General features: G+C 42.0%; 59 protein-coding genes and 3 pseudogenes (1 of these 62 running past the window's edge). 39 read left to right on the forward strand and 23 right to left on the reverse strand.

The genetic code is table 11. From position 1 onward, the window contains the following. Positions 1–140 precede the first annotated feature (140 nt). Positions 141–1103, reverse strand: a complete 963-nt coding sequence (locus ACW6QP_RS00005; RefSeq protein ID WP_457908778.1) for an NAD-dependent epimerase/dehydratase family protein — start codon at positions 1101–1103, stop codon at positions 141–143. 139 nt (positions 1104–1242) lie between these two features. Between ACW6QP_RS00005 and ACW6QP_RS00010 the strand changes: the two genes are divergently transcribed. The 3 genes from ACW6QP_RS00010 to ACW6QP_RS00020 all read left to right on the forward strand — a co-directional run bounded on the left by ACW6QP_RS00010 (position 1243) and on the right by ACW6QP_RS00020 (position 4589). After that, the gene (locus ACW6QP_RS00010; protein ID WP_457908779.1) at positions 1243–1812 is read left to right on the forward strand and encodes a hypothetical protein; all 570 of its coding nucleotides are present in this window, start codon (positions 1243–1245) and stop codon (positions 1810–1812) included. A gap of 28 nt (positions 1813–1840) precedes the next feature. After that, positions 1841–2383, forward strand: coding sequence for a nuclear transport factor 2 family protein (locus ACW6QP_RS00015; RefSeq protein WP_457908780.1), 543 nt, complete (start codon positions 1841–1843; stop codon positions 2381–2383). Positions 2384–2519: 136 nt separating this feature from the next. Further along, positions 2520–4589, forward strand: coding sequence for a M13 family metallopeptidase (locus ACW6QP_RS00020; RefSeq protein ID WP_457908781.1), 2070 nt, complete (start codon positions 2520–2522; stop codon positions 4587–4589). A gap of 53 nt (positions 4590–4642) precedes the next feature. Here the strand turns inward: ACW6QP_RS00020 and ACW6QP_RS00025 are convergent, their stop codons facing one another. Both ACW6QP_RS00025 and ACW6QP_RS00030 read right to left on the reverse strand, forming a co-directional pair. Continuing rightward, a complete protein-coding gene (locus ACW6QP_RS00025) occupies positions 4643–5005 on the reverse strand; it encodes a YraN family protein (RefSeq protein WP_457908782.1) in 363 nt (120 codons plus the stop codon). 61 nt (positions 5006–5066) lie between these two features. Next, positions 5067–5642: a hypothetical protein gene (locus tag ACW6QP_RS00030; RefSeq protein WP_457908783.1), complete on the reverse strand. Its 576-nt coding sequence runs from the start codon at positions 5640–5642 to the stop codon at positions 5067–5069. Between the two features lie 164 nt (positions 5643–5806). Between ACW6QP_RS00030 and metG the strand changes: the two genes are divergently transcribed. Both metG and ACW6QP_RS00040 read left to right on the forward strand, forming a co-directional pair. After that, positions 5807–7894, forward strand: a complete 2088-nt coding sequence (gene metG / locus ACW6QP_RS00035; protein ID WP_457908784.1) for a methionine--tRNA ligase — start codon at positions 5807–5809, stop codon at positions 7892–7894. A 104-nt stretch (positions 7895–7998) separates the two neighbouring features. After that, complete coding sequence (locus tag ACW6QP_RS00040; RefSeq protein WP_457908785.1) at positions 7999–8901, forward strand: histone deacetylase family protein; 903 nt, start codon at positions 7999–8001, stop codon at positions 8899–8901. Between the two features lie 20 nt (positions 8902–8921). Here the strand turns inward: ACW6QP_RS00040 and ACW6QP_RS00045 are convergent, their stop codons facing one another. Beyond that, positions 8922–9257 carry a single-stranded DNA-binding protein gene (locus ACW6QP_RS00045; protein WP_457908786.1) on the reverse strand — a complete coding sequence of 112 codons (336 nt, stop codon included), beginning with the start codon at positions 9255–9257 and terminating at the stop codon, positions 8922–8924. A gap of 183 nt (positions 9258–9440) precedes the next feature. On the opposite strand from ACW6QP_RS00045, the gene ACW6QP_RS00050 reads away from it, so the two are divergent. Both ACW6QP_RS00050 and ACW6QP_RS00055 read left to right on the forward strand, forming a co-directional pair. After that, positions 9441–10001 (forward strand): sugar O-acetyltransferase, encoded by a 561-nt coding sequence (locus tag ACW6QP_RS00050; protein WP_457908787.1) that lies wholly within the window; start codon positions 9441–9443, stop codon positions 9999–10001. A 22-nt stretch (positions 10002–10023) separates the two neighbouring features. Further along, the gene (locus ACW6QP_RS00055) at positions 10024–10569 is read left to right on the forward strand and encodes an ion transporter (protein ID WP_457908788.1); all 546 of its coding nucleotides are present in this window, start codon (positions 10024–10026) and stop codon (positions 10567–10569) included. Positions 10570–10581: 12 nt separating this feature from the next. Here ACW6QP_RS00055 and ACW6QP_RS00060 read toward each other — a convergent pair. Next, positions 10582–11546 (reverse strand): annotated as a pseudogene (locus ACW6QP_RS00060) (IS110 family RNA-guided transposase). Positions 11547–11777: 231 nt separating this feature from the next. On the opposite strand from ACW6QP_RS00060, the pseudogene ACW6QP_RS00065 reads away from it, so the two are divergent. From ACW6QP_RS00065 to ACW6QP_RS00080, 4 genes and pseudogenes are all read left to right on the forward strand, one after another. Next, positions 11778–12023 (forward strand): annotated as a pseudogene (locus ACW6QP_RS00065) (potassium channel family protein); the annotation flags it as partial. 2 nt (positions 12024–12025) lie between these two features. Further along, the gene (locus tag ACW6QP_RS00070; RefSeq protein ID WP_457908789.1) at positions 12026–12661 is read left to right on the forward strand and encodes a hypothetical protein; all 636 of its coding nucleotides are present in this window, start codon (positions 12026–12028) and stop codon (positions 12659–12661) included. Between the two features lie 21 nt (positions 12662–12682). Next, the gene (locus tag ACW6QP_RS00075) at positions 12683–13159 is read left to right on the forward strand and encodes a hypothetical protein (protein ID WP_457908790.1); all 477 of its coding nucleotides are present in this window, start codon (positions 12683–12685) and stop codon (positions 13157–13159) included. Positions 13160–13241: 82 nt separating this feature from the next. After that, complete coding sequence (locus ACW6QP_RS00080; protein ID WP_457908791.1) at positions 13242–13589, forward strand: hypothetical protein; 348 nt, start codon at positions 13242–13244, stop codon at positions 13587–13589. Here the strand turns inward: ACW6QP_RS00080 and ACW6QP_RS00085 are convergent. After that, entirely contained in the window at positions 13586–14053 is a 468-nt protein-coding gene (locus tag ACW6QP_RS00085; protein WP_457908792.1) for a CBS domain-containing protein, read from the reverse strand. The two genes, ACW6QP_RS00080 and ACW6QP_RS00085, sit on opposite strands and share 4 nt — an antisense overlap. A gap of 130 nt (positions 14054–14183) precedes the next feature. Here ACW6QP_RS00085 and ACW6QP_RS00090 point away from each other — a divergent pair, with 130 nt between their 5' ends. Both ACW6QP_RS00090 and ACW6QP_RS00095 read left to right on the forward strand, forming a co-directional pair. After that, positions 14184–16499, forward strand: coding sequence for a M20/M25/M40 family metallo-hydrolase (locus ACW6QP_RS00090; protein ID WP_457908793.1), 2316 nt, complete (start codon positions 14184–14186; stop codon positions 16497–16499). 160 nt (positions 16500–16659) lie between these two features. Continuing rightward, positions 16660–17472 carry an NAD(P)H-binding protein gene (locus ACW6QP_RS00095; protein WP_457908794.1) on the forward strand — a complete coding sequence of 271 codons (813 nt, stop codon included), beginning with the start codon at positions 16660–16662 and terminating at the stop codon, positions 17470–17472. An 80-nt stretch (positions 17473–17552) separates the two neighbouring features. Here ACW6QP_RS00095 and ACW6QP_RS00100 read toward each other — a convergent pair whose 3' ends face one another. From ACW6QP_RS00100 to ACW6QP_RS00120, 5 genes are all read right to left on the reverse strand, one after another. After that, positions 17553–18089, reverse strand: a complete 537-nt coding sequence (locus ACW6QP_RS00100) for an outer membrane beta-barrel protein (RefSeq protein ID WP_457908795.1) — start codon at positions 18087–18089, stop codon at positions 17553–17555. 192 nt (positions 18090–18281) lie between these two features. Next, positions 18282–21638, reverse strand: a complete 3357-nt coding sequence (mfd, locus tag ACW6QP_RS00105) for a transcription-repair coupling factor (protein WP_457908796.1) — start codon at positions 21636–21638, stop codon at positions 18282–18284. A 51-nt stretch (positions 21639–21689) separates the two neighbouring features. Further along, entirely contained in the window at positions 21690–21983 is a 294-nt protein-coding gene (locus tag ACW6QP_RS00110) for a type II toxin-antitoxin system RelE/ParE family toxin (RefSeq protein ID WP_457908797.1), read from the reverse strand. Beyond that, the gene (locus ACW6QP_RS00115; RefSeq protein WP_457908798.1) at positions 21973–22212 is read right to left on the reverse strand and encodes a hypothetical protein; all 240 of its coding nucleotides are present in this window, start codon (positions 22210–22212) and stop codon (positions 21973–21975) included. The genes ACW6QP_RS00110 and ACW6QP_RS00115 overlap by 11 nt, the downstream gene beginning before the upstream one ends. A gap of 14 nt (positions 22213–22226) precedes the next feature. Continuing rightward, on the reverse strand, positions 22227–22460 hold the full coding sequence (locus tag ACW6QP_RS00120) for a type II toxin-antitoxin system ParD family antitoxin (RefSeq protein ID WP_457908799.1): 234 nt from the start codon (positions 22458–22460) through the stop codon (positions 22227–22229). Positions 22461–22584: 124 nt separating this feature from the next. On the opposite strand from ACW6QP_RS00120, the gene ACW6QP_RS00125 reads away from it, so the two are divergent. Continuing rightward, positions 22585–23943 carry a dihydrolipoyl dehydrogenase family protein gene (locus ACW6QP_RS00125; protein WP_457908800.1) on the forward strand — a complete coding sequence of 453 codons (1359 nt, stop codon included), beginning with the start codon at positions 22585–22587 and terminating at the stop codon, positions 23941–23943. A 53-nt stretch (positions 23944–23996) separates the two neighbouring features. Here ACW6QP_RS00125 and ACW6QP_RS00130 read toward each other — a convergent pair whose 3' ends face one another. The 7 genes and pseudogenes from ACW6QP_RS00130 to ACW6QP_RS00160 all read right to left on the reverse strand — a co-directional run bounded on the left by ACW6QP_RS00130 (position 23997) and on the right by ACW6QP_RS00160 (position 30758). Then, complete coding sequence (locus ACW6QP_RS00130; RefSeq protein ID WP_457908801.1) at positions 23997–24788, reverse strand: tryptophan-rich sensory protein; 792 nt, start codon at positions 24786–24788, stop codon at positions 23997–23999. Positions 24789–24793: 5 nt separating this feature from the next. After that, the gene (pdeM, locus tag ACW6QP_RS00135; protein ID WP_457908802.1) at positions 24794–25426 is read right to left on the reverse strand and encodes a ligase-associated DNA damage response endonuclease PdeM; all 633 of its coding nucleotides are present in this window, start codon (positions 25424–25426) and stop codon (positions 24794–24796) included. A gap of 108 nt (positions 25427–25534) precedes the next feature. Beyond that, on the reverse strand, positions 25535–26689 hold the full coding sequence (locus tag ACW6QP_RS00140) for a methionine aminotransferase (protein ID WP_457908803.1): 1155 nt from the start codon (positions 26687–26689) through the stop codon (positions 25535–25537). 82 nt (positions 26690–26771) lie between these two features. Continuing rightward, a complete protein-coding gene (locus ACW6QP_RS00145) occupies positions 26772–27515 on the reverse strand; it encodes a succinate dehydrogenase/fumarate reductase iron-sulfur subunit (protein ID WP_457908804.1) in 744 nt (247 codons plus the stop codon). Between the two features lie 47 nt (positions 27516–27562). Further along, positions 27563–27796: pseudogene (locus tag ACW6QP_RS00150) on the reverse strand (four helix bundle protein); the annotation flags it as partial. 238 nt (positions 27797–28034) lie between these two features. Continuing rightward, positions 28035–30038, reverse strand: a complete 2004-nt coding sequence (locus tag ACW6QP_RS00155) for a fumarate reductase/succinate dehydrogenase flavoprotein subunit (protein ID WP_457908805.1) — start codon at positions 30036–30038, stop codon at positions 28035–28037. A gap of 3 nt (positions 30039–30041) precedes the next feature. Further along, positions 30042–30758: a succinate dehydrogenase cytochrome b subunit gene (locus tag ACW6QP_RS00160; RefSeq protein WP_457908806.1), complete on the reverse strand. Its 717-nt coding sequence runs from the start codon at positions 30756–30758 to the stop codon at positions 30042–30044. Between the two features lie 237 nt (positions 30759–30995). Between ACW6QP_RS00160 and ACW6QP_RS00165 the strand changes: the two genes are divergently transcribed. The 10 genes from ACW6QP_RS00165 (at position 30996) to ACW6QP_RS00210 (ending at position 38641) form a co-directional block, all read left to right on the forward strand. Beyond that, positions 30996–31934, forward strand: coding sequence for a DnaJ C-terminal domain-containing protein (locus ACW6QP_RS00165; RefSeq protein ID WP_457908807.1), 939 nt, complete (start codon positions 30996–30998; stop codon positions 31932–31934). Continuing rightward, positions 31931–32221, forward strand: coding sequence for a chaperone modulator CbpM (locus ACW6QP_RS00170; protein WP_457908808.1), 291 nt, complete (start codon positions 31931–31933; stop codon positions 32219–32221). Before ACW6QP_RS00165 ends, ACW6QP_RS00170 begins: the two co-directional genes overlap by 4 nt. 68 nt (positions 32222–32289) lie before the next feature. Then, complete coding sequence (locus tag ACW6QP_RS00175; protein WP_457908809.1) at positions 32290–33582, forward strand: aminopeptidase P N-terminal domain-containing protein; 1293 nt, start codon at positions 32290–32292, stop codon at positions 33580–33582. 28 nt (positions 33583–33610) lie between these two features. Next, positions 33611–34327: a response regulator transcription factor gene (locus ACW6QP_RS00180; protein ID WP_457908810.1), complete on the forward strand. Its 717-nt coding sequence runs from the start codon at positions 33611–33613 to the stop codon at positions 34325–34327. Beyond that, on the forward strand, positions 34311–35669 hold the full coding sequence (locus ACW6QP_RS00185) for a HAMP domain-containing sensor histidine kinase (RefSeq protein ID WP_457908811.1): 1359 nt from the start codon (positions 34311–34313) through the stop codon (positions 35667–35669). The genes ACW6QP_RS00180 and ACW6QP_RS00185 overlap by 17 nt, the downstream gene beginning before the upstream one ends. A gap of 90 nt (positions 35670–35759) precedes the next feature. Further along, on the forward strand, positions 35760–36242 hold the full coding sequence (locus ACW6QP_RS00190; protein ID WP_457908812.1) for a hypothetical protein: 483 nt from the start codon (positions 35760–35762) through the stop codon (positions 36240–36242). 1 nt (position 36243) lies between these two features. Then, positions 36244–36720: a hypothetical protein gene (locus ACW6QP_RS00195; protein WP_457908813.1), complete on the forward strand. Its 477-nt coding sequence runs from the start codon at positions 36244–36246 to the stop codon at positions 36718–36720. After that, on the forward strand, positions 36704–37465 hold the full coding sequence (locus tag ACW6QP_RS00200; RefSeq protein ID WP_457908814.1) for a YoaK family protein: 762 nt from the start codon (positions 36704–36706) through the stop codon (positions 37463–37465). Before ACW6QP_RS00195 ends, ACW6QP_RS00200 begins: the two co-directional genes overlap by 17 nt. Before the next feature lie 80 nt (positions 37466–37545). After that, positions 37546–38316 (forward strand): alpha/beta fold hydrolase, encoded by a 771-nt coding sequence (locus tag ACW6QP_RS00205; protein WP_457908815.1) that lies wholly within the window; start codon positions 37546–37548, stop codon positions 38314–38316. A 73-nt stretch (positions 38317–38389) separates the two neighbouring features. Further along, entirely contained in the window at positions 38390–38641 is a 252-nt protein-coding gene (locus ACW6QP_RS00210) for a hypothetical protein (protein ID WP_457908816.1), read from the forward strand. On the opposite strand, the gene thiL is transcribed toward ACW6QP_RS00210, so the two are convergent. Continuing rightward, positions 38638–39708: a thiamine-phosphate kinase gene (thiL, locus tag ACW6QP_RS00215; protein WP_457908817.1), complete on the reverse strand. Its 1071-nt coding sequence runs from the start codon at positions 39706–39708 to the stop codon at positions 38638–38640. The genes ACW6QP_RS00210 and thiL overlap by 4 nt on opposite strands. A 244-nt stretch (positions 39709–39952) precedes the next feature. Here thiL and ACW6QP_RS00220 point away from each other — a divergent pair, with 244 nt between their 5' ends. From ACW6QP_RS00220 to ACW6QP_RS00285, 14 genes are all read left to right on the forward strand, one after another. Next, the gene (locus ACW6QP_RS00220; protein WP_457908818.1) at positions 39953–40282 is read left to right on the forward strand and encodes a HesB/IscA family protein; all 330 of its coding nucleotides are present in this window, start codon (positions 39953–39955) and stop codon (positions 40280–40282) included. A 34-nt stretch (positions 40283–40316) separates the two neighbouring features. Further along, the gene (locus tag ACW6QP_RS00225; protein ID WP_457908819.1) at positions 40317–40709 is read left to right on the forward strand and encodes a four helix bundle protein; all 393 of its coding nucleotides are present in this window, start codon (positions 40317–40319) and stop codon (positions 40707–40709) included. 50 nt (positions 40710–40759) lie between these two features. Further along, entirely contained in the window at positions 40760–42205 is a 1446-nt protein-coding gene (sufB, locus tag ACW6QP_RS00230; RefSeq protein ID WP_457908820.1) for a Fe-S cluster assembly protein SufB, read from the forward strand. Positions 42206–42221: 16 nt separating this feature from the next. Continuing rightward, complete coding sequence (locus ACW6QP_RS00235; protein ID WP_457908821.1) at positions 42222–42611, forward strand: hypothetical protein; 390 nt, start codon at positions 42222–42224, stop codon at positions 42609–42611. 41 nt (positions 42612–42652) lie between these two features. Beyond that, positions 42653–43402: a Fe-S cluster assembly ATPase SufC gene (gene sufC / locus ACW6QP_RS00240; RefSeq protein ID WP_457908822.1), complete on the forward strand. Its 750-nt coding sequence runs from the start codon at positions 42653–42655 to the stop codon at positions 43400–43402. Between the two features lie 97 nt (positions 43403–43499). Further along, positions 43500–44816, forward strand: coding sequence for a Fe-S cluster assembly protein SufD (sufD, locus tag ACW6QP_RS00245; RefSeq protein WP_457908823.1), 1317 nt, complete (start codon positions 43500–43502; stop codon positions 44814–44816). A 49-nt stretch (positions 44817–44865) separates the two neighbouring features. Continuing rightward, a complete protein-coding gene (locus ACW6QP_RS00250) occupies positions 44866–46104 on the forward strand; it encodes an aminotransferase class V-fold PLP-dependent enzyme (RefSeq protein WP_457908824.1) in 1239 nt (412 codons plus the stop codon). Beyond that, positions 46105–46521 (forward strand): META domain-containing protein, encoded by a 417-nt coding sequence (locus ACW6QP_RS00255; RefSeq protein ID WP_457908825.1) that lies wholly within the window; start codon positions 46105–46107, stop codon positions 46519–46521. 1 nt (position 46522) lies between these two features. Further along, positions 46523–46948, forward strand: coding sequence for a SufE family protein (locus ACW6QP_RS00260; RefSeq protein ID WP_457908826.1), 426 nt, complete (start codon positions 46523–46525; stop codon positions 46946–46948). A gap of 1 nt (position 46949) precedes the next feature. Further along, complete coding sequence (locus tag ACW6QP_RS00265) at positions 46950–47273, forward strand: SUF system Fe-S cluster assembly protein (protein WP_457908827.1); 324 nt, start codon at positions 46950–46952, stop codon at positions 47271–47273. A 40-nt stretch (positions 47274–47313) separates the two neighbouring features. Further along, on the forward strand, positions 47314–47826 hold the full coding sequence (locus ACW6QP_RS00270) for a DUF2480 family protein (protein WP_457908828.1): 513 nt from the start codon (positions 47314–47316) through the stop codon (positions 47824–47826). A 62-nt stretch (positions 47827–47888) separates the two neighbouring features. Further along, positions 47889–48785, forward strand: coding sequence for a DUF3078 domain-containing protein (locus ACW6QP_RS00275; protein ID WP_457908829.1), 897 nt, complete (start codon positions 47889–47891; stop codon positions 48783–48785). A gap of 139 nt (positions 48786–48924) precedes the next feature. Continuing rightward, complete coding sequence (gene hflX, locus ACW6QP_RS00280; protein WP_457908830.1) at positions 48925–50148, forward strand: GTPase HflX; 1224 nt, start codon at positions 48925–48927, stop codon at positions 50146–50148. Positions 50149–50261: 113 nt separating this feature from the next. Beyond that, the gene (locus ACW6QP_RS00285) at positions 50262–50993 is read left to right on the forward strand and encodes a hypothetical protein (RefSeq protein WP_457908831.1); all 732 of its coding nucleotides are present in this window, start codon (positions 50262–50264) and stop codon (positions 50991–50993) included. 35 nt (positions 50994–51028) lie between these two features. Here ACW6QP_RS00285 and ACW6QP_RS00290 read toward each other — a convergent pair whose 3' ends face one another. The 3 genes from ACW6QP_RS00290 to ACW6QP_RS00300 are packed head-to-tail and all read right to left on the reverse strand — an operon-like array spanning position 51029 to position 55666. Continuing rightward, positions 51029–51433 (reverse strand): hypothetical protein, encoded by a 405-nt coding sequence (locus ACW6QP_RS00290; RefSeq protein ID WP_457908832.1) that lies wholly within the window; start codon positions 51431–51433, stop codon positions 51029–51031. Positions 51434–51492: 59 nt separating this feature from the next. Then, positions 51493–52866 carry a DUF5689 domain-containing protein gene (locus tag ACW6QP_RS00295; RefSeq protein ID WP_457908833.1) on the reverse strand — a complete coding sequence of 458 codons (1374 nt, stop codon included), beginning with the start codon at positions 52864–52866 and terminating at the stop codon, positions 51493–51495. A gap of 10 nt (positions 52867–52876) precedes the next feature. Beyond that, positions 52877–55666: a TonB-dependent receptor gene (locus tag ACW6QP_RS00300; RefSeq protein ID WP_457908834.1), complete on the reverse strand. Its 2790-nt coding sequence runs from the start codon at positions 55664–55666 to the stop codon at positions 52877–52879. A 100-nt stretch (positions 55667–55766) separates the two neighbouring features. Here ACW6QP_RS00300 and ACW6QP_RS00305 point away from each other — a divergent pair, with 100 nt between their 5' ends. After that, complete coding sequence (locus ACW6QP_RS00305; RefSeq protein ID WP_457908835.1) at positions 55767–56843, forward strand: endonuclease/exonuclease/phosphatase family protein; 1077 nt, start codon at positions 55767–55769, stop codon at positions 56841–56843. On the opposite strand, the gene ACW6QP_RS00310 is transcribed toward ACW6QP_RS00305, so the two are convergent. Beyond that, a protein-coding gene (locus ACW6QP_RS00310) for a hypothetical protein (RefSeq protein ID WP_457908836.1) crosses the window boundary here: on the reverse strand, positions 56840–57110 show its 3' portion. The gene runs 167 nt beyond the window's last position; the window shows 271 of its 438 coding nt (coding positions 168–438); its start codon lies beyond the right edge, outside the window — the gene reads right to left on this strand; its stop codon occupies positions 56840–56842. The genes ACW6QP_RS00305 and ACW6QP_RS00310 overlap by 4 nt on opposite strands.

Genomic DNA, 57110 nt, shown 5'->3' on the forward strand with positions numbered 1-57110 from the left:
GTGAGTAGGAACATCCTATTAACTTTTAACCCATAACGAATAACGAAAACAATAACATTGTAAAACTGCCTAAAGCACGAATAAAAAAAGACCGTCTAAAAATAGCTTTTAAGACGGCCTCTTTTTATTTCCGTTCATTGCTATTGTTTTGTATCGCTTAACTGAGCTTCTACCCCAGCCAACATTTCTTTTACCAGGCTGTCCAGATCAAAGTTATGCTCCCAACCCCAATCTTCACGGGCCCGGGAATCATCGATACTCGAAGGCCAGGAATCGGCAATTTTTTGCCTGAAATCTGGTGCATAATCTATTTTAAAATCAGGGATATTTTTCTGAATGGCTTCAGCCAGATTCCCTGGTGTAAAACTCAAAGCCGAAAGATTATAAGAAGACCGCACCTTTACTTTCTCTGAGTCGGCCTGCATTAAATCTACGGTCGCTTTTATAGCATCATCCATATACATCATTGGCAACCCGGTGTCTTCAGATAAAAAACTGGTATAAGCTTTATTTTTAAGGGCTTCGTGAAAAATTTCGATAGCATAATCGGTAGTACCGCCGCCGGGTAGGGTCTTGTAACTAATAATCCCGGGATAGCGTAAACTTCTTACATCTACGCCATATTTATCGTGAAAATATTCACACCATCTTTCGCCGGTTTGTTTGCTTATTCCATACACGGTAGATGGTTCCATAATCGTAGTTTGCGGGGTATTCTGCTTTGGAGTGGTAGGTCCAAAAACCGCAATACTTGAGGGCCAGAATACCTTTTCAATCTTTTTATCCTTTGCAAAATTCAGAATATGAAAAAGAGAATCCATATTTAAATTCCAGGCTTTCATAGGAGCTTTCTCGGCGGTTGCACTAAGCATAGCAGCCATAAGATAAACCTCGCTTATCTCATATTGCTCGATTAAACTCTCAATGCGGGCGGCATCTTTAGCATCGGCCAGTTCAAATGGTCCCGATTCCATCAGCTCTTCACTGCCTTCCCGAATATCGCTGGCAATGACATTGTCGTTGCCATAAAGTTCGCGCAGTTTCAGGCTAAGTTCAGTTCCAATTTGTCCGCAAGCACCAATGATTAAAATTTTACCGGCCATAAGATTGATTTTTCCGCAAATATATTTAAATCTGTAAAGGTATTCGCAAGATTAGAGGGCAAAGACGGGTTTCGGTTAAAAAAAATTCAGCCCAGCAACTTAAATTGTTTGGCTTAAGATTTAGACTAACTTTGTGAACATGAAAAAAATCATTTTCATCCTATTGGGTTTAGTTGTCATTGGCTGCCAGGACAAAAATTCCGGGCAGGATACGACAGAACAAATAGACAGTACCGGCTTTAACAAGCAAATCGAATTGCCGGCCGAGCAGGTTATCCTGGTGCCTGAAGCCCGAAAATATGCGATTGAATGGCTGGCTTATATCACCGCACAGAATGAAATAGATAATTTTCGTGGAGCCGATGTGAATTACATTAAGGAGAACTCAAAACCCCTGGTGCAGATCATGCAAAATTTAAAATCCAGCCTGCCAGATTCTTTGAAGTCTAAGGCTGTAGAGTCCCGAATTAATGTGTTACTTACCAAAACCAGGATACTGGACCAGGTTTCGAGTATGAGAAACCCCAATCCAGATCATATTGTCGAAGCTGCCGGGGATATACCGGGAGAATGGAATAATTTTAAACTTCAGCTAAACGAACTTTTCCTGAAAACGCTCGAAGATTTTGAACGGGAGCTGGATGAAATTGAAAACCAGCGTCGAAATCAAAGCCGGGACAGTTTGGAGCTACCTGAAATTTCTATCTAAAAGCTTACCTTAGATTAAAATTTTAAAGATGAAACAATTCTTAATTTTAATACTCACCTGTCTTTTAGTTTCCTGCAATTCTGAAGCTGAATCCCGCAAGAATTCAGCCCTGCATAATCCCGACCGGTCAGATTCTGAAATAAAAGAGCGAATAGATTCCCGGCTTGATGAATGGCACCAGGCCGCAGCCGAAGCAAATTTCGAAACCTACTTTGACCTAATGAGCAAAGACGGAATCTTCCTGGGCACCGATGCCACCGAAAACTGGCAAAACGAGGAATTTAAAGAATTTTCAAAACCTTATTTCGACCAGGGAAAGGCCTGGAATTTTACTGCCATAGAGCGCAATATTTATATTGGAGAATCCAAACAATATGCCTGGTTCGATGAAATTCTGGACACTCAAATGGGCCTTTGTCGCGGTTCGGGAGTGATGGAAAGAAAAGGGAACCAATGGAAGGTAAAACACTATGTACTTTCTATACTTATTCCAAACGACAATGTGGAAGAAGTCACCCAAATTAAGAAAGAATTCGACTCGGGATTTCTGGACGGCTTTAAGGACAATTAAAATTTTATTTGCCGCGGCAGGAGAAAAATAACTTCAGCCAGCAAATAATAAGATTAATCCAGCCTAATCACTTTTGCTGTGAAATGCATTCCTTTTTAGTATTTTAGCCTAAATTTTTTAATTAATCACACCACACATGAAAAGAATAAGCAATGTGCTGATGTATTCATTCTTAGGAGCTGCGGTTCTTACCGGCTGTAAAGATGATGACAAACGCACTGTGGAAAAAGAAGAAATCCACGGAATTAATTTGGCTTATATGGATACTACCGTAAGCCCTCAAGATGACTTTTTCAGGTATGTAAACGGGAAATGGGTAGACTCTACCGAGATCCCCGGAGACCAAACCACCTGGGGTAGTTTTATGGAATTGCGCCAACGCACCGATGCCGATGCCCTGGCTCTTTTAAATGCCGCTTCAAAAAACGACAGCCTTGATCCTTCCAGCGACCAGGCTAAAGCGGTTTATCTTTACAAAACCATTATGGATACCGTAGCCCGTAACGAAAGGGGTGTAGAGCCGGTAAGACCATATTTGGCCAAGGTAGATTCTATTCAGAATAAAGAAGACCTGCAGGCTTATCTAACTGAAATGCAGCAATACGGGGGCGGCGGATTTTTCTCTTTCGGAGTACGCTCTGATGCCAAAAACAGCAATATGAATGCGGCCTACCTTTACCCTGCCGGACTTGGACTTCCTGATAGAGATTATTATGTAGCCGACGATTCAGATTCTAAAGAGAAAAGAGAGAAATACAAAGAGCATATCGCAAGAATGCTTCAGTACATAGACTATTCTGAAGAAGAAGCTCAAAATGCTGCTGAAAGAATTTTAGCCTTTGAAACTTCTTTAGCCCAACCTCAACTGGATAAGGTAGAGCGTAGAGATGCCAGAAAAACCTATAATCCAATGACGGTTAAGGAACTTCAGAATAAGGTTTCAGCCATTAACTGGAATGAATATTTTGAAGGAATTGGTGCCAATGACCTGGACACTATCATCGTTTCCCAGCCAAAGTATATGGAAGCACTTCAAAAGACCTTCGCTGCCAACTCGGTTGAAGACTGGAAAGAATACCTAAAATGGAGCCTTTTTAATGATGCTGCCTCTACCCTTTCTACTGAAATCGAAACTGCGAACTGGGAATTTTATAATCAAACCCTACAGGGAGCCCAGGAGCAACGCCCACGTGACGAGCGTGCGCTTATGACAGTAAACCGTACTCTTGGAGAAGCATTAGGTAAACTTTATGTAGAAGAACATTTCCCGGCTGAAGCCAAAGAAAAAGCTCAGGAAATGATTTCCAATATCGTAAAGGCTTTTGAAACCAGAATCAATAACCTTAGCTGGATGAGCGAAGACACCAAGAAAAAAGCTCAGGAAAAACTAAGCACTACGGTAGTAAAAGTAGGATATCCAGACGAGTGGAAAGATTACAGCGATCTTGAAATCAAAGATGTGGAAGATGAGGGCTCCTATTTCGAAAATATGATGAATGCAAGAAAATGGAGTGTTGCCGATAATATGGCCGATCTTGGCAAGCCGGTAGATAAAACCGAATGGTTTATGCCTCCACAAACGGTGAATGCATATTACAACCCTAGTTATAACGAGATTGTATTCCCTGCAGCTATTTTGCAACCCCCATTCTACGATTATAAAGCCGATGCTGCTGTAAACTATGGCGGAATTGGTGCTGTGATAGGTCACGAAATCTCTCACGGATTTGATGACAGCGGTTCAAGATTTGATTCGGAAGGAAACCTTAACAACTGGTGGACCGATGAAGATTTGAAACAATTTGAAACCCTGGGTAACGATTTAGCCGAGCAGTATTCAGCTATCGAAGTTTTGGACAGCGTATATATTAACGGAAAATTCACTCTGGGTGAAAACATTGGAGACCTTGGTGGGGTAAATGCAGCCTATGACGGGCTTCAAATTCACCTGGAAGAAAACGGGCATCCCGGAGAAATCGACGGATTTACTCCAGAGCAGCGTTTCTTTATGAGCTGGGCAACGGTTTGGAGAACCAAAATGCGCGATGAGGCTTTGAAAAACAAAATTAAAACCGACCCGCATTCACCAGGAATGTACAGGGCTTACGTACCCCTGCAAAACATCGATGCTTTTTACGAAGCATTTAATGTAGAGGAAGGTGATAAAATGTATGTAGCGCCAGAAGATCGTGTGAGAATCTGGTAAGCAATAATTGCTATAATTTTAAGTAGGCTGTCTTTTCAAGGCAGCCTATTTTTTTACCCAAAATGATAAAAAGCATCGGGTAAATGTTCAATTCGGGTGCCGGCATTATTAATGATCACAGCAATAATATCAAAGCGAACTTCTTCTTCAATATTATTTTCAGTTAAAAAATAATCGGCGGCTTTTACCATTTGCCTTATTTGTTTAGGCTTCACAAAATCCTGCGGATTCCCAAAATCGGGGGTGCTGCGGGTTTTAACCTCTACGATCACGACGGTATCGCCTGTTCTGGCAATTATATCTACCTCTGCTTTTAAATATGTGTAGTTCTCGGCCAGAATCTCATACCCGCTATTGCGCAGAAATTCTACCGCAAGCCGTTCCCCCTTTTTGCCAAGCGCATTGTGTTTTGCCAATTCAAATTGCTTTGTTCAAAAATTAGGGATTCTAAAGAAAAAATTTACTGGGGGAATTTTTCTATTTTAAGTACATAATAGTTTTTACCCTTAAGTTCAGGGCTTCAATTTCTTCGGGGGTGGCATCTACCAAATGATCTCCATAAAACTTATTAGCGGGGTCATTTGCTGGTTCCAGAAAAACCTGCACATTGGTGCTTTCTAGATCACCATTATTCCACATCACAGCACCACCATAATCCCAGCCGAATCCGTAGAAAGAAATCTCCCGTCCGTTTAGGCGCTCCAACTCTTCGTAGGTGGTTCCTACTTTGATGCCGGTAGCAGAATGCCATTTTCCGTTTCCTGAAAAGGTGATATCATGAATTTCGGTGCGGGCTGCATCATTCCAGGTGATCTGAATTTCATCGGGCGTGCCCCGGTATAATACGGTATACGGCCTTTCAATAGTACCCTCTTCAAACAGGCCGGTATCTTCGTAGATATTGGCATCGGCATAGTTTGCGGCCAGTTGGGCAGAAGTCGCATTGGCCAGGTTTTCCAGCAAATATTTATCTTCAGGAGCAGTACTTATTTTCTTAGCTCCTCCACAGGCAGCTAAAAGCACTGCGCTAAAAAGCACAAAAATCTTCTTCATATTGGTTAAAGTTGTTTCTGAAGGAATTTCCGCAGAAAACTTCAGAAAAAAAATTCAAAACTAAATTAGAAACAATGCCTGAAGCCGCCTTGTCTTTTACAAGAATTTAACGCCTTTTCTGGAAAGTTGCTTACCTTTACGGCTTCGAAAAATCAAGCAGAATAATGAGCGAATCTACACAGCGATATACTATTACAGCAGCTTTACCCTACACCAACGGCCCAATTCATATAGGACATTTGGCAGGCGTTTACGTGCCAGCCGATATTTATGCCCGCTACCTGAGAATGCAGGGCAGGGATGTAGCCTTTGTTTGCGGCAGTGATGAGCACGGGGTGCCAATTACTATCAAAGCAAAAAAAGAAGGTGTGAGCCCGCAGGATATCGTAGATAAATACAATGCCATCATCAAGCAATCTTTTGTAGATTTTGGCATTTCGTTCGATAATTATTCGCGTACCTCGGCCCAGGTGCATCACGAAACCGCTTCAGAATTTTTCAAAAAAATGTATGAAGACGGGAAGTTTATCGAAGAAACCACCAAACAGCTATATGACGAAAAAGCCGGCCAATTCCTGGCCGATCGCTTCGTGACCGGGACCTGTCCCAAATGCGGTAACGAGGAAGCCTATGGTGACCAATGTGAAAGCTGCGGAAGTTCTCTTAACGCCACAGATTTGATCAACCCGAAATCGGCCATAACCGGGGAGGTGCCAACTTTAAAAGAAACCAAACACTGGTTTCTACCATTAGATCAATACCAGGACTGGCTTCAAAAATGGATAGTGGAAGGACACGCCCACGACTGGAAAAGCAATGTACACGGGCAGGTGAAATCCTGGCTAAACGATGGGCTTCGGGCGCGTGCCGTTACCCGTGATCTCGACTGGGGAATCCCTGTACCTGTAGAAGGCGCCGACGGCAAAGTGCTGTATGTTTGGTTTGATGCCCCAATTGGCTACATTTCTTCAACCAAAGAATGGGCAGAGCGCGAAGGCAAAGACTGGGAGCCCTACTGGAAAGATGAAAATACCAAACTCATCCACTTTATCGGGAAAGATAATATCGTTTTCCATTGTATCATTTTCCCGGTAATGCTGAAGGCCCACGGCGATTATATTTTACCTGAAAATGTGCCCGCCAATGAATTTTTAAACCTGGAGGGGAAGAAATTATCAACCTCCAAAAACTGGGCAGTTTGGTTGCACGAATACCTGGAAGATTTTGAAGGCCAGCAGGATGTCTTGCGTTATGCGTTAACCGCAAACGCCCCCGAAACCAAGGATAATGATTTTACCTGGAAAGATTTCCAGGCCAGAAATAATAATGAACTGGTAGCGATCTTCGGAAATTTCATCAATCGCGTTGTGGTACTCACCAACAAATATTATAATGGAGAAGTGCCGCAACCGGGAGCATATACTGAAGTTGATTCGCAAACTTTGGCCGAGTTGAAGGCATATCCGGCCGTGATTGCCAGTTCTATTGAAAAATACAGATTTCGTGAGGCCCAGGCCGAGCTTATGAATTTAGCGCGTTTAGGAAACAAATACCTGGCAGATGAAGAACCCTGGAAGCTGATTAAAACCGAGGAGGAGCGCGTTAAAACCATTATGTATGTGGCATTGCAAATCGCCTCTGCTCTGGCGACTCTTAGCGAACCTTTTTTACCTTTTACTTCAGGAAAACTGAAGAAAATGCTTCAGTTTTCAGCTGCGGAAAATGAGCTAACGGGAGCGGAGATTTCACAGTGGGAAAAGATCGCGACCCGGGAAGCTTTATTGCCTGCCGGGCATACTATAGGAAAAGCCGAATTGCTTTTCAGCAAAATTGAAGACGAACAAATCCAGAAACAATTGGACAAACTTGAAGCCACAAAATCTGCTAACGCAGCTGAAGCCGCCGAAGCCGAACCACAAAAAGAAACCGCCACTTTCGAAGATTTCACTAAAATGGATCTAAGGGTGGGCACCATCATCGAAGCTCACAAAATGCCAAAAACCAAGAAATTGATGGTTTTAAAGGTCGATACCGGGCTGGACCAGCGTACGGTGGTTTCAGGAATCGCCGAACATTTTAAAGCCGAAGAGATCATTGGCAAAAAAGTGACGGTTCTGGTAAACCTTGCCCCCAGAAAACTTCGCGGCGTGGAAAGCCAGGGAATGATTCTTATGACTGAAAACCCCCAGGGAAAACTGGTATTTGTAAACCCCGATGAAGAGGGAGTGAAGCCGGGAACGACTATTAATTAGTTTTCGGCCTATACCCACATTTTTTAGGATAAAAGCGATATAAAAGTCAGATGTCACCCTAAGCGTAGTCGAGGGGAACTGTGGTGCCTAAATTTTTTAAAAAATTGTTCAAAGTTGCCTACCACCCTATTTACAAACATCCCCTCCCCGAGGGACATAGATTCCCGATGGAGAAATATGAATTGCTGCCCAGGCAGCTGCTTCACGAAGGTACCTGCGTGGAAACCGATTTTTTCGAACCTTCGTTTCCGGCTCAGGAAGATATTTTAAAGGCTCACGATCCTGAATATTTTCACAAATTAATCGGTTTGGAACTGAGGCAGAAAGAAATTAGGCGCAGTGGCTTTCCACTTTCCCGGGAACTTATAAATAGGGAGCTCATCATTGCCGATGGCACGATTAAAGCCGCGAAATTTGCTTTGGACGACGGGATTGCTTTTAATATTGCCGGGGGCACCCACCACGCCTATTCCAACCGGGCCGAAGCCTTTTGCCTTTTAAATGACCAGGCTATCGCCGCCAGATACCTTCAGCAAAATAAACTGGCTGAGAAAATCCTAATCATCGATTTAGACGTGCACCAGGGCAACGGTACCGCCGAAATTTTTGAGAATGATAATTCAGTCTTCACCTTTTCGATGCACGGGAAGAATAATTATCCGTTTAAGAAAGAGAAATCAGATCTGGATATAGAGATAGATGATGGCACCGAAGATGAAGCCTACTTAAAAATTTTAAAGCAAACACTCCCCAGGCTTCTCGAAGAACAACAACCAGATTTCATTTTTTATTTATGCGGGGTTGATATTTTAAAAGGTGACAAACTGGGAAGACTGGCCTGCAGTTTAAACGGATGCAAAGAACGCGACAGATTTGTGTTACAAACCTGCCACGATCTTGCGATTCCGGTTCAATGCAGTATGGGCGGTGGCTATTCTCCCGATATCAAAATTATTATCGAGGCTCACGCCAATACCTACAGGCTCGCCAGGGAAATTTTTTCCTAATCTCCCCGGCCGCCTGATTTCTATTTATTTCCCATCAGCAATAATTCATTGCACACCACCTCGGTAATATAGTGTTTATTGCCTTCCTTATCGTCCCAGCTACGACTGGTTAGTTTTCCTTCGATTCCTACTTCTTTGCCCTTATTTACATATTTTTCAATCAGTTCGGCGGTTTTTCCCCAGGCTATAATATTATGCCATTGGGTGTCTTTCACCTTCTCCCCATTGTTGTTTTTGTAATTCTCACTGGTGGCCAGAGAGAATTTTGCCAGCTTTTTACCCGATTCCAGGTTTACGATTTCAGGTTCTCTACCTACATTCCCGATCAACTGTACTTTGTTTCTTAAAGTGCTCATAACTTTTAAATTTAATTAGCTGAAAATCGTTCGTTCATTTCAACACAACAAACTTAGATTGGAACGCAAATATTAATCGGTTGGAAAGCATTTGTTTTCGTTTACAGCCGTTTGTAAACGTTTGTACACAGCTAAAAACTCGCATTAATTTCGTATAATTAAAGCTAAAATCATCTTGCTACAATGACTGAAAAACAAAAAATGCTGGGCGGGGAGCTGTACAATGCCACCGATAAAGTTCTGGCTAACGACAGGCGCATCGCACGACTCAAATTTCAAAAAATCAACTCCCTGGGGGAAGAACATTCTGCTGAACGCAAAAAGATCTTCAAAGAACTTTTTGGCCAATCGGGGAAAAATTTATGGATCGAACCTCCCTTTTTTTGTGATTATGGCTATAATATAAAATTGGGCAAAAACGTCTTTATGAATTTCAATTGTTGTATCCTCGATGTTTGCGAGGTGAAAATTGGCAATAACGTTTTTATGGGCCCCAACGTGCAAATTTATACCGCCACCCATCCGCTTGATGCTAAAACCCGAAATTCATTACTGGAGTCGGGAAAACCTATATCTATTGGCAATAGCGTTTGGATTGGCGGGAATGCTGTTATATGTCCAGGGGTGAAGATTGGTGACGGCGCAGTAATTGCAGCCGGTGCCGTGGTGGTTAAAGATGTTCCTTCCAATGTGCTGGTGGGAGGAAATCCTGCCCGAATCATCAAGGAAATCAATAATAATTGATTAAAACCTATTCAATTTATGAATGAAACAAAGAATTCACGAGATTCTTCGGGTCTCCAATAAACGCTATGACCTTAGCTGGTTTGTCGATTTTTTCACTATTAGTCTTATTGTGCTTAATGTTATTGCTCTAATCCTCGAAACCATAGAGCCGGTTAGGGAAAAATACCTGGAGTTTTTTCAGCTATTCCAGCTTTTTTCGGTGCTTATCTTCAGCATTGAATATGTGTTGCGGGTATGGACCGCCAATTTAAAACCCGGGTTTAAGACCCCGGTTTGGGGCAACCTAAAATACACCACTACCCCACTGGCCATCGTCGATTTGCTCGCTATTTTACCTTTCTATCTTCCGTTTTTGGGGGTAGATCTCAGGTTATTCAGAATGTTCCGCATTTTCAGGTTATTTCGTTTGTTTAAAATTGCGAGATATCTCACCGCGCTGGCTCTTATCAACAGGGTAATCAAACAGAAAAAGGAAGAATTATTTATCTCTCTTGTCTTTACCACTTTTCTCTTGCTCATCACCTCAACCCTGATGTATTATGTTGAAAACAAAGAACTGAGTTAAAAAACAAGTTCTTTAAGCTAATTTCGAGACAAATTTTTCATCATAAGGCAATCCTGATTTTGCGATAGCGAATGCTTGTTTTAGGAGTTTATTACACACTGCGATTAAGGCCAGTTTTTTGCTTTTTCCCTTTGCTATAATTCGTTCATAAATTTCCCTGCAGGCCTTGTTGTGTTTACTGGCTGAAAAACTACACATAAATAAGAGGTGTCTAAGCTTTGCATTGCCCATTTTAGTGATCCGGCTTCGGCCTCTCACGCTAGTTCCTGACTGGCGTAGCGTAGGAGTGATTCCGGCATAACTGCAGAGTTGCCGGGAGTTTTCAAAATTTGAAAATCCATCAGTTAAAACGATCAACATAATAGCAGTTTTGTTTCCTAAACCGGGAATGCTTTTTACTAGAGTTAATTGTTTTTGTTGCTCTTCTTTTACGATCTCTGTCAGGCGATCCTCCAGGATTTTGATTTCTTTCTGAACAGCCTTTAACGATCGGTTTAGTGAATGGTATACTGTCTTGGAGGGTTTGCCCAGGGTTTTCTCTCCATGCAGCTTGTTCTTCAAGGCAGTGCTTTGTTTCAAATAAATGTCAATCAGGCGTACAAGTTGTAAACATTCCGCCTGGTTCTTGTCTTTTGCAGTATAGGGTGGAACTTCATTTACAGTGGCATACTCACAAATTGCTTTTGCATCAGATTTATCTGTTTTACCTTAGAAAGTTTCATCTGAATAAACCTTTTGACTGATAAGGGATTCACTACAGAGACATTTACATTGTTTTCATAAAGGAACTGTGCCAACCGGTAGTGATAATACCCTGTAGCTTCCATTGCTACTAAAGCGTCTGTAGGAAGAGTTTTTAGAAAAGCTTTAAAACCGTTACCATCGTTCTTGAATTGAGAATGATTTCCATTGGAATCTGCAACATCAAATACATTCTTACTGATGTCTACTCCATAAATTTGTTTACATTTATTCATAGATAACTGATTAGGAAAGGACGCCTACTTTGTTTTCACCATCTTAAAAACGAGATCAAAGTCTCATAGAACTGAACGAAATTGAAGTAGAAAAGAGAGGGGGTTTTCAATGTTTACGGAATCTAAATATTCCTATGCTCAAAATAACCTTACTCCTCTCTTTTGTTCTTTCTGATTAGTACGTAAAAGTTAAGAAATCAAACTTAAGATGCTCAACCCGAACATTTTTCAAGTATTCCCGAGACTATGTGGTGGGGCATTGCCACTTTAACCACCGTGGGCTATGGAGACGTATATCCTATCACCCCGCTGGGCAAATTGCTTGGAGGTGGAATTGCCGTAATAGGGATCGGACTTTTTGCCCTTCCCACCGGAATCCTGGCTTCAGGATTTTCTGAAGAGCTGGCCCGCAAAAAGTTAAACTTTGAGAGTTGTCCCACCTGCGGACAGGAAATCTCGGAAAATTCAGAAAATTAAATATGTCAAAAAATAGAGATAAAGTTTGGTATGCCTGCTATGGGTCTAACCTTCAGCAGGAGCGTTTTCGCTGTTATATTAGTGGCGGGCAGCCTCCCAACGCCAAACGGGTATATCCCGGTTGCAGCAATAAGGTTTTTCCGAAGAAAAATAAAGCCCTGCAAATTCCGGGAGAACTCTATTTCGCCAAAAGCTCTAAAACCTGGAGCGGCGGCGGTGCAGCTTTCATCAAATATGAACCCGGCTCTGCTCAAAAAGTTTTGGGCCGAATGTACCTCATCACCCGCGAACAGTTCATCGAACTGGTACAGCAGGAAATAAAATTTACTGGGAAGTTTGATATAGACCTGGAACAGGTAAAAGAAAAAAACCATCTCGATATGCAAAATGGTTCCTGGTACGACCGAATTATCTACCTGGGGGAAGAAGAATCGTACCCAATCTTTAGTTTTACCAATGAAAAATTCCTGGCTTCAGAGATAAATTCTCCCCACGAATTTTACCTGAACATCATCATAGCCGGTCTACGGGAGACCTATAATTTATCTTCTGAAGAAATTCGAAATTATTTAAAAGACAAGAAAGGAATTGCCGGCACCCCTATCGAGAAAAAATTAAATGAATTAAGCGAAAAATAACCTCCCGAAAATCCAAATTCTATGCAAGCCGCCAATGTGAGTCAGTTAAAAAAAGAGCTTCAGTTTCGCTCCCGGGAGGAACTTTTGGAAATCTGTTTAAGACTGTCGAAATTCAAAAAAGAAAATAAAGAACTCCTCACTTATCTGCTGTTTGAAAGCGAAGATGAGATGGGCTATGTAGGTAGTGTAAAACGGGAGATCGATGTTGAATTTGACGCCATCAATACCAAAACCTGGTATTTCATCAAAAAAAGCATCAGGAAGATTTTGCGCAATCTTAAAAAGTTTATCCGTTATTCGGGCAAAAAGGAAACCGAGGTAGAATTGCTGCTGTATTTCTGTGAAAAACTCAAGGAATTCCCCAAAGATATTCGGCAAAACAAAACCCTGGCAAATCTTTACGAACGACAACTCGCCCTGGCGCAAAAGAAAATGCTGGGCCTTCACGAAGATTTACAGCACGATTTTAGAATACAGATCGAAGAATTAAATTTGTAGGCTTACAAAAAATAGATTTTTATTAAAAATTACCAGTTTTCCCCTGTAGGAAGAAATTGGGCCTTTTTTGTAATATTTCGTTATGGAAAAAGCCTGTTTAGAATGCGGAGAGAAAATCATAGGCCGCACCGATAAGAAATTCTGCAGCGATTACTGCCGAAATGCGTGGCATAACACGCAAAACAAGGATAATCGCAATTTGATAAGAAATGTGAATAACCGGCTTCGGAAGAATTATCGCATCCTGGAAGAATGCAATCCTTCAGAAAAAACCACCATAAGCCGAAACCGTTTACTGGCCAAGGGCTTTAGTTTCGATTACTTTACCAGCATCTACACCACAAAAACAGGCAAAAGGTATTATTTTGTGTATGACCAGGGCTATTTGCCATTAGAAAATGACATCTTTGCCCTGGTAAGAAGAAATTAGTGTTGCCAGGTATAACCTTTTAATCCACAGGCAGCTCGTAGCACATCACTCTGGCTAATCTGGCCAATAAGTTTTCCGTTATCGACTATAGGAAATCTTCTATGTTTTCTCTCTATAAATATTTTGGCAGCATCCATCACGTTCATATTCCCGTCTATAGTTTCCACATTGCAGGTCATACGTTTACCAACAGTGGAATCTTCCAGGGGCATATTATAATACTGGCTGTCTGAGATATGCTTCATACAATCCCCTTCAGAGATGATTCCTTTTAAGTTATTATGCTCATCTACCACGCAAGCTCCAGAAATCTTATGTTCGAGAAACTTTTCGGCTACCTTCATAATATTATCGTCTTCCCTAAAAGTAATTAGGGAGGTACTCATATAGTCTCTCACCAGCATAGGAGTTTCTGCCGGTTTTTCGGGCTCCGCTCTTTTTCCTTGAAAACTTTTAATTGCCATATCGGTTTATTTTTAGGGTTAATCTTCTAAATATAAGAAATTTAAAAGGATTTATAAAGAGGCTTCTCCCGGGCTGGAAAACCATTATATCTTGAGTATATTTATTTGCTGAAATTTCAAGCCATTTTTTATGCTGAAAAATTTACCTCCAATTTTCTCTATTCTTCTCCTTGGAGTGGCCTTCTGGTTCACCAATAACAGCAGCCAACCCCGATTTAAAAACGATCTGGATGCACCTGAAATTGAATTTTCTACTCAGCGGGCATTTATTCACGTGGAGAATTTAGCCAAAGCTCCGCATTATCCCGGTACCGCCGAACATAGCCGGGTTCGAAATTATATCGTTAATGAGCTTCAAAATATGGGGCTTTTGGTGCAAACCCAGGAAGATTACAGCCTGAGCAAAAACGGAAGCCTGGTAAGACCCCAAAACATCTTAAGCCGAATTGAAGGCAGCGGCAATGGCAAAGCTTTGCTTTTAATGTCTCATTACGACTCCAACCCGCATTCATCGTTGGGTGCCAGCGATGCCGCAAGTGGGGTGGCAACTATACTTGAAGGCATAAGGGCATTTTTAGCCCAAAATGAAGATTTTGAAAATGATATTATTCTGTTGTTTACCGATGCTGAAGAACTCGGCTTAAACGGAGCTCAATTATTTGTGGAGGATCATCCCTGGGCAAAAGACGTGGGATTAGCCCTAAATTTCGAATCCAGAGGCAGCGGCGGAAATTCGTTTATGCTGCTCGAGACCAATTCAAAAAATGCAGCTTTAATCAAAGCTTTTAAGGAGGCGAATCCGCAGTATCCCGTGACAAATTCCCTGGCTTATAGCATTTATAAAATGCTGCCCAACGACACCGATCTTACAGTGCTTCGCGAACAGGCCGATATCCCGGGATTTAATTTTGCATTTATAGACGATCATTTCGATTACCACACCGCCACCGACATCCCCGAAAATTTAGATAAAGAAAGCCTCGCCCACCAGGGCAGTTACCTTATGCCTTTGCTACAGCATTTTAGCCGTGCCGACCTTTCTAACTTTTCTTCAGAAGAAGATCTTATTTATTTTAGTCTGCCCGGTGGGGAGATGATTAGCTATCCTTTTAGCTGGATCTACCCAATGCTTTTTGCAGCTATTCTTGTTTTCCTGCTGCTGCTCGCCTACGGAATATCGCTGAAAAAACTCAAGCTTAATCAAATTTTACGGGGCACACTGGCCTTTCTTCTAAGCTTTGGCCTGGCCGGCCTGCTCACCTACGGCTTATGGGAATTTTGCCTTTACATCTATCCCGAATATGCTGAAATGGAGCACGGCTTCACCTATAACGGCTATTACTATATAGCTGCATTTATATGTTTGGCCTTCAGCATTGCATTTTTCATTTATCACAAATTTCATTCGAAAGAAGACGAGGCTTCCCTTTTCGTTTTTCCGCTATTCTTTTGGCTTTTGCTTTGCGCTCTGCTGGCAGTTTATCTAAAAGGCGCGGCCTATTTCATCATCCCGGTATTTTTTGGGCTGTTGCAGTTATTTATAATGTTTCGTCAAAGCAGGCCGGTTTCTCTGCTTATGGCGTTTTTGAGCTTACCGGCCATTTTCATCCTGCTGCCGTTTATAGTATCATTTCCGGTGGCGCTGGGCTTAAAAATTCTATATGCTTCTGCCCTGCTTTGTGTGCTGCTTTTTTCATTAATGTTTCCGGTTTTTGCTTATTTCAAACGAAAAAAAGCCCTGGCCCTGCTCGGTTTTTTAGTTTTCAATATCCTGTTTTTCACGGCGCATTTCAAGTCGAAATTCAACGAAGAAAGGCCCAAGCCAAATTCCCTGGTTTACCTGTATGATGCAGACAGCCAAAGTGCCAGCTGGAGATCCTACGACCTTATGCCCGATAGCTGGACCGAAAATTTCTTCGGAAGTGAACCTGTGGTTTATCCTTCTACTGAAGCCCGCTTCAGCAGTAAATACGGTTCGGGTTTCACCTGGAAGGTGGCCGCACCCGAAATTGATTTAGCAGGACCAAACATAATATTGGATAGCCTGGAAACCTCAGAAGGCATCACCAGTTATTCTTTGCAAATCACTCCTAACCGAAAAATCAATCGCCTGGAGCTTTTTGCCCCCCGGGACCTGAATTTTGAAACTTTCAGCGTAAACCAACTTACCGCTGGCGACGTGCAACTGGGTGAAAACAGTTTTAATATCCATACCAAACGCTGGCACGACCGGTTACTCACCTGGCAGGTCTCGGGCCGGGACAGACTGCAAATAGAATTCAGCCTGGCTTCCGATCAAAACCCGGAGTTTACGCTATACGAAGCCAGTTATGATCTTTTGGAAAATCAGCAACTAAATGTACCCCAAAGGGATTCTACGATGATTCCCCGGCCATTTGTGCTCAACGATGCGATAATCTTTAAGAAAAGTATAAGTTTTGAGTAAGCCCTGGTTTCGTAGTTTTGATTAGTAATAAATGCAATATTGAATGAGAATTCTAAATTTTAAACCTTAAAGTGGAGAACAATATTACTCACCTCCCCATTGGGGAGGCCGCTCCTTGTCACCCCGAGCGCAGTCGAGGGGTCAATAATTTTAACAACCTATGATTTCAAAAAATCTCGGCATTCTGGGCTGCGGCTGGCTTGGCTTCCCTCTGGCCAAAAAACTGGTCGATGCAGGTTACCACGTTAAAGGCTCGGTTACCCGGCAGGAAAAAATGGGAAAACTGCAGGCTGCGGGCATTACCCCCTTTCAGATAAAGATCTTCACTGAAGGCGTGCAGGGTGATCTTACTTCCTTTTTAAGCGAAATAAAAACTCTGATCATCGACATCCCACCCGGACTTCGAAGCGATCCTGAAGCCGATTTTGTAGGAAAAATAGGCAGGCTTGTAAATTATATAGAGAAATCGGCTGTAGAGCAGGTGCTTTTTGTGAGTTCCAGCTCGGTTTATGAAGACCGGGAAGATTTTCCCGAATACACCGAAGAAGATGCACCCAACGGCACTTCAAAGGCAGCCAAACAACTGATTTCTGCCGAAAAAATGCTGTTGAACAATGAACATTTTCAAACCACAGTAGTGCGTTTCGGCGGACTCATAGGTCCGGGGCGTCATCCGGTCAATTTCCTGGCCGGTCGCAGTGGTATTAAAAACCCCAAAGCCCCGGTGAATTTAATAGAGCAGGAAGATTGTATAGCGATCATTCAAAAAATTTTAGAAACCAGCTCCTGGGGTGAAGTTTTCAACGCCTCGCATCCCTCCCATCCCACTAAAGAAGAATATTATACATCCCAGGCCAGGGAAAAAGGCCTCGCCTTACCCGAATTCGATAAAAGCGGAATCTCCAAAGGGAAAAAGATTAGTTCGCTAAAACTGGAAGAAGTGTTGGGGTTTGGGTTTGGAAAGACTATTTAATCAAAATAAACCTGACAGGTTTCTGAAACCTGTCAGGTTTATTGACAATTTTAATTCTTCGTGGCAAAGTCTCCGTCAAATTAAAACTTATAGCCTACACCAATCGTCAGGGTATTTACCCTACTATTGATATCAAGATTATGTTGGCGTGCGTGATCTATAGACATCTCATTATATCGATTGGTTAATTCAAGTCCATATCTGGCCTCAAAAAAGAAGTTCTCAGTAAAATGATAACCTACTCCAAAGGCGGCATCCAAACCAAACTGATTGGTCGCTGGATGATCTTCTAAAACTATAGTCCCCTGCGGACCGGCCTGCAAATAAAACCCGGAATTTTGAATATAATATTGTAAAAGAACTGGCACAGAAAGTAAATCGGAATCCACAACTTTAATATAATTTACAGAGGCTTGTAGATGCCAGTTTTCAGACATTTTAAAATCGGTTAGAAGTCCAATGTAAAATCCGGCTTCGTTTTCGGTCACCTGGGCACCCTGTTCAGTAGATTCAATATTCGTATTGGCATATCCTCCCTGAATCCCAAAATTAAATTCCTGAGCAAAAGAATTGAAGCCAATGAAAATAAATACGATTAAAGATAATTTTTTAAGCATTATAAATCGGTTTTTGTAATGAACTACAAACCTAGTTTTTATTTACCGAACCCGACAGGGATATGAGAGCTAATCCTGGAATATCTTTAGTAAAAACAGCCTAATTAAACTTCTACCAAAACAAAGACCTCACAGTCCCGATAGCCATCGGGACTGTGAGGTCTGGTTACTCAGAAATTCCCCCCTCGTGGGCTAGTGGGCCTTAAAAGCCTCCAAAACCTTTAATGCTCTATCAATAGAAGTGATCTTTTCAAAAGTGAGCAATAAACGCAGACCGTTGCGGGTTTGCTTTTCTTTCATCTTGCAGCTTTGCGGGTGGGTTTGTACGTATTGCAGTAACCGCGTAAAATTAGTGGTTTGGTAGAAACGCGATTGCTGGTCGGCGATGAAATAGCCTATCATTTTGCCTTGTTTCAGCACGATTTTCTCAAGGCCGATTTTAGAAGCGATCCACTTAATTCTTACAGAATTTAACAGATCTACTGCTTCAGCCGGAAGTTCACCAAAGCGGTCTACGAGTCGCTGTTCAAAGGCCTGCAGTTCTTCTTCGGTCTTTAGGTTATTTAATTCAGTATATAAATTAAGCCTTTCAGAAATATTATTGATATAATCATCGGGGAACAAGATCTCGAAATCGGTATCGATTTGAGTGTCTTTCACAAAAGCTTTATCCTCAATATTTTCGGTTTCGGCATAAAGGTCCTTGAACTCGTTTTCTTTCAATTCCTCAATGGCCTCATTTAAGATTTTCTGGTAGGTATCAAAACCAATTTCATTGATAAATCCGCTTTGTTCGCCGCCCAGCAAATCTCCGGCCCCGCGAATTTCCAGGTCTTTCATCGCTATATTGAAACCGCTGCCCAGCTCAGAAAACTGTTCCAGAGCCGTAATTCGTTTGCGGGCATCTTCTGTCATCGCCGAGAAAGGAGGCGTGATAAAATAACAGAAGGCCTTTTTATTGCTTCGGCCTACCCTCCCCCGCATTTGATGCAGGTCTGAAAGGCCGAAATTATTTGCATTATTGATAAAAATCGTATTGGCGTTACTCACATCAAGACCGCTTTCTACGATGGTGGTAGAGACTAAAACATCGAATTCCCCATTGATGAAATTCAGCATCAATTTTTCGAGTTTTTTGCCTTCCATCTGGCCGTGACCCACGCCAATACGGGCGTCGGGCACCAATCGCTGAATCATCCCGGCGACTTCCTTGATATTTTCTACCCGGTTATGAATAAAAAACACCTGCCCGCCCCGCTGAATTTCATAGGAAACTGCATCTCTAATGGTTTCTTCGGAAAAACGAATCACATGGCTCTCGATAGGATATCGGTTAGGTGGCGGAGTGGTGATAGTCGAAAGATCTCTTGCAGCCATCAAACTAAACTGAAGCGTACGCGGAATTGGCGTCGCCGTAAGGGTAAGCGTATCTACATTTTCCTTGATCGTCTTAAGCTTGTCTTTCACAGCCACCCCAAACTTTTGCTCCTCGTCTACGACAAGCAAACCGAGATCTTTAAATTTAACCGACTTGTTCACCAGTTGATGTGTACCAATGATGATATCTACTTTCCCGCTCTCCAAATCGGCCAGGGTTTCCCGGCGTTCTTTCGCGGTTCTGAAACGGTTTAGATAATCTACCCGCACCGGCAGGTCTTTTAAGCGTTCAGAAAAAGTTTGATGATGCTGAAATGCAAGTATAGTGGTGGGCACTAACACGGCCACCTGTTTGTTGTTATCTACCGCCTTAAAAGCGGCCCGAATCGCTACCTCGGTTTTTCCGAAGCCTACATCGCCGCAAACCAGGCGATCCATAGGCCGTTCATTTTCCATATCGGCTTTAACCGCTTCGGTGGCGGTGCTTTGATCGGGCGTGTCTTCGTAGATAAAGGACGCTTCCAGCTCGTGCTGCAGGTAAGAATCGGGCCCAAAGGCAAAACCTTTTTGCAGGCGGCGCTTGGCGTACAGTTCGATTAAGTTGTATGCGATATGCTTTACGCGGGCCTTGGTCTTATTTTTCAGGGTTTTCCAGGCACCGCTTCCAAGTTTGTATATTTTGGGAGGCTTCCCATCTTTGCCATTATACTTTGAAATCTTATGCAGCGAGTGAATGCTTAGGTACAAAATATCGCGCTCGCCATAAATGAGTTTGATAGCTTCCTGTTTTTTGCCTTCCACATCAATTTTTTGCAGGCCACCAAATTTCCCAATTCCGTGGTCGATATGGGTTACATAATCGCCTACCTCCAGATTGGTCAATTCTTTAAGTGTAATCGCCTGCTTCTTGGCATAACCGTTCTTCAGGTGAAATTTATGATAGCGTTCAAAGATCTGATGGTCGGTATAACATACATTTTTTGCGACCTCATCTATAAAACCCTGAAACAGAGAAAGCGTGATAGTCTCATATTTGACTTCCCGCTCCTGATCGTCAAAAATGTCGTGAAAGCGTTTAGCCTGTTGTTCGCTAACGCAGAAAATATAATTTTTATAGCCTTTTTCCTGGTTTTCAATAAGGTTATCGATAAGCAAATCGAATTGTTTATTGAACGAAGGCTGGGGTTTGATGGTGAACTCAATACTCACTTCAGGATTTAAATAAGCCTGATTGCTCAACTCCACCACGCTAAAATCCAAAAGTTGTTTTTTAAGCAATTCTCCGTTGCAAAAAAGCTCTTTGGGTTCGCTGTGTTTCACCTCTTCTGAAAGTTTGTCAAAAGCCTCAACGGCTTTTTTAAAGAGCTTATCGGTTTGGGCGGCGAAGAGATCGAGGTTTTTTAAAAAAACCACGGTATTGGCCGAAATGTATTTCAGAAAAGAATCCCTAACCTCATCTAAATGCTTGTTTTCAACATTAGGCATTACCGAGATTTTCTTCACCTTATCGGTAGACAGCTGGGTTTCCACATCGAAGCTGCGAATACTGTCTACCTCATCCCCAAAAAATTCAATTCGGTAAGGCTCATCGTTGCTGAAAGAAAATACATCGATAATCCCCCCACGCACCGAGAACTCTCCGGGTTCGGTCACAAAATCAACCCTTCTGAATTTATATTCGAAAAGAACCTCATTAACGAAATCCAACGAAAGTTCATCTCCCACTGAAATTTTCAAGGTGCTTTTGTCAAGCTCCTTACGCGTCACCACTTTTTCAAAAAGTGCGTCGGGATAGGTGACTATGATCGCCGGTTTTTTACGGGAGTTGATTCGGTTCAATACCTCGGCCCGCAAAAGAACATTGGCATTGTCGGTTTCCTCAATTTGGTAGGGGCGACGGTAACTGCCGGGATAAAAAAGCACATTTTTCTCCCCGATTAGTTGCTCGAGATCATTTAGATAATAAGCGGCTTCTTCCTTATCGTTAAACACCAGGAGAAAAGGTCGTTCAGCTTCTTTAAAAGCATTGGCTGCAACGAATGAAAAGGCAGAACCTACCAGGCCTTTTAGGTGAATTTTAGATTGTTTATTTGATGACGGGACAAGGGATTCCCTCAATTCCTGCTGCTGCGGGGACTGTGCAAAGCTTTGGGCAATAATAGATTTACTCATTGGCGCAAAGATAATTCGCCAATGCCGGGCGGGCAATATCTCAACAATTTTTTAACGTGGGGTTTTCTTTTCCGGGTCCTGCCAGGTATTGAATACAGAATAAACTATCACCTCATTTTCTGTGGTTTCATAAATGATAGCAAATGGAAAGCGTTTAAGTATTGCCTCTCTAAAAGGAGGTCTCTTTTCGGCAAAGTGAAGAGGGTAAGTTTTGATCCAGTTAAAATAGAAATCTAATTGTTCAAGAAAAATATCGCCAAGTCCGGGTTGTTTCTCTTCATAGTAAAGAAAAGCCGATATGATTTCAAAATCAGCTTTCTCTTGAATAATGAGCTTAAAGGCCATTATTTAAAGCCTTTTTTGCTTTTTTCTGAACTTCTTCCCAGGTATATGATTCGCTTTTCTCATTGAGGTGATCCTCTCGCCTTTGTAGCATTTCCTGATACGCCGCCTGGGAAAGCACTGAAGACTCTTTCTCATAATTCTCGGCCAGGGAAAGCATCATTTCCAATAGACGATCATCGGCCTTTTCAATATGTTTCAATACCGAGGTTTTAAGATTCATCGTTTTCATAATTATTATGAGTGTTATCTGTTTTTCAACATTTCACAGTATAAATGAGAATCAAATTCCTCATCAATCCCACTATCTATGCCCTCCTGAATCGCCTGCCGAAGTGCTTTTAATTTTTCAGATTCTTCCAGCATTTTTAAACCTGCATTTACGACTTCGCTTACCGAATCATATTTTCCTGCAGTTATTTCATTCCTGATAAACTCCTCGAAGTAAGGATCTAATTGAATCTTAGTTTTCCTCGTCATAACTCAAAAATTTCATCTAAATATACTAAAAATCAGCCCATTTAATTCTCAAAAATAAGATTTACCATTTCCCTAACAGCCTTTCTCCCGGGCTATCCCTAATTTAAAATCTCAATTAGAATTTATGGCTTTCGAACATTTTGATGTTTTCGTAATTGGCACCGGAACTGCCGGAAAAAGGGTAGCCTATGCCTGTGTGGAAGAAGGGCTAAATGTGGCTATTGCCGATAACCGCGAGTATGGCGGCACCTGTGCCAATAGAGGTTGTGACCCTAAGAAAGTGCTTACTTCTTTTGGTGAACTCCTGGACCGAAATCGAAAAATGGAGAATAAAGGCATTTCCCGTCAACCCGAATATTCCTGGGACGATTTAATGGCATTTAAAAAGACTTTCGTAGATGCCGTTCCTGCTGCCACCGAAAAAAAACTTGAGAAGCTGGGCATTAAAATGTATCACCAATCGCCCCGATTCCTTGATGAAAATACACTTTCGGTGGAAGGAAAAACCATTACGGCCGACAAATTTATCATCGCCACCGGACTCAAACCCCTGGAACTGTACATTCCAGGGCGGGATCACGCCCTGGTAAGCGATGATTTCCTCAATTTGGAACATCTCCCCGTAACTATGCTGTTTATAGGCGCAGGGTATATTGGGATGGAATTCGCTCATATCGCAGCCAGAATGGGTGCAAAAGTAACTATGGTAGATGTCGCGCCCAGGCCGCTCACCAATTTCGATGAGGATATGGTGAAATACCTTCAGCAGTATTCTGAAGAAGAACTTGGCATCGAATTTATTTTCAATGCTGAAGTAATCGAAATCGAGAAGCTGCGGAAGAACTTCAGAATTAAAGCCTTGCAAAACGGAAAGGAAATTTCAGCCAAAGCAGAGGTGGTCTTTAACACGGCCGGGAGAGTGCCTTCTATCGATGAGCTCGACCTTGAAAAAGCCAATATAGCTTTCAGCAGAAAAGGGATAGAGGTAAATGAATTTCTGCAAAGCCCCACCAATAAAAACGTATATGCCTGCGGAGATGTGTCAGACAGTGAAGGTTTGCCGCTCACTCCCCTGTCGTCGCAGGAAGCAAGAGTAGTGGTCGCTAATTTATTAGGTAAGGGAAAACCCGAAAAGGCGAAATATCCGCCGCAGCCTACTGCGGTTTATACCAATCCAAAACTCGCATCGGTAGGCTTACAGGAAGAAGAAGCCCGAAAAAAAGGCCTGGATTTTAAGGTAAAACAAAAACTGGCATCAGACTGGTTTAACGCTAAACACATCAATGAAAAATTATATGCCTATAAAACCTTAATCGATAACAAAACCGGTGAGGTTTTAGGCGCCCACCTCATAGGTCCTGAAGCTCCCGAAATGATCAATATGTTCGTGATGATCATGTGCGGAAAGCTGAATTGCGAAGACGTGAAAAAGATGATTTTTGCCTATCCCAGCTGGGGAAATGATATCAAGGGGATGCTTTAAAATCCTCCCCCCTCCCGATAGCTATCGGGACCCTCCGAAGGAGGGGGTGGGGATTAATCTTTATTTATAAGCTTATACATAGGATTGGTTTTTCGGTTCATCCAGCCGTGATAGGTGATATTAGAAAAGATGATCACCGCAGTAATCAGAGCGGTGTAGGAAATAAGCGGAATTTCATCGAAATGCCTAAAGTAGATCGCAATTAGCGCCCACACCCCTACCGCGGCGAATTCACGCATATTTCGGGTATAAATTATAGCGATATTTACTATCCCTGCGACAATGATCATTATCACAGTCCAGATCTCTTCGGAAAAAAATGGCGCAATCCAGCCAATTTTCACCAGATAAGCCGAAACATTCGCGATACTGGCCACGGCAATCCAACCCGAATACAGGCAGATGGGCCACCAGCTAAACGCGATGATCTTTAAAGGTGCATCCCAGCGCTCCATATTGGTGTTTAGAATTACTTTTATCAGTGAAATTAAGATGAGGAACATCAATAAAACCGATAATCCTGTAAATTCATTTAGCCAGGCGAAAACCCAGGCGACATTAGCCATATTGGCAATAAAAAACCAATACCCCGATTTTTGCAAAAATTCGAGATCCTTACGAGCCTTAAAGGCCTGATACAATTGATAGCCGGAAAAAGCGAGCAAAGCCAAAAAAATAACCCCCCATATAGCAAAAGCATACGAAGCCGGGGTGAATAAATTATAATAATCGGCGCTTAGGCTACCCATAGTATTGCCGTTGATGATTCCGGTTTGGGAGATATAGCTCACCGCGATCACCAGCACTACCGAAATTGCATTTAAAACTGCCAGTCGTTTTTCCATATTTTCTATTTGCTTATCAAGATAACCTCTTTTTGGGTAATGGCATAGGCCATTTCGCCCTGCTCTAAATCCATCATATAATTGCCGGTAAATTCACCAAAGGCAGGTAGAATCATTTGATTCCTTTTGCGAAAAAAACAAGGCAATTTCAGGCTTTGACGGCCTTTTCCGTTAAGTTGGTAGCCCGGGTGAATATGCCCGCAGAGATTAAAAAAACCGGCTCTCTCCTCGGGATGATGAGTGAGCAGAAAATCACCAAGAATCCATTCAGAATGAATATGCACCCCGGCTGCTTCATATTTTAGCGGAGAAATTATGTCGTGATTCCCGGCTACAAGCACCACTTCAGCCTGCACAAAATTCAGCCAGTTTTCAAAAAGTTTCCATTCATTATTGAGACTGCTATGAAAAAGGTCTCCCAGAAAACAAATGATTTTAGGTTGGAATTTCCCAACTACCTCGCTAAGTCTTAGAAAATTAGCATTGATAGCCTTGTGTGGTACCGCGCTGCCAAATTTTCGGAAATGAGAAATTTTCCCCAAATGCACGTCGCTAATAAGCAAGATCTCGCGATTTTCCCAATAGGCGGCCCCACTGGGATGAAGTTCAAAATTTTGATTTTGGAGGTTTATTTTCATTGCTTCACTTTTAGACCTGACAGGTTTTAGAAACCTGTCAGGTCTATTCCTAAAACCCTACACGTCTTCGAGACCTGTGAGGTTTAATCCCGGGATGTTGAGATTTAATTATAATTTATGTAAAATTTCTGCCGCCTTCTCTAAAGTTTCATCGGTTTTGGCGAAACAGAAACGCAGCTGTTTATTATCCTTTCCATCGATATTAAATACCGATACAGGGATGCTGGCCAAGCCAAACTCGGTTACCAGTCTTTTGGCAAATTCCACATCGGCCTCATCGGTGATTTCAGAAAAATCGAGCAGCTGGAAATAAGTGCCTTTCGATACATCTGCTTTAAATCTGGTATCTTCGATTAACTTCAGGAATTTATCTCTTTTTTGCTGATAAAATTCGCCAAGTTCGAGATAATGTTTTGGTTCTTTTAAATATTCAGCAAAAGCCCGCTGCATTGGGTGATTGACACAAAATACCGTTGCCTGGTGGAATTTTATAATTTCCTTCATCAAGGCTTCAGGAGCGACGCAATAACCCATTTTCCAACCGGTATTATGAAAAGTTTTTCCGAAGGAAGCACAAACGATGGCTCTTTCAGCTAAACCGGGAAATTTCGAGGCGCTTTGGTGTTTCTCCCCGTCAAAGATCAAATGCTCATACACCTCGTCGCTTAGCAGGATGATATTTGTGTTTTTCAGAAGGCCTTCCAGCCTGCGCATATCAGACTCTTCCAAAATGGTACCCGTAGGATTATGAGGCGTATTGATCACGATCATTCGGGTTTTTGAATTGATCTTCTTTTCCAGGTCTTCCCAATCAATTTTGAAATCCTTCCCCTTTAACTGAACAAAAACCGGCTGCCCGCCGGCCAATTTGATATCGGGTTCATAGGAATCGTAGGCCGGTTTAAAAACAATGACTTCATCTCCCTTGTGCACCAGCGCACTTATGGCACAATACAGAGCCTGGGTAGCGCCGGCGGTAAAAATAATTTCTTTATCGGCATCGTATTTCTTGCCGTACAAATTTTCAATTTTCTGAATCACCTGCTGCCTCAGCTCTGGAATTCCATTCATTGGAGGATATTGATTGTGTCCTTCTTTCATCGCCTCATATACCAAATCCTTCAACCGGGCATCGGTTTCAAAATTTGGAAAACCCTGAGACATATCTATAGCCTGATGTTTTCGGGCCAATTGACTCATTATCGAGAAAATACTGGTCTTTCCGCCGGGGAGTTTTGAAGGCAAATTATGGAAAAGGGACATAAACGCGGTTTTTAATCAAGTTCAAAAAAAAATCCCGGAACTCAAAGTCCGGGATCTGGATTATCATTTATTTAACCGGCGTTTATTTCACGCTGGCCTTCAGATATTCTCTGTTCATACGGGCGATATTCTCCAGGGAAATTCCTTTTGGACATTCGATCTCGCAGGCGCCGGTATTGGTACAGTTTCCAAAACCTTCGGCATCCATTTGCTCGACCATGGCAAGCACTCTTCGGGTAGCCTCAACTTTTCCCTGCGGTAGCAAAGCATACTGGCTCACTTTTGCTGAAGTAAACAGCATCGCACTGGCATTTTTACAGGCGGCAACACAGGCTCCACAACCAATACAGGTGGCAGCATTAAAAGAAAGATCGGCGCTTTCCTTATCTACCGGAATCGAGTTAGCATCCTGGGTGTTTCCTGAAGTATTCACCGAAATATATCCCCCGGCTTGTTGAATACGGTCAAAAGACGAACGGTCTACCACCAAATCTTTAATCACCGGAAAAGCAGCAGCTCTAAAGGGCTCTATAGTGATGGTATCTCCATCCTTAAAGCTCCTCATATGCAACTGGCAGGTTGTGATCTCACGATCTGGCCCGTGTGGTTCTCCATTAATCTGTAAGCTACAGGCACCACAAATTCCTTCACGGCAATCGTGATCAAAAACCACCGGTTCCTCGCCCTTCTCTACCAAACCTTCGTTAAGAACATCCAGCATTTCGAGAAATGACATATCGGGTGAAACATCGGCCAACTGATAGGTCTGTATCTTTCCCTTCGCCTCAGCGTTCTTTTGACGCCATATTTTTAAGGTCAGTTTCATAGTATAAATGTTATGCGTTAGAGGTTATGGGTTATGAGTTCCACATCCTAACTATTTTTGGCATTCTTTAAATAATTGATATAACCATTTAATATAGCTTTGGTGTTATTGAATTTACTTCTAAATTCTTCCAAAGTTTCAATATCTATATAATCTTCGTCTACAGCGGTAATCATTTGATTTAATGCTTCACAAAGAGAACCGCGCGCCACTCTGCAAGCCTGAATATTTTCCTGGTAGTTATATCTTCCAAAACCTTCGGCAATATTATCACCAACCGATCTTGAAGATCTTCAAAGTTGACTGGTTAAAGCATATTTTTCTATTTCAGGAAACTTAGGAAGTACATTTTTAGAGACAAATATTCTCAAAGCTCTTGATGCCTTCCAACATTCCAAATCTTGAAAAGAATTAATGTTTCCCATATAAATCAACACTTAACTCTTAACCAATAACCCTTAACTTTTAATATTTGAAGATTTGCCAATTTTCAAATTGACTAAATTTCAAATTTTCAAATTATTTATAGCTACGCGTTTTTACTTCGATATTTTCATAAACCAGGTCTTCCTTATGCAGTACGGCATCGCCGGGTTTCCCGGTGTATTCCCAGGCCGCTACATACATAAAGTTTTCGTCATCCCTTAGGGCTTCTCCTTCTTCGGTTTGATATTCCTCGCGGAAGTGACCTCCACAAGATTCATTTCTATGCAGGGCATCTTTGGCAAAAAGCTCTCCCAGTTCAAGGAAGTCGGCTACACGACCGGCTTTTTCCAGCTCTGCATTCATCTCGTTCATTTCGCCAGGAATGCGAACATCTTTCCAGAATTCTTCGCGAAGCTGGCGGATTTCCTCCTGAGCTTCCTGCAATCCCTGGGCGTTTCGGGACATTCCAACCTTATCCCACATAATTTTCCCTAATCGCTTATGGAAGTGGTCTACAGATTTGGTCCCTTTATTATTGATAAGTCTTTCAAGTTGAGAACGCACTGCATTCTCTGCCTCTTCAAACTCTTTTGTTTCAGTTGAAATCGGGCCGGTTCTAATGTCGTCGGCCAGGTAATTTCCTATGGTATAAGGCAATACGAAATATCCATCGGCCAGACCCTGCATTAAAGCTGAAGCTCCCAGACGGTTAGCACCGTGATCTGAGAAGTTCGCCTCTCCGGCTGCGAAACATCCGGGAATAGTGGTTTGCAGGTCGTAATCTACCCAGATTCCACCCATAGTATAATGCACTGCAGGATAGATCATCATAGGAGTTTCATACGGATTCTGGTCTACGATCTTTTCGTACATCTGGAACAGGTTCCCGTATTTGGCTTCCACCACGGCTTTTCCTAATTCCAGGATCTTTTCATCGGTTGCATTTTCGATATGCTGAGAGATCGCGGCTTCTTTTCCGTAACGCATAAATGCACTGCTAAAATCAAGAAAAACAGCCTCTCCGGTTCGGTTTACTCCGTATCCGGCATCGCATCGCTCTTTAGCAGCTCTGGACGCCACATCGCGCGGCACCAGGTTACCAAATGCAGGATATCTTCGCTCGAGATAATAATCCCGGTCTTCTTCTTTAATATCGGTAGGCTTCAGTTTGCCTGCGCGAACCGCTTCAGCATCTTCTTTTTTCTTCGGAACCCAGATTCTACCATCATTCCGAAGAGATTCAGACATCAGCGTTAATTTAGACTGATGGTCTCCCGAAACCGGAATACAGGTAGGGTGAATTTGCGTAAAACAAGGGTTGGCGAAAAAAGCTCCTTTTTTATGAATTTTCCAGGAAGCAGTTACGTTGCTTCCCATCGCATTGGTAGAAAGGAAAAACACATTCCCGTATCCTCCTGAAGCGATTACCACGGCATGAGCCGAGTGTCTTTCAAGTTTTCCTGTCACCAAATCCCGGGCTATAATCCCGCGGGCTTTTCCATTCACGATTACTAAATCCAGCATTTCGTGACGATTGAAAGACTGAATCTTCCCACGGTTAATCTGTCGGTTCATCGCTGAATAAGCTCCAAGCAATAATTGCTGCCCGGTTTGACCTTTGGCATAGAAAGTCCTGGAAACCAAAACCCCACCAAAAGAGCGGTTGTCAAGAAGTCCGCCATATTCGCGGGCAAATGGCACCCCCTGGGCTACACACTGGTCGATAATATTAGCTGAAACCTCAGCAAGACGGTACACGTTAGATTCACGCGCACGATAATCGCCTCCTTTTACGGTATCGTAAAAAAGCCGATAGTTTGAATCTCCGTCGCCCTGGTAATTTTTTGCTGCATTGATCCCTCCCTGAGCCGCAATAGAGTGCGCTCTACGAGGAGAATCCTGGTAACAAAAGGTCTTTACATTATATCCAAGTTCGGCAAGAGTTGCGGCAGCACTACCCCCGGCAAGACCGGTTCCCACAACAATTACGTCTATATTTCTTTTATTCGCGGGATTAACAAGGTTAATCTCGTTTTTATGATTGGTCCACTTTTCTGCCAATGGGCCTTTTGGTGTTTTAGAGTCTAATATTCCCATAGCTTATATTTTTTCAAGTCCGAAGTGAATGTAAATTGGGATAATGGCAAAGGCCAGCGGAATAAGGATAGCGAAAGCATAGCCAAATTTTCTTATAAATCCATTGTATTTTGGATGGTTCACTCCCAGCGATTGGAAACCGCTGGCAAAGCCGTGCAATAGATGGAAAGCAATGGCCAGCATTGAGAGCACATACACTCCTACCCAAATAAGACCATACTCGGGGTCCTGAAATGATTGAATAGTTAAGGTATAAAGGTCCTTTACCTGCGCTCCTGAAGCCGTGGTGTAGATGGTATCATCCAGCCCGCCAAATTTCATCTGTGCCCAGAACATCTGCATATGTATGATGATAAACACCAGGATAATGGTTCCTAAAAAAGCCATATTCCTAGATTGCCATTTGGTGTTGGCCGAAGGTTTAAAGTTTACATATTTCTGCGGGCGCGCTTTTCTATTCTGAATAGTAAGCACAATCCCATCTATAGCGTGAAAAATGATACTGAGATAAGTAACATAAGATAAGACCATCACCGCGGGGTTAGTGGTCATAAACAAGGCATATTCGTTAAATTGATCCCTTGCAGCATCGCCCATTGGCTGTAGCAGTTGCAAATTTCCTAAAAGATGTCCTACTAAAAACGTGCAAAGGAAGAGGCCCGTGAAAGCCATCCAGTACTTTTTTGCCAGAGATGACTTTAATAGCGCAGATTTTGCCATAAATTTCTTGATTGTTTGATAAAGTGCTAGCAAAAATACACCTCATAATAATTTTTGACAAACTTTAACAGCGATATTCAACTCTATTTAGAATTAATTTAAAGTATGTTGAAGCCGGAGTTCTAACGATTTCGCCAAACTACTGGTTTTGACCTGCTTTTTTGAAAAGCTTAACGCAATCCGGGCGTGATTTTTAGTAATTTTCAGAGCATTCAATAAACATCTTATTTCCTGAAAATGGAATTCATCGACTACTACAAATTACTGGAACTGGATAAATCGGCCAGCCAGGCCGATATCAAGAAGGCCTATCGCAGGCTTGCCAGAAAGTTTCATCCCGACCTTAATCCTAACGATAAGGCGGCGCAGGCAAGGTTTCAACAAATCAATGAAGCCAATGAAGTTTTAAGCGATCCAGAAAAACGCAAAAAGTACGATAAATATGGCAAAGACTGGCAACACGCCGAACAGTATGAAGAAGCCCGAAGGCAACAACAGGCATCGGGTGGGGCCTATCGTGGCAGTGCACAGGATTTTGGCGGATTTGGAGGCCAGGGCGGATATAGCTATTCGGGGAATTTTGATGAAGATACTTTTTCAGACTTTTTTGAAGAGATGTTTGGAAGCCGCGCAAGATCCCAGGGAGCTGGCCGCGGCAGGCATTTTAAAGGCCAGGATTACAATGCTGAATTGCAATTAAATTTAAGCGATGTATATCGCAGCCATAAACAAACCCTCACCGTAAACGGGAAAAATATTCGATTGACTATTCCGGCGGGAGTGGAGAATGGCCAAACCATAAAAATTAAAGGTCACGGCGGGCCAGGAGTGCAGGGCGGGCCAAAAGGCGATTTGTATATCACCTTTAATATTCACAATGACACCCACTTTCGCAGAGAAAAAGAGAATTTATATACCCAGATAGAGGTAGATTTTTACACCGCTTTGCTGGGCGGGGAGGTAACCGTGAATACTTTTGAGGGAAAAGCCAAACTGAAAGTAAAACCCGAAACCCAACCCGGCACCAAAGTTAAACTGAAGGGCAAAGGATTTCCGAAGTATAAAAAAGAAGGTCAATTTGGTGACCTGTATATCACCTATAACGTGAAATTGCCTACCGGGCTCACCGAAAAAGAAAAAGATTTATTCAGGCAACTACAAAAACTACGCTCATGAGAATTGAAGACCTGGTAACCACCGATGAAATTTGCGCAAAATATAAAGTGGAGAATACTTTTATTAGTAATCTGCACGAGAGTGGCCTTATAGAAATTGTAACCGTTGAACAAACGCAGTATATACATTGCGATAAAATGGCCGACCTCGAAAGATTTATGAGGCTGCATTATGATTTGAACATCAACCTGGAAGGCCTGGAAGCTATTTCACATTTATTAAAACAGCTGCAAAAACTTCAAAAGAAAAACCAGGAACTCAAAAACCGCCTGGGCCTTTATGAATAGTAAGGGATATTAATACCTTTGCAAAGCCCATCAAAAAATTAAGGGCAAAAATTTCAGAAATTATAATTATGAGATACGATCAAATCGACAAAGAATTATTTATAAAAAACCGTAAAAACTTTATGGCTGGCATGAAGCCTAATAGTTTGGCGGTATTCAATGCCAATGATATTTATCCTATTGGAGCCGACAGTACTATGCCTTTTCAGCAAAACCGCGATCTTTTTTATTTAAGCGGGGTAGACCAGGAAGAGGCGATTTTGGTGCTTTTTCCCGATGCTCCAAAACCCGAACACCGGGAGATTCTTTTCCTAACCGAGACCAACGCTCATATCGCAGTTTGGGAAGGCGAAAAACTCACCAAAGACAAAGCTTTTGAGGTTAGCGGGGTGAAAACCGTGATCTGGCTTCAGGATTTTGAGAAGGTGTTTTTTGAATTGATGAGCCAGTGCGAGACTGTATATTTCAATACCAACGAACATTACCGGGCCAATGTACAAACCCAAACCCGCGATGACCGATTTATAAAATGGTGTAAGGAGAAATACCCGGCCCACCAGGTGGCCAAAAGCAATCCTATTTTGCAAAGACTTCGCTCAGTAAAAGATCCCATCGAGCTGGACCTTATGCAAAAAGCCTGTGATATTACTGAAAAAGCCTTCCGCAGAACATTAAAATTCGTAAAACCCGGAGTTTGGGAGCACGAAATCGAGGCAGAATACTGGCACGAAATGATACGCAACCGCAGCCGTGGTTTTGCCTACACTCCTATAATCGCCAGTGGTAACAACGCTAATGTTTTGCACTATACCGAGAACAATCAGCAGTGTAAAGAAGGCGAACTCATCCTTCTGGATACCGGGGCAGAATATGCTAATTATTCGAGCGATATGACCAGAACCATCCCGGTTTCGGGGCGTTTTAACGACAGACAAAAACAAATCTACAACGCGGTTAACCGCGTAAAAAATGAAGCGACCAGCTGGTTGGTGCCTGGAACTATTTGGGCAGAATACCATAAAGAAGTTGGGAAGTTGATGACTTCAGAATTATTGGATCTTGGGCTACTGGACAAAGCCGATGTGCAGAATGAAGATCCCAACTGGCCGGCTTACAAGAAATATTTTATGCACGGCACCGCGCACAATATTGGTCTTGATACTCACGATTACGGAATTCTAACCGAGCCTATGAAAGCCAATCAGGTTTTTACCGTAGAACCGGGAATTTATCTGCCCGATGAAGGCTTCGGAATTCGCCTGGAAGACGATGTGGTAATTCAAGAGAAAGGTGAACCCTTTAACCTGATGAGAAATATTCCGATAGAAATAGAGGAAATTGAAGAAATTATGAATTCTTAACTCTGTTTGTTTCCTCTAAAAATACCAGATGGCCGGAAGAAAAATTTTATTGGTTGAAGATGACGCCAGGGTTTGTGAATTCGTCAACCAGGGTTTAACCGAAGCCGGCTTTGAGGTAACCATAGCATTCGAGGGAAACCAGGGCCTCAAGATGGCCCTGGACCCCGGGTTGCATTTCGATCTTTTGATTCTCGATATTATGCTTCCGGGGAAAAACGGCATAGAGATTTGTAAAGAAGTGCGCCAGAAAGATCAGGCTGTACCCATACTCTTTTTGACCGCCCTGGGAAGTTCAGAAAATGTGGCCGTGGGATTGGATAGCGGGGGTGACGATTATCTCACCAAACCCTTTAAATTTATAGAACTCATCGCCCGAATCAACAGCCTGATGAGAAGATCTAAAAGCCCAATTCTCGAAAATAATAATCCGAATTTATATCGTTTTGCGGGATTGAGCGTAGACGACCTCACCAAAACCTTAAAAGTTAACGGCACACCGGTTAAGCTCACCTATACAGAGTATAAATTATTGCTGAATTTTATTAAATCTCCCTTACGGGTTTTTTCCCAGGCTGAACTCCTGGAGAAGGTTTGGGGAATGGATTATGATATTGGCACCAATGTAGTAAATGTCTACGTAAATTATCTTCGCAAGAAAATTGAAAACGCCGGAAGCCCCCGTTTGATACAAACGGTGATAGGAATGGGATATGTATTAAAGGAAAACGATGAAGACACAAACTAAGATAATCTTTTTCCTTACCAGCGTTTTTATCATTTACCTGCTGTTATTTAGTGGGTTTGTATACTATGCGTTAAATAACTATGCCTATTCCGATTTTTATAAGCGCCTGGAAATTCGGGCGGCCACCGCTGCTAAAATCGAGCTTGAAAACAGAGCCGATATTGATGCGGTTAGGGAAATTCAGCAGGAATTTTTAGAAGAATTACCCGAAGAACAAATAATCATCATCGATCCCGATGATTATTTAGGCGATAATTATGATAGCTGGGAATTCCCGCGGGATTTTTATGAAGAAATTCTCGAGAACCAAAGCGCCACCTACAATAACGGCAATATCTATTACTCCGGAATTCTTTATTCAGCCGGCAATAAGAACTATGTGGTAATAGCCAGCGCCGAAAATTATTACAGCACACACCACGCTTTGTATTTAAGAAATATCCTCCTGTTGGGGCTGGTAGCCTCTGTGCTCATAATTTTACTGATTAGCTGGATGTTCTCCCGAAAAGTCTTAAAACCAATCGAGAATATTGTGAAGCGAATGCAAGGCATAAGTACCGAAAGTTTAAATCGCAGGCTTCCTACCCCAAGAAATGAAGAACTGGCTTCTATCACCACCTCCTTTAATGAAATGCTAAACAGGCTGGAGACCTCATTCGAAACCCAGAAAAATTTTATTAGCAATGCCTCGCACGAACTTAACACGCCACTCACCTCTATTATAGGACAGGCCGAAATCGCCATCTCGCAGGCACGCTCCCAGGAATACTATCAAAAAACCCTTAGCGATATTCTCGAAGACGCCGAAAATCTGAAGAGCAAAATCGAAGCCTTGCTCTCTTTTGCGCAAACCAGTTATACGGCAAATCGCCAAATGTTTGAAGAAATTAGAATCGATGAGCTGCTCATCGATGTGAAAGATAATTTGCTTAAACTCTACCCTGAAGCCAAAATTCATATCGATTTTAGTTTGATTCCCGATAATCCCGACAAATTGAAATTTAAAGGAAACAGGCAGCTATTAAACCTGGCTTTCTTTAATATATTGATGAATGCCAGTAAATATTCTCAACATCAAAAAGTAAAAGTGGCCATTGGAGTTTCGAATCAAAACATTGTAGTAGTGGTTAAAGATCAGGGAATCGGCATCCCGCCCGACGAGCTAAAACATATTTACGACCCGTTTTTTAGAGCTTCCAACACCCATCCTTTTAAAGGCTACGGAATAGGCCTTCCCCTAAGCCGCAATATCTTTAAAATACACCAGGGAAAACTTCTGGTAAGCTCAGACGGGAAAAACGGAACTACAGTTGAAGTGCGCATTCCCATCAATTTGGCATAATCTTAACTTTTACTTATCTAATTCTTATCTCAGTCTAAGTTGGTTATAAAAGGCCGGGGATAGCTTTGCCCCGAACAAAAAAAAGCTATCATGAAAAATATTCTGATCCCAACCGATTTTACTGTAGAATCTCTTGAAATCTTAAAAACCGCCTTACGCGAAGAAGAAGCCGAAAAAGTAAATATCACCCTGGTTTATGGCGCAAATATTTCAACTTCAATAAGCGATTTATTGTTTTTCTCAAAATCGGCCTGTATTAGCAAATTACGGGAAGACGATTTTTGCGAAGCCCTGGCCATCATCGAAAATAAATTTTCCGAAAAAATTCACCACTTGGATACCGATATTTTTACCGGCGGGACAAAATCGGCTTTTATAAATTTTCTGGAAGCCAATCAGATCGAAAAAGTATATGTACCCCGGGAAAACAATGCTTTAAGCATTAACAGGAAAAACGGATTCAACCTTGTGCCTTATCTGAAAAAATCTAACCTGGAAAGCTGCGAGGTAGATTACACCAGCAGCCAGGAGCCTGCAAAGGGATTTCAGTTATCAAGACTTTTAATGCCCTAAGATGAAGAACAGCTATTTATTAAGGTTAATTCTTTGTTTTTGCGGGGTTCTTATTGTCTTTAGTCTTCTGCTTTCAACTACCACCGATCGTAATGATAAATTAATCGGAAAATGGGAAGCAGTAGAATGGGCATATGAAAAATCACCTCAAAGAAATCAAAAGGAAATAAGCCGGGCCGAAAAAGATTCGCTTACCGAAGACCTGAGTATTCATAAGGCTGAAAGATGGGATTTTTTACCCAACGGGAAACTGGTGCTCCATAAGAATCCTGTGAATTCGCAGGAAATGGAATGGACTTTAAAAGGTCGGGGGAATATCTTAAAAGTAAATGAAGGCTCCCAGGCTGAACATTACAACCTCTATTATGTGAACGAAGATGAGCTGGTGTTGTATTTCCACACCGAGATTCAGGCGAAAGGCATCGTAAGGTTAAAATTTAAAAAAATAGAAGAAATCACCTATGCTGAGAAAACATAATAATTACCGGTCTTTAAAAGATAATATACAACTTGGAGGTTTAACAGCATTTTCGGCCGGGATGGTCAATGTCACCTCGGTGATCATATTTTTTGCCTTTACCTCGAATGTTACCGGGCACTATGCAATCATGGCCGAAGAAATCGCCAAGGGAAACTGGCACGAAGCCCTCATCGTTTTTGGGTGGATCTTTATGTTTTTCTTCGGAAATTTCACCTCGAATTATATCGTGATCAATTTCGATCGAAAAAACCGCTACCTGGCACATTCCCTGCCCCTATTTATTGAAATTTTATGCCTTTTCGCAGTGGGCACCTACGGCTACCTGTACTATGCCGAAACCCTTGCTGAAACAGAACTTATGGTAGCAATTATGCTGTTTGCAATGGGTATCCAAAACGGACTTACTGCCAGCATTTCGAATTTCGCGGTAAAAACAACCCACCTTACGGGGCTTACTACCGATATTGGTCTTTTGGCCTCTATGTTTACACAAAAACGCTTTAGAGAAAATAAAGCTTTACGGGCCAAGAAAAATATTTTGCTCACCATTGCCACAGCCTATTTATCGGGAGGGATCTTTGCAGGATTGATCTACCTGAAAATCGGGTTCCTGGTATTTCACGTAGCCTGCCTGGTTATAGGGCTCATTATCGCATATGAATATTATAAATTAAAGGTGAAACGACTCATCAGAAAAAGAAAACAGGTTCAGTTAAACTTTAGAACAATAGCTTCAGAGTAAAAACCATTCTGTTTGAATTGCTGCCCCTTCCAGGATTTATTTTGGAAGGGGTTTTTTATATTCACGAAATATCAAAAGCTATGATGTTACAATTTCAGAACACAAGAATTCATTATACCACTAAAGGAGAGGGAAATACGCTTATCCTGCTGCACGGATTTTTGGAAAGCCTGGAGATTTGGGAAAAATTCCAGCAAGAATTATCAAAACACCGGCAGGTGGTGTGTATAGACCTGCCCGGGCACGGCAAATCGGGCAGCAACGGGGAACTGCATACAATGGAATTTATGGCGCAATGCGTGAGAGCAGTAATGGATGAATTACAGATAGAACAGGCCAGCCTGGCGGGACACTCGATGGGAGGCTATGTAAGTTTGGAATTTCAAAAGAATTTTAATAGCATGTGCAAGGCTATTGTTTTAATCAATTCTACGCCTGCTGCCGATAGTGAAGAGCGGCAGGAAAACAGAGATCGGGCCAGCGCCCTGGTTCGAAAAAACAAAAAGGCCTTTGTAAGTATGGCGATAGGCAACTTACTGGGACCCGAAAATTCTGAAAAATTCAAAGACGAACTTGAAATTTTAAAACAAAAAGCCCATAATATGGAGTCAAAAGCAATTATCGCTGCACTTCAAGGTATGAAAATTCGTACAGACAATTCGATGAGCTTAAAGCGATTTACCGGTAAAAAAATTATCATCGCCGGAGAAAGTGATCCGGTTTTAGAATTTTTGGAAGTAAAAGAGCTCGCATCCCAATGTGGATGTGCACTTTTTAGCTATCCCGGTGAGCACCTGGCCTTTATAGAAGAGCCGGAGAAACTAATGAAAATATTGCATTTCATCGATTAATTAACGCTGTTTGTCGATTGTTTAACTTTTTTTTATACTTTAGTGCATCTATTAACCAAAACGTCAAACCTTTATGAGAAAAAAGGACCCTACAATTTTAGTGTTCGGAAAGGTTTTATGCAGCATTCTCGGACACAAATTCACGGTTTCAAAAAATGTAACCGATCACATTCATGAATATCGCTGCAAGAATTGCGGAATGGAAATGACCGATACCGCAAACGGTCTTTTAGCCCGCCTAACCCCAAAGTTTAAAGAAACCAACGAATACCTGGCTAAAATTCATAAAAAGCGAAAGGAACGTTGCTTTGCTGAAGTTTCTTAATCTTCAGAATCTTTCTTCTCTTTATCCTCCATCGCATTCCATCCCCTGGCGATTAGCGGGATTTTGGTATTTGCCCGGGTTATAAGGTGCATACCTTCTTCTTTCCCGGTCATATAACCAATTACGCTAAGATGCGGATTCCCCTTTATCTTATCGTAATCTTTTTGTGCCACGGTAAAGAGCAATTCGTAATCCTCTCCCCCGCTTAGGGCAATGGTAGTGCTGTCTATTTTAAATTCCTCACATACAGAAATCACAGCCGGGTCGAGCGGAATTTTATCTTCAAAAAGGTTCACGCCCACTTCCGAATTTTTACAAAGATGAATTACTTCAGAAGAAAGCCCATCAGAAATATCGATCATCGAAGTGGGTCTTACTTCGAGTTGTTTCAGCAATGGCGGAATGTCTTTTCGGGCTTCAGGTTTAAGTTGCCTTTCAATGAGGTAAGTATAGGCGTCGAGATCGGGCTGGGCGTTGGGGTTGGCTTTAAAAACCTGTTTTTCTCTTTCTAAAATCTGAAGGCCCATATAGGCCGCTCCCAGATCTCCTGAAACCACCAGCAAATCATTGGCTTTGGCTCCGCTCCTGTAAACCACATCTTCTTTGGCAGCATAACCTAGAGCTGTTATGCTAATGAGCAAGCCCGAAGTTGAGGAGGTGGTATCGCCACCTACCACATCGATATTGTAAATTTTGGCGGCCAGTTCAATACCGGCATATAATTCTTCCAAAGCCTCTACAGGAAACCGGTTGGATACCGCAATAGAAACTGTGATCTGACTGGGAGTGGCATTCATCGCATACACATCGCTGGCATTCACCATCACCGCCTTATAGCCTAAATGCTTTAATGGCGTATAGGCCAAATCGAAATGCACTCCCTCTACCAAAAGATCGGTAGTAACTACGGTTTGCTTATCCTTAAACTCCAGAACAGCTGCATCATCGCCTATGGCCCGAATTGTAGTTTCCTGCTTGGGACTAAAGTTACGGGTAAGATGTTCGATGAGACCAAATTCACCTAATTCTGAAAGGTTTGTGCGCATATCCTGACTATCCTGAAACATAAGCTTTAATTTTAAATGCAAAAATAACTGAATATTATACAATCACATATAAAACCGGGGAGTTCCTTATAGGATTCGGTTAAAATAATTTGTTTGAAATTAAGGCACAAAAATTCAAAAATCAGCAATAAAAATGGCATTGACAGGAGCTATGAAAGCATTCCTAAAACATATACAGGTTCTATGGTTAACCGCTGCTTTTGTAGTATATTTGTGCCCAATTTGGAATTAATCTTTTTAGGTTATGATTAAAGTAAGCGAAGATGCTAAAAAGAAGATAGCAGCCCTAATGAGCGAAGAAGGTTATGACAGCCGTCAGGACTATGTTCGCGTGGGGGTAAAGAGTGGAGGTTGCTCTGGCTTGTCTTATGAACTTAAGTTCGACAAATCTCAGGCAGAAAGCGATAAATTATTTGAAGACAACGATGTAAAAATCGTGGTAGACAAACGCAGCGTGCTTTACCTGGCCGGGACCATTCTGGAATATTCGGGTGGTTTGAACGGCAAGGGTTTTGTGTTTAACAATCCCAATGCGCAACGCACCTGCGGCTGTGGCGAAAGTTTTTCGCTATAGGGAAATTTAAGATTTAAGTTCAAGATTCAAGATTATGGGAACGATAAAACAATTTGAAGACCTTGAAATTTGGCAATTAGCCAGAGAGGTTTGCAATGTTGTTTTTGAAATTAGGGAGAATACTGGACTAAAAACAGATTATAAGCTATATGACCAACTAAATGGATCTTCAGGATCTTTAATGGACAATATAGCTGAAGGTTTTGAACGAAACGGAAACCGGGAATTTATTCAATTTCTATCGGTTGCTAAATCTTCTTGTGGAGAAACCCGTTCCCAGTTCTATCGGGTTTTTGATAGAAAATATATAAGCGAAGAGGAATTCAATCAATATAAAGACCAGGTTTTTTCGCTTAGCAAACAAATTGGTGCTTTTATGCGCTATTTACAAAACAGTGAATTTAAGGGTTCAAAATTCAAAAATTAGACTTTGAATTTTGAATTTTGAACCTTGAATAATTTTTGAATAAAAATTATATGGCATATACTGAAGACGATTTAAAGAAAGAGCTCGAAACCAAGGAGTATGAGTACGGATTTTATACCGATATAGAATCTGATACCTTCCCTGTAGGGCTCAATGAAGATATTGTAAGGGCTATTTCGAAGAAAAAAGAGGAGCCCGAATGGATGACCGAATGGCGACTTGAAGCCTTTAGAGTTTGGGAAAAAATGGAAGAGCCAGATTGGGCCAATGTGCATTATGAAAAACCCAATTTTCAAAATATTTCATACTATTCTGCTCCCAATAAAAAACCTAAATACGAGAGCCTTGATGAGGTAGATCCAGAATTGCTGGACACCTTTAAACGTCTTGGGATTTCTTTAGACGAACAGAAAAAACTGGCAGGGGTAGCTGTAGACGTGGTGATGGATTCGGTTTCGGTAACCACGACCTTCAAGAAAACTCTGGCCGAAAAAGGAATTATTTTCTGCTCTATTTCTGAAGCGATTCAGGAGCATCCCGAGTTGGTGAAAAAATACCTGGGAACGGTAGTTCCTAAAACCGATAATTTCTATGCAGCCTTGAATTCTGCAGTATTTAGTGATGGTTCATTTTGTTACATCCCGAAAGGAGTACGTTGCCCAATGGAGCTTTCTACTTATTTCAGAATTAATCAGGCAGGAACCGGACAATTTGAAAGAACCCTGGTAGTGGCTGATGAAAGCAGCTATGTGAGTTACCTGGAAGGTTGTACCGCACCGAGCCGCGATGAAAATCAGCTGCACGCAGCGGTGGTAGAACTTATTGCCTTAGATGATGCTGAAATCAAATACAGCACCGTGCAAAACTGGTTCCCCGGAAATAAAGAAGGTAAAGGTGGGGTATACAACTTCGTAACCAAAAGAGGTCTATGCGAGAAAAATTCAAAAATCTCCTGGACCCAGGTAGAAACAGGCTCTGCAGTAACCTGGAAGTATCCTTCCTGTATTTTAAAGGGAGACAATTCAATTGGAGAATTCTATTCTATCGCTGTTACCAATAACTTTCAGCAGGCCGATACCGGGACCAAGATGGTTCACCTGGGAAAAAACACCAAAAGCACGATCATCTCCAAAGGAATTTCAGCAGGAAAATCTCAAAACTCCTACCGCGGGCTTGTACAAATCAATTCCCGGGCAGAGAATGCGAGAAACTTTTCGCAATGTGATTCGCTGTTAATGGGGAATAAGTGTGGCGCCCATACTTTCCCGTATATCGAGGTAAAAAATAAGACAGGACAGGTAGAACACGAAGCTACCACCAGTAAAATTGGTGAAGACCAGATTTTCTACTGCAATCAACGCGGGATCGATACCGAAAAGGCTATTGCACTTATCGTAAATGGGTTCAGCAAGGAAGTTTTGAATAAACTGCCTATGGAATTTGCTGTGGAAGCCCAGAAACTACTGGAGATTTCTCTTGAAGGATCGGTAGGATAAATCAAAGCTTAGACCCGTGAAAAGACTTTTTGCAATCATAGTGCTACTTTGGGGAATGCTGGCCTGCCAGGATGAAGCCCGGCAGGAGCTTATGCAGCCTGAAGAAACCGATACCGTGCAGGATAGTATTCCTACTTTGGTGGGGGAATTCATCTATGTTGCCGATGCGGCAGTGTTTAGAGGCAATAATTTTATCTATGGGGTGACTATAGATTCTATGTCTCAGGAACTGGCCAACCGGGTGCAACCATATAAGAAAGAAGATTTCGATATGGTGAAGGTTAAAATTAAAGGAAAAATAGTTCCGAATACGCAGCAGGAAGGCTGGGAAGAGAATATCGAAATTCGGGAAATTTTAGAAATACTGGAGGAGAAAGATCCTTCAGCTAATACTAATCAGGAATAAATAATCTGTCCCGGGTAAAACGGGATGTATATCGAGAATTTATGCTTAAAATAAATAATTTACACGCCAGTATAGACGAAACAGAAATTCTGAAAGGAATTAATCTGGAAATAAAGCCAGGAGAGGTTCACGCCATAATGGGCCCTAACGGTTCAGGAAAAAGTACGCTTTCTTCGGTTATTGCCGGGAAAGAAGAATTTGACGTAACCCAGGGAGAGATCGTTTTTGAAGGAGAAGACCTGGGAGAGCTGGATCCTGAAGAAAGAGCTCACAAGGGTATTTTTCTTTCTTTCCAATATCCGGTTGAGATTCCCGGGGTTTCAGTAACCAATTTTATGAAGGCTGCTATCAACGCCCATCGTAAAGCCCAGGGTCTTGAAGATATGCCGGCCAACGAAATGCTGAAGCTAATTCGCGAAAAAGCTCAAATGCTGGAAATAGACCGCAATTTTCTTTCCCGTTCTTTAAATGAAGGCTTTTCGGGGGGAGAGAAAAAGCGTAACGAAATTTTTCAAATGGCGATGTTGAATCCAAAACTTTCGATTTTGGATGAAACCGATTCCGGTTTGGATATCGATGCGCTTAAAGTGGTGGCCAACGGTGTAAACAAACTTCGAAACAGCGACAATGCTGTATTAGTGATTACTCACTACCAAAGATTGCTAAATTATATTCAACCCGATAAAGTTCACGTATTGGTTGACGGAAAGATCGTGAAATCGGGTGGAAAAGAACTTGCATTAGAGCTCGAAGAAAAAGGTTACGACTGGCTTAAAGCTGAAAAGGTTTAAGAATTATGGTGGCAGGTTCGATAAAATGCGAGCCTGATACAATAAGGTCAAAAAGTTTAAAATTCTTCTTTTTTAGAAGAATATAAAAACCCATAGAATGGATTTAAAAGAAAAACTGGTTTCATCATTTCTAACTTTCGAAGAGGTATATGCAGGAGATAATGATGAGCTACATACCATAAGAAATCAGGCGATCAAAGATTTTGAAAGCCTGGGTTTTCCCGGGAAAAAAGAAGAAGCCTGGAAATATACTTCGCTTAATGCTTTGCTTAAGCATGATTACGATTTCTTCCCAAAGAGAAACGATAGCATCGAGTATCGTGATATCAAAGAATATCTTATCGACGATGTAGATACTTACGATTTGGTTTTTGTTGATGGAGTGTATTCCTCTCATCTTTCTGAAACCACTCACGATAAGATTGACGTTTGCCTGATGTCTTCGGCCTTAAGCAAGGCTCCCTATAAGGAAGTAATCGATAAATATTTCAATAAAATCGCACCTAAAACCGGGCTTAATGCTCTAAATACGGCTTATACCCGCGAAGGCGCTTTTATACATATTCCGAAGAATAAGATCGCCGATAAACCGGTGCATATTCTGAATCTTTCTACAGGGAAAGAAGTAGCACAATTGTTACAACCCCGAAATTTGGTGGTTGTAGGCGAAAATGCTCAGGTACAAATTATCGAAACGCATCAAAGTCTAACCAGCCAGCCTGTTTTAACCAATTCGGTAACCGAAATTTTTGTGGGGAAACATGCTATAGTAGACTATTATAAAATTCAGAATGATGCCGCTACGGCTTCACTCATCGACAATACCTTTATTGAGCAGCAAGGCGAGAGTTTCTGCTCGGTGCATACTTTCTCCATGGGAGGTAAACTTACCAGGAACAACCTCAATTATTACCAAAAAGGGGAGCGCATAGATTCTACGCTTAAAGGAATTACCATCATTGAAGGCAAGCAACACGTAGATCATAATACCTTAGTTCACCATATCGAACCAAACTGCGAAAGCCACCAGGATTATAAAGGAATTTTCGACGGAAGTTCTACCGGTGTTTTCAACGGGAAAGTTGTTGTGGAAAAAGAAGCGCAAAAAACCAATGCCTACCAGTCGAATAACAACGTATTGTTAGACGACAAGGCCACTATCAATTCAAAGCCGCAGCTTGAGATCTTTGCCGATGATGTAAAGTGTAGTCACGGTTGTACCATTGGTCAATTAGACGAAGACTCTTTATTTTACCTAAGGTCACGCGGAATTCCCAAAAAAGAGGCGCAGGCTTTAATGATGTATGCTTTTGCCAACAATGTACTCGAAAGCGTAAAAATTCCTGAACTCAAGAAAAGGATCAATAAACTTATTGCCCAGAAACTGGGTGTGGAAGTAGGCTTTAGCCTTTAACAGCATATTTGGCTAGCCACTTTACTTCCTGAAATTTAAAACAGAACCTATGAGCCTGGCTACTGAAAATATAGCTTTTGATGTCGAAAAAATCAGGGAAGATTTTCCTATTCTCAAGAGAAAGGTGAATAACTATCCGCTGGTGTATTTCGACAATGCAGCTACATCCCAAACTCCGCAGCAGGTAATCGATGTGATTGTAGATTATTACTCCAATTACAATGCAAATATTCACCGCGGGGTACATAGTCTTTCTCAGGAAGCCACCGATAAATACGAGCAGGCCAGGATTAAAATTCAGCAGCATTTCAATGCGGCGAAAGCTTATGAAATTCTGTTTACTTCGGGCACCACTCACGGGATTAACCTCGTAGCCAGCGGATTTGCAAGCCTTTTAAAAAAGGGCGATGAAATCCTGGTGTCAGCTTTGGAGCATCACTCCAATATCGTTCCCTGGCAAATGCTTTGCGAAAAAACGGGGGCGGTTTTAAAAGTGGTTCCTATGAACCAAAACGGAGAGCTTATTTTTGAAGAATTTGAGAATCTGCTTTCAGAAAAAACAAAACTTGTTTTTCTAAATCACGTTTCCAACGCTCTGGGAACGGTGAATCCTATCAAAAAAATTATTGATACTGCTCATAAGGTGGGTGCAGCGGTCCTTATTGACGGGGCTCAGGCCGCACCGCATATCAAGGCCGATGTGCAGGCCCTGGATGTTGACTTCTACGTGGTTTCAGCACATAAAATGTGCGGCCCAACCGGAATTGGTATTCTCTACGGAAAAGAGGAGTGGTTGGAAAAATTACCTCCATACCAGGGTGGTGGTGAGATGATCGAAACCGTTACTTTTGAAAAAACAACCTATGCCGGGCTTCCGCATAAATTTGAAGCCGGAACTCCCAATATTTGTGGCGGGATTGCTTTTGGAGCGGCCCTGGATTATATGAACAAAATAGGTTTTGGTAAAATCGCAGCCTATGAGCAGGAGTTGTTGGATTATGCCACGAAAAAACTGCTGGAAATCGAAGGGATGAAAATCTACGGAGTCTCAAAAGAGAAAACCGCAGTGATCTCTTTCAATATCGAAGGTCTGCATCCATACGACATAGGCACTTTACTGGATAAAATGGGAATTGCCGTTCGCACAGGTCACCATTGTGCCCAGCCAATTATGGATTTCTATAAAATTCCGGGGACGGTGAGGGCATCTTTTGCCTTTTACAATACCAAAGAGGAAATAGATCGTTTTATTGAAGGGGTGAAAAAAGCAAAAATGATGTTGTCTTAGATGAAAAGATCAGTTTTTATAATAGTTCTTGCCCTGATGGCTTTTTCCTGCGGAAATAATTCTGAAAAATCTTCAGAAGAAATAAGGGAATTGGAAGACGGCAATTATAAAGTCCTGGAGTTTGAGGGCGAAAATATTTCGGCTGAAGATTACAGGCTTCAGGTAGATGCCGAAGAAAAAAGACTGGCAGGAAATTTGGGCTGTAATAATTTCTCGACCAGGTACGAATTTACAGATGAGGGAATTCGATTTAAACCTGGGATTGGAACTAAAATGTATTGCGAAGGAAAAATGCAATATGAAGACCGACTGGGAGAAATTTTACCGGAAATAAGCAAGCTCGTGAAAAATGGAGAAGATTTGATATTTTTATCGGAAACCGAAGAAGAGCTTCTCAAAATCACAAAAATCGACTAAAGTGAGTAATATTAAAGAGATACAGCAAGATATAGTAGAGGAATTCGCAATGTTCGAAGACTGGATGCAGCGCTATGAATATATGATCGAACTGGGAAAATCCCTGCCACTTATTGAGGAAAAATATAAAATAGACGAAAATCTTATAAAAGGTTGCCAGAGCAAGGTGTGGGTTCACGCAGAGCTGGAAGGCGACAAACTGGTTTTCACGGCCGATAGTGATGCGATAATCACCAAGGGAATCGTTGCGATTTTAATTCGTGCTTTTTCCAATCAGCATCCCGCCGATATCATCGAAGCCGATACGAAATTCATTGATGAAATTGGGCTTAAGGAGCATCTCTCCCCTACCCGGGCCAATGGATTGGTGAGTATGATTAAACAACTAAAAATGTATGCCGTGGCATACCAAACTCAATTGAATTAAGATGGAACAGGAAATAGACACTCAGGAATTGGGCGAAAAAATCGTTAAGGTGCTTAAAACCATCTACGATCCCGAGATCCCGGTAGATATTTACGAGCTGGGACTTATTTACGACGTAATGGTAAATACCGATTATGAAGTAAAGATCCTAATGACTCTCACCACGCCAAACTGCCCGGTAGCCGAAAGTCTTCCGCAGGAGGTGCAGGATAAGGTAAAATCGCTGGATACCGTAAAAGATGCCGAGGTAGAGATCACCTTCGATCCGCCCTGGACGCAAGATCTTATGAGCGAAGAAGCCAAATTGGAATTAGGCCTTTTATAATTTCACTTCAAACCTCTAACTTTTAACTTCTCACTTTAAAATGGCTGAAGAAATCATAAATCGCGTTGCACAAAGCAAGTTAATTACTTTTAACCTGGAAGACTATTACCTGCCGGGAGAACGTATATTGTTTGATGTGAAAGATTGGCTGCTGGAAGGGTTTGTGCTTCGGGAAAAAGATTTCAGGGAACAGGCAAATGCTCACGATTGGAGCCGCTATGAAGGAAAGTATGTAGCGCTGTTTTGCTCCAGCGATGCGATAATTCCGGCCTGGGCTTATATGTTTCTGGCGACAAAACTTCAGCCTTTTGCAAAGAAAGTAGTGACCGGCGACCTGGAACTTTTAGAAACTGTTTTATATGCAGAGCAAATTCAGAAAATGGATTTAAGCGAATTGAAGGATAAACCGGTTATCGTAAAAGGCTGTTCGAACCGCCCGGTGCCTCCCAATGCATATTTACTGCTAATAGAAAAACTACAGCCGGTTGTAAAAAGCCTGATGTATGGAGAAGCCTGCTCCTCTGTACCTCTCTATAAAAAACCAAAATCCTAAGCCTTTAAAAAAGGCTTTTTTTAATACACTAACCCGGGGGTATTCCCACCAAAAATTTAAAAATGAAAAAACTACTACTTGGTCTTGCTCTCTTCGGAAGCATTTTCACAGGCTGGTCTCAGGAAGCAGAAGAGGAAGAACAAAAACAGGGATGGACTACAGAAGGTAATTTCTCTCTTATGTTTAATCAATCGGCCTTTAATGAGCAATGGACGGGGGGCGGATCTTCAAACATTGCCGGGAATCTGCTATTAAATTATGATTTCAATTACCTGAGAGATGACTTTACCTGGGATAACAAATTCATTCTTGATTATGGTTTAACCCGGCAGCGAGGCGATGAATTCACCAGAAAAACCAGTGACCGTCTCGAATTGAATTCTATAGCCGGCAAACAGATCAATGAATCTAACTGGTATTATTCCATGTTTCTGAATTTCAGAACTCAAATCACCAAGGGTTATAAATATTCTGAAGATCCCGATACCGGGGCAACTATTCGTGACGAATTTACCAACTTTCTTTCTCCTGCTTACCTACAGTTTGGTCCCGGGCTTATGTGGAAAAAAACCGACAATCTCTATTTTAACCTCTCCCCTGCTGCCGGAAGAGTAATTCTGGTAGACAGAGCCTTTACCAGTGGCCCAAACTATGTAGACGGCGATTATTTTGGCGTGGATGCAGGAAAATCGGCTCGTTGGGAGTTAGGCGCAGCTCTTTCGGGATACGCAAAATTCAACCTGTTTGAAAATGTGAGTATGGAAAACCTGCTAAATCTTTATTCAAACTATTTTGAAGATCCGCAGAATGTAGACATAGATTACACGATGAATCTTAATATGAAGATCAACGATTTTCTTTCTGCCAATCTTATTTTTCAGGCCATTTATGATGATAATGCCGTGAAAGGATTTCAAATTAGAGAGGTTTTTGGCGTAGGTTTCAACTATAAATTTTAGAAAAACCAAAATTTATTGATTTAAACCTGCAGTTTCGGCTGTGGGTTTTTCTGAATATAACAGCCAGGCTTAGTTAAATTTTTGTTGAATCTGTGAGCTTCAAAAAACTGGCTGTATTCTATTGCTTAACTTTGCTTTTATGATTGAAAAAACCGATTTAACCCACGAAAAAGCAGTTTTAATAGGGATAGTTACCCAGAGCCAGGACGAAGAAAAGCTCAGGGAATATCTAGACGAACTGGAATTTCTCACCTATACCGCCGGCGGGGAAGTGGCAGGCCGCTTTACCCAAAAACTGGATTCCCCCAACCCCAAAACCTTTATAGGAACTGGTAAGATGGAGGAGGTTAGACAATTTGTGGAGGAAAACGAAATCGGGACCGCCATCTTTGATGATGAACTTTCGCCTGCTCAGCAAAAAAATATCGAACGAATTTTAAAATGTAAGGTGCTTGACCGTACAACCCTTATCCTCGATATTTTTGCCCAACGTGCTCAAACCAGCAACGCCCGCACCCAGGTAGAGCTGGCGCAATATGAATATTTGCTTCCGCGTCTTGCAGGGATGTGGACTCACCTGGAACGCCAGCGAGGGGGAATTGGAATGCGAGGACCCGGGGAAACCGAGATCGAAACCGACCGCCGTATTGTTAGAGATAAAATTGCACTACTCAAGAAAAAACTGGCTACCATAGATAAACAAATGGAAGTACAGCGCGGTAACCGCGGGCAAATGGTAAGGGTTGCCCTGGTGGGTTATACTAACGTGGGGAAATCTACTTTGATGAATGTAATTAGCAAAAGCGAGGTTTTTGCTGAAAACAAATTATTTGCTACCCTCGATACCACCGTGCGAAAAGTGGTAATTCGAAATTTGCCATTTTTGCTTACCGATACCGTAGGTTTTATTAGAAAACTTCCCACCCAGCTGGTAGAATCTTTTAAATCTACGCTAGACGAGGTTAGGGAAGCCGATTTGCTTTTACATGTGGTAGATATCTCCCATCCTAATTTTGAGGAGCATATAGAATCGGTAAATCAGATTCTAAGCGAAATTAAAAGCAATGATAAACCCACGCTTATGGTCTTCAACAAAATAGACCAGTACAAAGCCGAGAAAATTGCTGAAGACGATTTGATCACCGAAAAAACCACTGCCCATTATACTTTGCAGGAATGGCAACGTACCTGGATGAACCGGTTGGGAGAAAATGTGCTGTTTATTTCTGCTCTCAATAAAGAAAATATGGAAGAGTTCAGAAAGAAAGTTTACGAGGCCGTGCGTGAAATTCACATCACCCGCTTCCCCTACAACAATTTCCTATATCCCGAATACGACGAATATGGCGAGGAGCAGGAGTAGCTTACAACAACAGTTTTCAAAGCATAGTTTTCAATTAGCTTAAAAAAATTGAATTGATTTTTAAATAAAACCCTGGTTCTTCTTAAATTTAAGGGAATCAATAATTTAAAAAAATGAAAAGATCAATTCTAATAGCCGCCTTATTCCTTTGCGGAATTGTAAGCGCACAAAGTCTCGATGGTGCCTGGAAACTTATTGAAATGGATGGTGAAAAAATTACCGACAGGGAAGTAGTTCGAATTTATCAGGATGGATATTTTGCTCACGGATCTAAAAAAATCGGCAATAACGAATTTTTAGGAGCTGCCGGGGGAGAATTTGTAATTTCAGACGAGGAAACCCTTACCGAAACCCGCGATTTCGACACACAGGATCCCGATGAAATTGGCATAGAACACGAATACAATATAAGCTGGGAAGGTGATAATATAATTGAAATTTCTGATGGTAATAAAACTAAGGTCTGGGAACGCATTTCTGAAAATACAGATGATCTAACCCGCAATTGGGTTATCACAGGACGTGAAAGAAATGGAGAGATGAATACGATGACCCCCGGTGATCGCAGAACAATAAAAATTTTAAGTGGCGGTCGTTTTCAATGGGTAGCATTCCATTCGGCCACCAAAGAGTTTAGCGGCACCGGTGGTGGCACTTATACCGCCGAGGATGGGAAGTACACCGAAAATATTGAATTTTTCTCCCGTGATAATAGTCGTGTTGGTGCCAGCTTAAGTTTCGATTATGAAGTGAAAGATGGCAAATGGCATCACAAAGGAAAGTCTTCTAAAGGTGATCCCATTTATGAGATCTGGTCTCCATACCAGGAGGCATATAAAAAGTAATAAAAAATGGCTGCAGAATTTGCAGCCATTTTTTGTTAACGTATAAAGAAAGCCTCCCTGGGAAATAAATATTCCCCGGGTGGTTTCTGTGTGATTTTAAACCGAAGGTTTTGCTGCAGCGGATTATATTGTAAACGCAATCTTGCAGGCACAGAATTTAGGCGGCTCTCTATGGTGCCATCAAAAATGTTTTCGGCGATTCGAATAAGGTTTATGGTGTATTGATTTTCATCTTTGCGGCAATCTCTTATTTCACCCCGCTCAAACGAAGCACAATACTTCCCTTTGATATTTCGGGGAGAATCGTACTCTAAAATCAATTCGAGATTGGTATTCCCGTCCTGGGACACCCATTGCCAGCTCCCTGCCATATCCTGGCTGTGCTGCCCAAAAACCTGAATTCCGATAAGGAAGATCAGGCTACATAAAAATTTTGTCATCAAGTAAAGGTTTAGATCATAGTACCGCTAATAATTAAGTTGAAAAGTACGATAAAAAATCAATTCCCCGTTAGCCTGATGTTGTCGATATCATAGGTTGTTGTTTTATCGGGCGGGGCACCCAGATATTGAAATGCGATTCTTACTTTTCCGAAAATGCAGGAAATATCGAGTTCGGTTCGGGTGTAAGTACTGCCATATCGGTTCGAAGGTCCCGGCTGTATTTGAGCGTCCAGCTCATTCCAGTGAGTGGTTTTTGGATCGCCGGTAAAATCGTTGGTAACAAAGACCTTTAAAATACTCGCATTATCATAGGAAGCCATAAGATCGAAACTTAAAGTTGCTTCGGAAGTTTGGTCCAGGTTTATTTCAGGAGAAATTAACCAAACCTCCAACGGGTTTTCTGTGACATTAAAACCTGAAATTCTCACATACCGATTCCCGCTGAAGCTTCCGGGTTCAAATTTTTTATTTCCGCCATTCACATTTAGGTTGAGCCAGCCCTTGCTCGCCAGCCCGGCCACGGTGGCGATTGCTTCAAAATTTTCTTCGAAAATAAGCCGCGAAGTATTCCCTGTGGTTGTATTACATTCCAAAAATTCCGGGTCGCAACGCGGGCCGTTAAATTCGAGATCTTCCGGTGAGTTAAGCTCGATGATATAAAAATCATCATAGAAATTTCGGGAAAGCACTCCTTTCACTTTTCCCGAACCAACAGGTAGGCTCAAAGCCCTGAATCTGGAATAGGTGCTGGTACTCAAAGTGGTGAATGCACCGGTTTTACAGCTTTCGAGTTGTCGCTCTCCATCATAGGCGTCGAAATTTTCAGCAGCAAAACTCATCACCCTGTTTTCACGTACAAGATTCCGGTTAAATTGCACGGCCTCTAATTGGATAAATAAGTTTAAAAATTCAGGTTTAAAATTGTTGATCTCAAGCGGGAGCGGTACAATTTCCGACTTTTGAGGGGTCCTTATAATATGCTCATCGATTAAGTAATTGGGAATGGCCACCACATCTCCACGGTTCTGGATACCAAGCTTTATTAACCCGTTATTGAATCCCAGGCTTAGCCCATCGAGTTTTACATAGATTTTTCTTCCGAAGTCAAAAGTTTCGTGAAGCGAGTTGTCGTCTATCAATAAAAGAATCCCGGCGGTTGGATTTTGTGCTTTATCCTGCAAAACCAGTTCTTTATAAAAATTCCCGCCTTCGTCGGTAGAGATCACGAAAGCTTCCATATAAAGGCCCGTATCGCGAAAAGTATAGATTTGGCCGGTACTTACATTAAAGTGATTTTTAACGACTGCCACAGCTGTTATTTGGCCATCCAGGTTAAATTCTACTTCATTCACTGCAGGCAATTCGAAATCATCGCTATTCACACAAGCTGCTAAGAGTATAATCACCCCAAGGCCCCAAAATTTCTTCATCTTAAAAATTTTAAAATCGCAGGTAAAAGTTCATATAATAGGTAGCCCCGGTACCATACCAATACCTGGGACTAAAAAGGGGCAACTCCCGCTCACGGTCTTCTTTGAGTGAGCGATAATTCACATTTCGGGACTGTTCAAAACCACCGGTTTTATAAATCACATCCAAAATATTATTCAGGCTAATAAAGAATCCCAGGTACTTCCCTTTCACCAGCCAGGATTTGCCACCTATGGCGTTGAGCAGAAAATAATCCTTAAATTCTTCCTGCCTAAGCAATTCTCTGGCTAGCCTGGGATCATAATCCAGTAAAGGCTGCCCATCGGTATCTTTACTAAAATTTTCGGTTCGGGTAATGGGACTAATATTTATAAAAGCCTTATCGAAATAATTTAAACTCATCCCAAACCACCAAAAATTGGGGTCTCTGTATTCAAATCCTACCTGTGCGGCGGTTTGCGGCCCGCCAGCAAGTCTGTAATTTTTGAGATAGGAAGTACCCAGGTCTACCGCTTCATTAAAATCGTTGGAAGTTAAATACAGCGACGGATTATTACTATAGGTGAATTGCCCCAATGCTGCCCCGGCTTTCAGCTTTATTGTCGGGGTAATTTGCGACTCGGCACCCCATTCGACCCCAAAATGCCGCTTATCAATACCCGTGAGCACTTCCTGAACGAAGGCTGTGGTATTAAGCCTTCCCAGGCCCGAGAGCCCGTCGGCATAGTAGAATGAGATGTTGGTGGCATCCTGAAATTGTGTAAAATATCCGGTTAATCGTGTGTTAAGCCAGGCTGCTCTAAACCTGTAACTTAGATCGGCAGTATAAATACTTTCACTTTTTAAATTCCTAACCACGTGATTATTTTGCCTGATGTTAGAAAAACTGCTGCGTATATCGGGAGCTTTGGTGAGGTAAGCGGCATTTAAACTAACTAAATGCCTGCCGGTAATTTTATAGGTAAAGCCCGACTTTATGCCGAAATCGGTAAAATTGAGGGCTTCACTTTTTCCGAAGGAAGTTTCGGGGAAACTGGCATTTCGAAAAAGCCCCTCCCGTTGGTATCGGCTTTGACTTAAATTCGCCGCTGCGAAGGCTTCGATAAATTTAGAATTGAACTGCAACTGGCCAAAGGCTTCGGCCCTCCTGGCAAGAATCCTGAAATTATACTTATATGGTTCATTTTCACCCACCAACCTGTTGGGATTGTTCAAATCGTTTTGGGCTAAATTCCCTTCCTCAAAAAAATCGATATCCAGAAAATTTTCTCCTCCCAGCATATCCCGAATCGATGCGAAATTGTGTGAATTGAGATAGGTAAATCGTAAACCTGAATTAAGTTTTAGGCTTTCGCTGAAGTCGACATCTAAAAAACTGCTGTACATTAATTGGCGGTCATCATTGCGATCTTCAGAAAGTGCATAAAGGGTATACCCGGCAATTTCATTGGCCCGGTATAGACTTTCCCAGTCTAACTGCCCATTATCCTCAAACTGGTTTCGCGCGATCCAGGCGGCCTGGTAATTGGCAGTATTGGGAAACCGAAGAAAATAACCCGGCAATTTCTGATAGTAAGTGGGATCGGGGTTTACCCCACCACCCAGGAAGGTAGATTCTCCATTGAAATCTAGCTTACGTGTGCCTCCAAAATCGATTCGGGAATTGCCAATTTTCCCGAATTGATAAGCGAGATTATTATTGAAACTTATTTTTTCTGAAATTTTCCAATAATGATTTAGCATAAAAATTGGTTCGTGTATCTCCCGAACCCGGCTATTTCTAATCCTTCCGTTCTGAAGGCCCCAGTAGGAATTATAACGTTCGTCTTTCATCTCGAAAACCTCATTGGTAATCGGTGAAGTTTTTCCGCGGAGATTTGGCGTATAAAAAGCAGTGAAGTTTAAACTATGAGATGCATTGAGCTTTTTCTCCACAGAAATAAAAGCTGAATTTGCTTCATATAGGCTTCCGTCTACATAAGCTTCAACAGCAAACCTTCGGGAAAGAGAGATGGAATAAGCCCAGCCTTTGGCGTTTTCACCGCTATTCCAGGTGGCCATCAAACGGCTGTTGTAGCTTCTATTGGAAGCAGCGATTGAGATTCTTCCTCCGGGAGCATATTTTGAAGCCCTCATTAAGATATTGGTGGTCCCTGCCAGGCCACCAAAGCTCACATCGCTGGGAGTAAGTCCCAGTGAAAATTCCTGGTTGCGTTGCACATCATTAAGCCCACCCCAATTGCTCCATTGCGGCCTACCGCTATAAAGCTTGTTCATCTCAATACCATTAATGAGTACTTTTCCCTGCTCGCTGCCAAGACCACGCGGTCTAAAGAAAGTCTGACCGAAATCAAAGGCAGCAGCATTAAGAAAAACATCACGGGTAGCCTGCAGGAGGCCTGCGACATTTTCAAACCCGCCCTCCTCTTCATCGAGTTCGGCATCGGCCAGGCTAATAATATTGATTTGCATTTGCTCGCGTTTTAAATCGGGATTGAGCAAGAGCATATCCAGATTTTTAATTTCTCCGGGTTTTAGCAAAAGTGGTAAGCGAAGGCTGCGATAATTATCGCCCTTAATGAGCAATACATATTCGCCCGTAGCCAGGCCTGCGATTTCCAGCACGAATTCTCCCCGGGAATCGGTTTTGGTAGCAAAAGGGCTGCCTTCCAATTCGATTTCCAGGTCGGGAATAGGTTGATAAATGCCGGCTTCAACCACGATTCCTTTCACGATGCTTTCCTGAGATAAAACTTGTAGGGAGCAAATTCCCAGGAGAACGAGTAGTAGTAATTTCATGTATTCTTCGCTCCTTTGCTCCCTATAATTTTAAAACTTTAATCTTTAATTCTCAAAGGAATATCACGAAATAAGAAATATTTAAGATTAATGTAAGAAAATGATTACCAGACTACAAAGCCAACTTTCCGTTTATCTGTTTTTCCTGATTTTTTCTCCGGAAGTTACCTGCCAGGAGAAGAAAGACTATGAGATAGCAGGAATCGCTTTTTACAATGTAGAGAACCTTTTCGATACCGAAAACAATCCCTTTACCTTCGATGATGATCGAACCCCGGAGGGAAAAGACGCCTGGACCGAAGAAAAATATGCTGAAAAACTTCAAAATCTGGCAAGGGTAATTTCCGAAATAGGTACCGAAGTAGCCGGGTCTCCGCCTATGCTTATAGGTATTTGTGAAATCGAAAACCGAAAAGTTTTAGAAGACCTGGTAAATCAGGAAGCTCTGAAAATCTGGAATTACGACATCATACATTATGATTCCCCCGACAGGCGCGGCATAGATGTGGCTCTGCTTTACCGGAAAAACCTGTTCAGACCCATTGAGTCGCAAAGCAGGACTTTATGGCTTTATGAAAATGACAAACGGGTTTATACACGGGATCAATTAGTGGTAAGCGGAAATTTGCTGGGAGAAAAAATAAATTTAATCGTAAATCATTGGCCTTCCCGCAGTGGCGGGGAAGCAAGAAGCAGTTTTAAAAGAGAGAAAGCGGCAGCGCTGAACCGAAAAATTATAGACTCGATTTTTCAGCGTGAACCCTATGCTAAAATCATAACTATGGGTGATTTCAATGATGATCCCGGCAACCGGAGTATCAAAAAAATTCTTGGTGCTGAAGCTAACAGGGAAAATGTAAAATTTCAGGGATTTTATAATCCTATGGCAGCGATGCATAGAAAGGGCCTGGGAAGCCTGGCCTACAGAGATGGCTGGAACTTATTTGACCAGATCATCATCTCCTCAGAGTTGCTTCAGCCTAATTATGAGACTTTCAAATATTATAAAGCCGGAATTTTCAATCCTAATTACCTGCTTACTCCCACCGGTCAATTTAAAGGATATCCCTTCCGAAGTTATGGATTGACGGGCTATGAAGCCGGCTACAGCGACCATTTCCCGATATACCTGTATCTAATAAGGTACTCACAGGCTTTAGAGGTAACTACTAATTAAAACCAGGCACTCCAGGGAATTCGGCTAAGCATTAAAATCAGGGCGATAGTATAAAAAATAGCCAGGGTTTTAAACTTGGGCTTTGAAGTGAGTTTAGCTTTATGCTTTGAGTAGCCCATAGTAATTAGAACCACGGCTATGATCATTACCAGGGGATGCTCTACATTGTAGAGTCTTAAGGTTGAGTTTTTCATTACCTCTCCCATTCCCCCTTCAAAAAAGGCCTGGAAATAAGGGGCGGTGAAATAAAGTACAATTCCAATTAAC

It is taken from the genome of Salegentibacter haimaensis, assembly GCF_054121495.1.

Bases quoted from the DNA above. Each gene is read 5' to 3' on its own strand.
- ACW6QP_RS00005 (WP_457908778.1), bottom strand. From the start codon at position 1,103: ATGGCCGGTAAAATTTTAATCATTGGTGCTTGCGGACAAATTGGAACT.
- ACW6QP_RS00010 (WP_457908779.1), top strand. From the start codon at position 1,243: ATGAAAAAAATCATTTTCATCCTATTGGGTTTAGTTGTCATTGGCTGC.
- ACW6QP_RS00015 (WP_457908780.1), top strand. From the start codon at position 1,841: ATGAAACAATTCTTAATTTTAATACTCACCTGTCTTTTAGTTTCCTGC.
- ACW6QP_RS00020 (WP_457908781.1), top strand. From the start codon at position 2,520: ATGAAAAGAATAAGCAATGTGCTGATGTATTCATTCTTAGGAGCTGCG.
- ACW6QP_RS00030 (WP_457908783.1), bottom strand. From the start codon at position 5,642: ATGAAGAAGATTTTTGTGCTTTTTAGCGCAGTGCTTTTAGCTGCCTGT.
- metG (WP_457908784.1), top strand. From the start codon at position 5,807: ATGAGCGAATCTACACAGCGATATACTATTACAGCAGCTTTACCCTAC.
- ACW6QP_RS00045 (WP_457908786.1), bottom strand. From the start codon at position 9,257: ATGAGCACTTTAAGAAACAAAGTACAGTTGATCGGGAATGTAGGTAGA.
- ACW6QP_RS00050 (WP_457908787.1), top strand. From the start codon at position 9,441: ATGACTGAAAAACAAAAAATGCTGGGCGGGGAGCTGTACAATGCCACC.
- ACW6QP_RS00055 (WP_457908788.1), top strand. From the start codon at position 10,024: ATGAAACAAAGAATTCACGAGATTCTTCGGGTCTCCAATAAACGCTAT.
- ACW6QP_RS00070 (WP_457908789.1), top strand. From the start codon at position 12,026: ATGTCAAAAAATAGAGATAAAGTTTGGTATGCCTGCTATGGGTCTAAC.
- ACW6QP_RS00075 (WP_457908790.1), top strand. From the start codon at position 12,683: ATGCAAGCCGCCAATGTGAGTCAGTTAAAAAAAGAGCTTCAGTTTCGC.
- ACW6QP_RS00080 (WP_457908791.1), top strand. From the start codon at position 13,242: ATGGAAAAAGCCTGTTTAGAATGCGGAGAGAAAATCATAGGCCGCACC.
- ACW6QP_RS00085 (WP_457908792.1), bottom strand. From the start codon at position 14,053: ATGGCAATTAAAAGTTTTCAAGGAAAAAGAGCGGAGCCCGAAAAACCG.
- ACW6QP_RS00090 (WP_457908793.1), top strand. From the start codon at position 14,184: ATGCTGAAAAATTTACCTCCAATTTTCTCTATTCTTCTCCTTGGAGTG.
- ACW6QP_RS00095 (WP_457908794.1), top strand. From the start codon at position 16,660: ATGATTTCAAAAAATCTCGGCATTCTGGGCTGCGGCTGGCTTGGCTTC.
- ACW6QP_RS00100 (WP_457908795.1), bottom strand. From the start codon at position 18,089: ATGCTTAAAAAATTATCTTTAATCGTATTTATTTTCATTGGCTTCAAT.
- mfd (WP_457908796.1), bottom strand. From the start codon at position 21,638: ATGAGTAAATCTATTATTGCCCAAAGCTTTGCACAGTCCCCGCAGCAG.
- ACW6QP_RS00110 (WP_457908797.1), bottom strand. From the start codon at position 21,983: ATGGCCTTTAAGCTCATTATTCAAGAGAAAGCTGATTTTGAAATCATA.
- ACW6QP_RS00115 (WP_457908798.1), bottom strand. From the start codon at position 22,212: ATGAAAACGATGAATCTTAAAACCTCGGTATTGAAACATATTGAAAAG.
- ACW6QP_RS00120 (WP_457908799.1), bottom strand. From the start codon at position 22,460: ATGACGAGGAAAACTAAGATTCAATTAGATCCTTACTTCGAGGAGTTT.
- ACW6QP_RS00125 (WP_457908800.1), top strand. From the start codon at position 22,585: ATGGCTTTCGAACATTTTGATGTTTTCGTAATTGGCACCGGAACTGCC.
- ACW6QP_RS00130 (WP_457908801.1), bottom strand. From the start codon at position 24,788: ATGGAAAAACGACTGGCAGTTTTAAATGCAATTTCGGTAGTGCTGGTG.
- pdeM (WP_457908802.1), bottom strand. From the start codon at position 25,426: ATGAAAATAAACCTCCAAAATCAAAATTTTGAACTTCATCCCAGTGGG.
- ACW6QP_RS00140 (WP_457908803.1), bottom strand. From the start codon at position 26,689: ATGTCCCTTTTCCATAATTTGCCTTCAAAACTCCCCGGCGGAAAGACC.
- ACW6QP_RS00145 (WP_457908804.1), bottom strand. From the start codon at position 27,515: ATGAAACTGACCTTAAAAATATGGCGTCAAAAGAACGCTGAGGCGAAG.
- ACW6QP_RS00155 (WP_457908805.1), bottom strand. From the start codon at position 30,038: ATGGGAATATTAGACTCTAAAACACCAAAAGGCCCATTGGCAGAAAAG.
- ACW6QP_RS00160 (WP_457908806.1), bottom strand. From the start codon at position 30,758: ATGGCAAAATCTGCGCTATTAAAGTCATCTCTGGCAAAAAAGTACTGG.
- ACW6QP_RS00165 (WP_457908807.1), top strand. From the start codon at position 30,996: ATGGAATTCATCGACTACTACAAATTACTGGAACTGGATAAATCGGCC.
- ACW6QP_RS00170 (WP_457908808.1), top strand. From the start codon at position 31,931: ATGAGAATTGAAGACCTGGTAACCACCGATGAAATTTGCGCAAAATAT.
- ACW6QP_RS00175 (WP_457908809.1), top strand. From the start codon at position 32,290: ATGAGATACGATCAAATCGACAAAGAATTATTTATAAAAAACCGTAAA.
- ACW6QP_RS00180 (WP_457908810.1), top strand. From the start codon at position 33,611: ATGGCCGGAAGAAAAATTTTATTGGTTGAAGATGACGCCAGGGTTTGT.
- ACW6QP_RS00185 (WP_457908811.1), top strand. From the start codon at position 34,311: ATGAAGACACAAACTAAGATAATCTTTTTCCTTACCAGCGTTTTTATC.
- ACW6QP_RS00190 (WP_457908812.1), top strand. From the start codon at position 35,760: ATGAAAAATATTCTGATCCCAACCGATTTTACTGTAGAATCTCTTGAA.
- ACW6QP_RS00195 (WP_457908813.1), top strand. From the start codon at position 36,244: ATGAAGAACAGCTATTTATTAAGGTTAATTCTTTGTTTTTGCGGGGTT.
- ACW6QP_RS00200 (WP_457908814.1), top strand. From the start codon at position 36,704: ATGCTGAGAAAACATAATAATTACCGGTCTTTAAAAGATAATATACAA.
- ACW6QP_RS00205 (WP_457908815.1), top strand. From the start codon at position 37,546: ATGATGTTACAATTTCAGAACACAAGAATTCATTATACCACTAAAGGA.
- ACW6QP_RS00210 (WP_457908816.1), top strand. From the start codon at position 38,390: ATGAGAAAAAAGGACCCTACAATTTTAGTGTTCGGAAAGGTTTTATGC.
- thiL (WP_457908817.1), bottom strand. From the start codon at position 39,708: ATGTTTCAGGATAGTCAGGATATGCGCACAAACCTTTCAGAATTAGGT.
- ACW6QP_RS00220 (WP_457908818.1), top strand. From the start codon at position 39,953: ATGATTAAAGTAAGCGAAGATGCTAAAAAGAAGATAGCAGCCCTAATG.
- ACW6QP_RS00225 (WP_457908819.1), top strand. From the start codon at position 40,317: ATGGGAACGATAAAACAATTTGAAGACCTTGAAATTTGGCAATTAGCC.
- sufB (WP_457908820.1), top strand. From the start codon at position 40,760: ATGGCATATACTGAAGACGATTTAAAGAAAGAGCTCGAAACCAAGGAG.
- sufC (WP_457908822.1), top strand. From the start codon at position 42,653: ATGCTTAAAATAAATAATTTACACGCCAGTATAGACGAAACAGAAATT.
- sufD (WP_457908823.1), top strand. From the start codon at position 43,500: ATGGATTTAAAAGAAAAACTGGTTTCATCATTTCTAACTTTCGAAGAG.
- ACW6QP_RS00250 (WP_457908824.1), top strand. From the start codon at position 44,866: ATGAGCCTGGCTACTGAAAATATAGCTTTTGATGTCGAAAAAATCAGG.
- ACW6QP_RS00255 (WP_457908825.1), top strand. From the start codon at position 46,105: ATGAAAAGATCAGTTTTTATAATAGTTCTTGCCCTGATGGCTTTTTCC.
- ACW6QP_RS00265 (WP_457908827.1), top strand. From the start codon at position 46,950: ATGGAACAGGAAATAGACACTCAGGAATTGGGCGAAAAAATCGTTAAG.
- ACW6QP_RS00270 (WP_457908828.1), top strand. From the start codon at position 47,314: ATGGCTGAAGAAATCATAAATCGCGTTGCACAAAGCAAGTTAATTACT.
- ACW6QP_RS00275 (WP_457908829.1), top strand. From the start codon at position 47,889: ATGAAAAAACTACTACTTGGTCTTGCTCTCTTCGGAAGCATTTTCACA.
- hflX (WP_457908830.1), top strand. From the start codon at position 48,925: ATGATTGAAAAAACCGATTTAACCCACGAAAAAGCAGTTTTAATAGGG.
- ACW6QP_RS00285 (WP_457908831.1), top strand. From the start codon at position 50,262: ATGAAAAGATCAATTCTAATAGCCGCCTTATTCCTTTGCGGAATTGTA.
- ACW6QP_RS00290 (WP_457908832.1), bottom strand. From the start codon at position 51,433: ATGACAAAATTTTTATGTAGCCTGATCTTCCTTATCGGAATTCAGGTT.
- ACW6QP_RS00295 (WP_457908833.1), bottom strand. From the start codon at position 52,866: ATGAAGAAATTTTGGGGCCTTGGGGTGATTATACTCTTAGCAGCTTGT.
- ACW6QP_RS00300 (WP_457908834.1), bottom strand. From the start codon at position 55,666: ATGAAATTACTACTACTCGTTCTCCTGGGAATTTGCTCCCTACAAGTT.
- ACW6QP_RS00305 (WP_457908835.1), top strand. From the start codon at position 55,767: ATGATTACCAGACTACAAAGCCAACTTTCCGTTTATCTGTTTTTCCTG.